58 protein-coding genes and 5 tRNA genes (1 of these 63 running past the window's edge) are annotated in these 57,671 nt (G+C 45.1%); 23 read left to right on the forward strand and 40 right to left on the reverse strand.

Going from position 1 to position 57,671, the window contains the following annotated elements:
- The 4 genes from F8L24_RS00005 to F8L24_RS00020 all read left to right on the forward strand — a co-directional run.
- Positions 1-927 (forward strand): transketolase C-terminal domain-containing protein (locus F8L24_RS00005; RefSeq protein WP_294950851.1); only part of this gene is annotated, 927 nt, incomplete at its 5' end.
- Positions 917-2,236, forward strand: a complete 1,320-nt coding sequence (locus tag F8L24_RS00010; RefSeq protein WP_294950852.1) for a CatA-like O-acetyltransferase — start codon at positions 917-919, stop codon at positions 2,234-2,236. The genes F8L24_RS00005 and F8L24_RS00010, both read left to right, overlap by 11 nt.
- A complete protein-coding gene (locus tag F8L24_RS00015; protein ID WP_294950853.1) occupies positions 2,236-3,552 on the forward strand; it encodes an NAD(P)/FAD-dependent oxidoreductase in 1,317 nt (438 codons plus the stop codon). Before F8L24_RS00010 ends, F8L24_RS00015 begins: the two co-directional genes overlap by 1 nt.
- A 109-nt stretch (positions 3,553-3,661) precedes the next feature.
- A complete protein-coding gene (locus tag F8L24_RS00020; RefSeq protein WP_294950854.1) occupies positions 3,662-4,897 on the forward strand; it encodes a molybdopterin molybdotransferase MoeA in 1,236 nt (411 codons plus the stop codon).
- Positions 4,898-4,906: 9 nt separating this feature from the next.
- On the opposite strand, the gene selB is transcribed toward F8L24_RS00020, so the two are convergent.
- Both selB and selA read right to left on the reverse strand, forming a co-directional pair.
- Positions 4,907-6,742 (reverse strand): selenocysteine-specific translation elongation factor, encoded by a 1,836-nt coding sequence (gene selB / locus F8L24_RS00025; protein ID WP_294950855.1) that lies wholly within the window; start codon positions 6,740-6,742, stop codon positions 4,907-4,909.
- Positions 6,724-8,088, reverse strand: coding sequence for an L-seryl-tRNA(Sec) selenium transferase (gene selA / locus F8L24_RS00030; RefSeq protein WP_294950856.1), 1,365 nt, complete (start codon positions 8,086-8,088; stop codon positions 6,724-6,726). The genes selB and selA overlap by 19 nt, the downstream gene beginning before the upstream one ends.
- 41 nt (positions 8,089-8,129) lie before the next feature.
- On the opposite strand from selA, the gene F8L24_RS00035 reads away from it, so the two are divergent.
- A tRNA-Sec gene (locus tag F8L24_RS00035) sits at positions 8,130-8,228 on the forward strand.
- Positions 8,229-8,328: 100 nt separating this feature from the next.
- Here F8L24_RS00035 and selD read toward each other — a convergent pair.
- The 5 genes from selD to F8L24_RS00060 all read right to left on the reverse strand — a co-directional run bounded on the left by selD (position 8,329) and on the right by F8L24_RS00060 (position 15,852).
- On the reverse strand, positions 8,329-9,363 hold the full coding sequence (gene selD, locus F8L24_RS00040) for a selenide, water dikinase SelD (protein ID WP_294950857.1): 1,035 nt from the start codon (positions 9,361-9,363) through the stop codon (positions 8,329-8,331).
- A 178-nt stretch (positions 9,364-9,541) separates the two neighbouring features.
- Positions 9,542-10,060: a DUF4136 domain-containing protein gene (locus F8L24_RS00045; protein WP_294950858.1), complete on the reverse strand. Its 519-nt coding sequence runs from the start codon at positions 10,058-10,060 to the stop codon at positions 9,542-9,544.
- A 77-nt stretch (positions 10,061-10,137) separates the two neighbouring features.
- Positions 10,138-10,716, reverse strand: coding sequence for a L,D-transpeptidase family protein (locus F8L24_RS00050; RefSeq protein ID WP_294950859.1), 579 nt, complete (start codon positions 10,714-10,716; stop codon positions 10,138-10,140).
- A gap of 99 nt (positions 10,717-10,815) precedes the next feature.
- Positions 10,816-13,386 carry a bifunctional aconitate hydratase 2/2-methylisocitrate dehydratase gene (gene acnB / locus F8L24_RS00055; RefSeq protein ID WP_294950860.1) on the reverse strand — a complete coding sequence of 857 codons (2,571 nt, stop codon included), beginning with the start codon at positions 13,384-13,386 and terminating at the stop codon, positions 10,816-10,818.
- 159 nt (positions 13,387-13,545) lie between these two features.
- Positions 13,546-15,852, reverse strand: coding sequence for a DNA translocase FtsK (locus F8L24_RS00060; RefSeq protein WP_294950861.1), 2,307 nt, complete (start codon positions 15,850-15,852; stop codon positions 13,546-13,548).
- Between the two features lie 182 nt (positions 15,853-16,034).
- Here F8L24_RS00060 and F8L24_RS00065 point away from each other — a divergent pair.
- The 6 genes from F8L24_RS00065 (at position 16,035) to tmk (ending at position 18,433) form a co-directional block, all read left to right on the forward strand.
- Positions 16,035-16,119, forward strand: a tRNA-Leu gene (locus F8L24_RS00065).
- Positions 16,120-16,272: 153 nt separating this feature from the next.
- Positions 16,273-16,349, forward strand: a tRNA-Gly gene (locus F8L24_RS00070).
- 22 nt (positions 16,350-16,371) lie between these two features.
- Positions 16,372-16,446, forward strand: a tRNA-Gly gene (locus tag F8L24_RS00075).
- 327 nt (positions 16,447-16,773) lie between these two features.
- Positions 16,774-17,298 (forward strand): UbiX family flavin prenyltransferase, encoded by a 525-nt coding sequence (locus tag F8L24_RS00080; RefSeq protein ID WP_294950862.1) that lies wholly within the window; start codon positions 16,774-16,776, stop codon positions 17,296-17,298.
- A gap of 83 nt (positions 17,299-17,381) precedes the next feature.
- A complete protein-coding gene (gene coaD, locus F8L24_RS00085; protein ID WP_294950863.1) occupies positions 17,382-17,858 on the forward strand; it encodes a pantetheine-phosphate adenylyltransferase in 477 nt (158 codons plus the stop codon).
- Positions 17,858-18,433, forward strand: coding sequence for a dTMP kinase (gene tmk / locus F8L24_RS00090; RefSeq protein WP_294950864.1), 576 nt, complete (start codon positions 17,858-17,860; stop codon positions 18,431-18,433). The genes coaD and tmk overlap by 1 nt, the downstream gene beginning before the upstream one ends.
- 1 nt (position 18,434) lies before the next feature.
- Here the strand turns inward: tmk and F8L24_RS00095 are convergent, their stop codons facing one another.
- Positions 18,435-19,112, reverse strand: a complete 678-nt coding sequence (locus tag F8L24_RS00095; RefSeq protein WP_294950865.1) for a peptidoglycan-binding domain-containing protein — start codon at positions 19,110-19,112, stop codon at positions 18,435-18,437.
- 139 nt (positions 19,113-19,251) lie between these two features.
- On the opposite strand from F8L24_RS00095, the gene hisS reads away from it, so the two are divergent.
- Positions 19,252-20,460 carry a histidine--tRNA ligase gene (gene hisS, locus F8L24_RS00100; RefSeq protein WP_294950866.1) on the forward strand — a complete coding sequence of 403 codons (1,209 nt, stop codon included), beginning with the start codon at positions 19,252-19,254 and terminating at the stop codon, positions 20,458-20,460.
- A gap of 83 nt (positions 20,461-20,543) precedes the next feature.
- Here hisS and F8L24_RS00105 read toward each other — a convergent pair whose 3' ends face one another.
- Genes F8L24_RS00105 through F8L24_RS00125 form a run of 5 tightly spaced genes read right to left on the reverse strand, consistent with a single transcriptional unit; the run spans position 20,544 to position 24,532 of the window.
- Positions 20,544-21,122 carry a porin family protein gene (locus tag F8L24_RS00105; RefSeq protein WP_294950867.1) on the reverse strand — a complete coding sequence of 193 codons (579 nt, stop codon included), beginning with the start codon at positions 21,120-21,122 and terminating at the stop codon, positions 20,544-20,546.
- Between the two features lie 54 nt (positions 21,123-21,176).
- Positions 21,177-21,755: an ABC-type transport auxiliary lipoprotein family protein gene (locus F8L24_RS00110; RefSeq protein WP_294950868.1), complete on the reverse strand. Its 579-nt coding sequence runs from the start codon at positions 21,753-21,755 to the stop codon at positions 21,177-21,179.
- Positions 21,752-22,663, reverse strand: a complete 912-nt coding sequence (locus F8L24_RS00115) for an MlaD family protein (protein WP_294950869.1) — start codon at positions 22,661-22,663, stop codon at positions 21,752-21,754. The genes F8L24_RS00110 and F8L24_RS00115 overlap by 4 nt, the downstream gene beginning before the upstream one ends.
- Positions 22,656-23,444, reverse strand: coding sequence for an ATP-binding cassette domain-containing protein (locus F8L24_RS00120; RefSeq protein WP_294950870.1), 789 nt, complete (start codon positions 23,442-23,444; stop codon positions 22,656-22,658). The genes F8L24_RS00115 and F8L24_RS00120 overlap by 8 nt, the downstream gene beginning before the upstream one ends.
- Positions 23,444-24,532: an ABC transporter permease gene (locus F8L24_RS00125; RefSeq protein WP_294950871.1), complete on the reverse strand. Its 1,089-nt coding sequence runs from the start codon at positions 24,530-24,532 to the stop codon at positions 23,444-23,446. The genes F8L24_RS00120 and F8L24_RS00125 overlap by 1 nt, the downstream gene beginning before the upstream one ends.
- Before the next feature lie 146 nt (positions 24,533-24,678).
- Here F8L24_RS00125 and speA point away from each other — a divergent pair, with 146 nt between their 5' ends.
- The 4 genes from speA (at position 24,679) to F8L24_RS00145 (ending at position 30,632) form a co-directional block, all read left to right on the forward strand.
- The gene (gene speA / locus F8L24_RS00130) at positions 24,679-26,544 is read left to right on the forward strand and encodes a biosynthetic arginine decarboxylase (RefSeq protein ID WP_294950872.1); all 1,866 of its coding nucleotides are present in this window, start codon (positions 24,679-24,681) and stop codon (positions 26,542-26,544) included.
- A 9-nt stretch (positions 26,545-26,553) separates the two neighbouring features.
- Positions 26,554-27,255, forward strand: a complete 702-nt coding sequence (cysE, locus tag F8L24_RS00135) for a serine O-acetyltransferase (protein ID WP_294950873.1) — start codon at positions 26,554-26,556, stop codon at positions 27,253-27,255.
- 62 nt (positions 27,256-27,317) lie between these two features.
- Positions 27,318-28,484 (forward strand): pyridoxal phosphate-dependent aminotransferase, encoded by a 1,167-nt coding sequence (locus tag F8L24_RS00140; RefSeq protein WP_294950874.1) that lies wholly within the window; start codon positions 27,318-27,320, stop codon positions 28,482-28,484.
- Positions 28,485-28,553: 69 nt separating this feature from the next.
- Positions 28,554-30,632, forward strand: a complete 2,079-nt coding sequence (locus F8L24_RS00145; protein WP_294950875.1) for a patatin-like phospholipase family protein — start codon at positions 28,554-28,556, stop codon at positions 30,630-30,632.
- Between the two features lie 9 nt (positions 30,633-30,641).
- Here F8L24_RS00145 and F8L24_RS00150 read toward each other — a convergent pair whose 3' ends face one another.
- Positions 30,642-31,205: a VTT domain-containing protein gene (locus F8L24_RS00150; RefSeq protein WP_294950876.1), complete on the reverse strand. Its 564-nt coding sequence runs from the start codon at positions 31,203-31,205 to the stop codon at positions 30,642-30,644.
- Between the two features lie 100 nt (positions 31,206-31,305).
- Between F8L24_RS00150 and F8L24_RS00155 the strand changes: the two genes are divergently transcribed.
- The 4 genes from F8L24_RS00155 to F8L24_RS00170 all read left to right on the forward strand — a co-directional run bounded on the left by F8L24_RS00155 (position 31,306) and on the right by F8L24_RS00170 (position 35,470).
- Positions 31,306-32,220, forward strand: a complete 915-nt coding sequence (locus F8L24_RS00155) for an AEC family transporter (RefSeq protein ID WP_294950877.1) — start codon at positions 31,306-31,308, stop codon at positions 32,218-32,220.
- Positions 32,221-32,252: 32 nt separating this feature from the next.
- Complete coding sequence (locus F8L24_RS00160) at positions 32,253-33,491, forward strand: saccharopine dehydrogenase family protein (RefSeq protein WP_294950878.1); 1,239 nt, start codon at positions 32,253-32,255, stop codon at positions 33,489-33,491.
- Positions 33,488-34,195, forward strand: a complete 708-nt coding sequence (locus tag F8L24_RS00165; RefSeq protein ID WP_294950879.1) for a DUF2461 domain-containing protein — start codon at positions 33,488-33,490, stop codon at positions 34,193-34,195. The genes F8L24_RS00160 and F8L24_RS00165 overlap by 4 nt, the downstream gene beginning before the upstream one ends.
- A 75-nt stretch (positions 34,196-34,270) precedes the next feature.
- Positions 34,271-35,470: an FAD-dependent oxidoreductase gene (locus F8L24_RS00170; RefSeq protein ID WP_294950880.1), complete on the forward strand. Its 1,200-nt coding sequence runs from the start codon at positions 34,271-34,273 to the stop codon at positions 35,468-35,470.
- Here F8L24_RS00170 and pgeF read toward each other — a convergent pair whose 3' ends face one another.
- Positions 35,471-36,235 carry a peptidoglycan editing factor PgeF gene (gene pgeF / locus F8L24_RS00175; protein WP_294950881.1) on the reverse strand — a complete coding sequence of 255 codons (765 nt, stop codon included), beginning with the start codon at positions 36,233-36,235 and terminating at the stop codon, positions 35,471-35,473.
- 54 nt (positions 36,236-36,289) lie between these two features.
- On the opposite strand from pgeF, the gene F8L24_RS00180 reads away from it, so the two are divergent.
- Positions 36,290-37,423, forward strand: a complete 1,134-nt coding sequence (locus F8L24_RS00180; RefSeq protein WP_294950882.1) for an FtsW/RodA/SpoVE family cell cycle protein — start codon at positions 36,290-36,292, stop codon at positions 37,421-37,423.
- Positions 37,424-37,427: 4 nt separating this feature from the next.
- A tRNA-Ile gene (locus F8L24_RS00185) sits at positions 37,428-37,504 on the forward strand.
- 286 nt (positions 37,505-37,790) lie between these two features.
- On the opposite strand, the gene F8L24_RS00190 is transcribed toward F8L24_RS00185, so the two are convergent.
- Positions 37,791-38,015 carry a helix-turn-helix transcriptional regulator gene (locus F8L24_RS00190; protein WP_294950883.1) on the reverse strand — a complete coding sequence of 75 codons (225 nt, stop codon included), beginning with the start codon at positions 38,013-38,015 and terminating at the stop codon, positions 37,791-37,793.
- Positions 37,993-39,186: a type II toxin-antitoxin system HipA family toxin gene (locus tag F8L24_RS00195; protein ID WP_294950884.1), complete on the reverse strand. Its 1,194-nt coding sequence runs from the start codon at positions 39,184-39,186 to the stop codon at positions 37,993-37,995. Before F8L24_RS00195 ends, F8L24_RS00190 begins: the two co-directional genes overlap by 23 nt.
- A gap of 287 nt (positions 39,187-39,473) precedes the next feature.
- Between F8L24_RS00195 and F8L24_RS00200 the strand changes: the two genes are divergently transcribed.
- Positions 39,474-40,772 carry a nucleotidyltransferase family protein gene (locus F8L24_RS00200; protein ID WP_294950885.1) on the forward strand — a complete coding sequence of 433 codons (1,299 nt, stop codon included), beginning with the start codon at positions 39,474-39,476 and terminating at the stop codon, positions 40,770-40,772.
- 61 nt (positions 40,773-40,833) lie between these two features.
- Here F8L24_RS00200 and F8L24_RS11180 read toward each other — a convergent pair whose 3' ends face one another.
- From F8L24_RS11180 to asnB, 23 genes are all read right to left on the reverse strand, one after another.
- On the reverse strand, positions 40,834-41,118 hold the full coding sequence (locus F8L24_RS11180; protein ID WP_365937942.1) for a type II toxin-antitoxin system RelE/ParE family toxin: 285 nt from the start codon (positions 41,116-41,118) through the stop codon (positions 40,834-40,836).
- Positions 41,115-41,339 (reverse strand): hypothetical protein, encoded by a 225-nt coding sequence (locus tag F8L24_RS00205; RefSeq protein ID WP_294950886.1) that lies wholly within the window; start codon positions 41,337-41,339, stop codon positions 41,115-41,117. The genes F8L24_RS11180 and F8L24_RS00205 overlap by 4 nt, the downstream gene beginning before the upstream one ends.
- Before the next feature lie 130 nt (positions 41,340-41,469).
- A complete protein-coding gene (locus tag F8L24_RS00210) occupies positions 41,470-41,670 on the reverse strand; it encodes a hypothetical protein (RefSeq protein ID WP_294950887.1) in 201 nt (66 codons plus the stop codon).
- A gap of 46 nt (positions 41,671-41,716) precedes the next feature.
- Positions 41,717-41,938, reverse strand: a complete 222-nt coding sequence (locus F8L24_RS00215; protein WP_294950888.1) for a hypothetical protein — start codon at positions 41,936-41,938, stop codon at positions 41,717-41,719.
- 66 nt (positions 41,939-42,004) lie between these two features.
- Complete coding sequence (locus F8L24_RS00220) at positions 42,005-42,325, reverse strand: type II toxin-antitoxin system PemK/MazF family toxin (RefSeq protein ID WP_294950889.1); 321 nt, start codon at positions 42,323-42,325, stop codon at positions 42,005-42,007.
- Complete coding sequence (locus F8L24_RS00225) at positions 42,319-42,630, reverse strand: type II toxin-antitoxin system RelB/DinJ family antitoxin (protein ID WP_294950890.1); 312 nt, start codon at positions 42,628-42,630, stop codon at positions 42,319-42,321. The genes F8L24_RS00220 and F8L24_RS00225 overlap by 7 nt, the downstream gene beginning before the upstream one ends.
- A gap of 138 nt (positions 42,631-42,768) precedes the next feature.
- Complete coding sequence (gene wecB / locus F8L24_RS00230) at positions 42,769-43,923, reverse strand: UDP-N-acetylglucosamine 2-epimerase (non-hydrolyzing) (RefSeq protein ID WP_294950891.1); 1,155 nt, start codon at positions 43,921-43,923, stop codon at positions 42,769-42,771.
- A 15-nt stretch (positions 43,924-43,938) separates the two neighbouring features.
- The gene (locus F8L24_RS00235; RefSeq protein ID WP_294950892.1) at positions 43,939-44,340 is read right to left on the reverse strand and encodes a PIN domain-containing protein; all 402 of its coding nucleotides are present in this window, start codon (positions 44,338-44,340) and stop codon (positions 43,939-43,941) included.
- Positions 44,337-44,585 (reverse strand): hypothetical protein, encoded by a 249-nt coding sequence (locus tag F8L24_RS00240; protein ID WP_294950893.1) that lies wholly within the window; start codon positions 44,583-44,585, stop codon positions 44,337-44,339. Before F8L24_RS00240 ends, F8L24_RS00235 begins: the two co-directional genes overlap by 4 nt.
- Before the next feature lie 64 nt (positions 44,586-44,649).
- Positions 44,650-45,876, reverse strand: a complete 1,227-nt coding sequence (locus F8L24_RS00245; protein ID WP_294950894.1) for a glycosyltransferase family 4 protein — start codon at positions 45,874-45,876, stop codon at positions 44,650-44,652.
- A 12-nt stretch (positions 45,877-45,888) separates the two neighbouring features.
- Positions 45,889-47,136, reverse strand: coding sequence for an ATP-binding protein (locus F8L24_RS00250; RefSeq protein WP_294950895.1), 1,248 nt, complete (start codon positions 47,134-47,136; stop codon positions 45,889-45,891).
- A gap of 49 nt (positions 47,137-47,185) precedes the next feature.
- Positions 47,186-47,344: a hypothetical protein gene (locus F8L24_RS00255; protein ID WP_294950896.1), complete on the reverse strand. Its 159-nt coding sequence runs from the start codon at positions 47,342-47,344 to the stop codon at positions 47,186-47,188.
- A 66-nt stretch (positions 47,345-47,410) separates the two neighbouring features.
- Positions 47,411-47,776 carry a HepT-like ribonuclease domain-containing protein gene (locus tag F8L24_RS00260; RefSeq protein ID WP_294950897.1) on the reverse strand — a complete coding sequence of 122 codons (366 nt, stop codon included), beginning with the start codon at positions 47,774-47,776 and terminating at the stop codon, positions 47,411-47,413.
- A complete protein-coding gene (locus F8L24_RS00265) occupies positions 47,757-48,059 on the reverse strand; it encodes a nucleotidyltransferase domain-containing protein (protein ID WP_294950898.1) in 303 nt (100 codons plus the stop codon). Before F8L24_RS00265 ends, F8L24_RS00260 begins: the two co-directional genes overlap by 20 nt.
- A gap of 362 nt (positions 48,060-48,421) precedes the next feature.
- The gene (locus F8L24_RS00270; RefSeq protein ID WP_294950899.1) at positions 48,422-48,697 is read right to left on the reverse strand and encodes a hypothetical protein; all 276 of its coding nucleotides are present in this window, start codon (positions 48,695-48,697) and stop codon (positions 48,422-48,424) included.
- A gap of 127 nt (positions 48,698-48,824) precedes the next feature.
- The gene (locus F8L24_RS00275) at positions 48,825-50,117 is read right to left on the reverse strand and encodes a hypothetical protein (RefSeq protein WP_294950900.1); all 1,293 of its coding nucleotides are present in this window, start codon (positions 50,115-50,117) and stop codon (positions 48,825-48,827) included.
- Entirely contained in the window at positions 50,118-51,131 is a 1,014-nt protein-coding gene (locus tag F8L24_RS00280; RefSeq protein ID WP_294950901.1) for a glycosyltransferase family 4 protein, read from the reverse strand. It abuts the gene before it with no gap.
- Complete coding sequence (locus F8L24_RS00285; RefSeq protein ID WP_294950902.1) at positions 51,128-52,501, reverse strand: O-antigen ligase family protein; 1,374 nt, start codon at positions 52,499-52,501, stop codon at positions 51,128-51,130. The genes F8L24_RS00280 and F8L24_RS00285 overlap by 4 nt, the downstream gene beginning before the upstream one ends.
- The gene (locus F8L24_RS00290; RefSeq protein WP_294950903.1) at positions 52,494-53,618 is read right to left on the reverse strand and encodes a glycosyltransferase; all 1,125 of its coding nucleotides are present in this window, start codon (positions 53,616-53,618) and stop codon (positions 52,494-52,496) included. The genes F8L24_RS00285 and F8L24_RS00290 overlap by 8 nt, the downstream gene beginning before the upstream one ends.
- On the reverse strand, positions 53,581-54,699 hold the full coding sequence (locus F8L24_RS00295) for a glycosyltransferase (protein ID WP_294950904.1): 1,119 nt from the start codon (positions 54,697-54,699) through the stop codon (positions 53,581-53,583). Before F8L24_RS00295 ends, F8L24_RS00290 begins: the two co-directional genes overlap by 38 nt.
- Before the next feature lie 77 nt (positions 54,700-54,776).
- The gene (locus F8L24_RS00300; protein ID WP_294950905.1) at positions 54,777-55,916 is read right to left on the reverse strand and encodes a glycosyltransferase family 4 protein; all 1,140 of its coding nucleotides are present in this window, start codon (positions 55,914-55,916) and stop codon (positions 54,777-54,779) included.
- 3 nt (positions 55,917-55,919) lie between these two features.
- Complete coding sequence (locus F8L24_RS00305; protein ID WP_294950906.1) at positions 55,920-57,308, reverse strand: hypothetical protein; 1,389 nt, start codon at positions 57,306-57,308, stop codon at positions 55,920-55,922.
- Positions 57,305-57,671, reverse strand: partial view of an asparagine synthase (glutamine-hydrolyzing) gene (gene asnB, locus F8L24_RS00310; RefSeq protein ID WP_294950907.1) — the 3' portion only. It continues 1,352 nt past the right edge of the window; the window shows 367 of its 1,719 coding nt (coding positions 1,353-1,719); its start codon lies off the right edge, out of view — the gene reads right to left on this strand; the stop codon is at positions 57,305-57,307. Before asnB ends, F8L24_RS00305 begins: the two co-directional genes overlap by 4 nt.

The following is a 57,671-nucleotide window of genomic DNA, read 5'->3' on the forward strand; positions in this document are numbered from 1 at the left end:
GATGAAACCGTTGTGGTACTGGGTGAAGATGTAGGACTCTACGGCGGCAGTTACCGGGTCACGGAAGGACTGGTCGCCAAATACGGCGAAAGACGTCTTATTGACACCCCTATTGCCGAACTTTCCATTGTCGGAAATGCGGTAGGCATGGCTATCGGCGGTCTGCGTCCGGTTGCGGAGATCATGACAGCCAATTTCGGTCTTCTGGCCTTCGATCAGATCATCAACCATATGGCGAAATACCGTTATATGAGCGCAGGGAAGATTACCCTGCCTATGGTGGTACGCTTTCCCCAGGGTGTCAGCCGGCAGCTTGCCGCACAGCATTCGGAGAGTTATGAACAGATGCTTACGGCGGTTCCCGGCCTGACGGTACTCGCAGCGAATGATATCAACTATGCCTACCATGCACTGAAATTTGCGATCATGAGTGATGATCCTGTTGTTTTTATCGAGCATGAACTGCTCTACAACAAAAAAGGCGAAATCGACTTTGAAACTGCTATCGATCCTCTCAAGGCACGTGTTGTCAAAGAGGGGCAGGATATGACGATCGTCAGCTATCTCAAAATGCTTGACGATGTGATGGAAGCGGTTCCCGAAATAGAAAAGCAGCTTGGCAAGAGCTGTGAAGTGATCGACCTCTGTTCGCTCAATCCGATCGATTACGAGACGCTGGAAACGTCCCTGAAAAAGACCGGTGCCATTGTCGTGGTGGAAGAAGACCACAAAACAGGCGGTTTCGGTTCGCAGATCGTAAGCTGGGCCGCGGAAGAAATGTTCTACAGCCTCGACGCACCGCCGCTGCGCCTTGCAGGAGAAGATGTACCGATTCCGTATAACCGTACGCTTGAACTGGCATCTATTCCTACGCCGGACAAGATCACGGACAAGATCATAGCATGGGGAAAAAACAATGGACTATAAAGTAGTAATGCCCCGCCTCTCCGACTCTATGGATGAAGGAGAGCTGGTTGAATGGAAGATCAAACCCGGAGACAGCGTCAAGAACGGTGATGTCATTGCCGAAGTCGAGAGTGACAAGGCGGTCATTGAGATACAGTCGTTCAAAAACGGTGTCGTCAAAGAGATTTTGGTCAAAGAGGGGACGACCGTACCTGTCGGAACGCCCATAGCACTGATCGATACCGATGCTTCCGCGGCAAAAAAAGTACCAGTGAACCAAAAAGAGGAAACATCCGGAAAAGGACAGATACCAAAGCCCAAAGAAGAAGCAAAGCAAAACCCCGGGGCGAAAGAGAGCTCTCAAAGCGCAACAACCGCTTCTTCTCCCTCCGCAGCAGCAGACCTCAACCCGATCGATATTCTTTTGGGCATCACCAATACACAGCCTTCTTCCTATACCGGAGGAAATTCCTCACCCCGTGCGCGGGCGGAAGCAGCAAAATACGGACTGGATATCGAACAGCTCCAAAAAGAGGACAAACTTCCCGTACCGGCACATATTGCCGATATCAAACGCTATTACATCCACCGTTATTTTACCCCCAAAGCATTGGAGCTGATGGCACTCTACCATTTGTCTACCGACCTGTTTGAAGCAGGAAAAAAACATGATGAAGCCGAAGTGGCCTCCTATATTGAAGCACATGAGATCCCCTTGGCTAAACCGCTCAGCATCGCCCAAAAAGCCATGATAAACATGGTCAGCGAATCCGTAAAAAAGCCGGTCTATCATATGACTGACTATCTTGATGCAACATTGCTGAACCAGTATACGACAAAAGAGCTTACCGTGACGGTCTGGCTGCTGAAACTGATGGCCGAAGCCATGATGCAGCATGACTCTTTTCGTATGACACTGGGTACCAATGCGATACAGCTCTGGCCGAATGCCAACCTCTCTCTTGCCATGGCCGACGGAGAACTGCTGTATATGCCTGTATTCAAAGAAGTCAATACCAAAAAGCCCGCACAGATCGCCGAAGAACTCAATACCTTCAAAACAAAGATCAAAGCACGCAAACTGACCAAAGAAGATCTCTCCGCTTCAACCTTCGGTATCTCCAACCTCGGTATGACGGGTATCGCACAGTTCGATGCCATGATCAACCGTGATGACTGCGGCATCGCTGCGATCGGAAGTGAGCAGGACGGGAAGATCTCGGTGACACTGACAGTCGATCACCGCATTGTCAACGGCTATCAGGCTGCACTTTTCATGCAGGCATTGAAAAATCTTGCCAAAGACCCCCAGAGTTTCAAGGAGCAGTAATGTATGACGTACTCTATATCGGCGGAGGGCTCAATTATGCGGGAGCCATTGTCGCGGCGAAGAACGGTTTGAAAGTGGCACTTGTCGAAAAAGAGATGGACCTGCTTGGCGGGACCTGCCTGCACAAAGGGTGCATCCCTTCCAAAATGTTCCTGCATTATGCCAATACGCTCAGGCAAAGCAAAAGCCCGTTCTTTGAAGGCACACTGACACTCGAGATGAAAACACTTGTCGAAAAGAAAAACCGTTTGCGCCAAAATGCCAATAAAGCGGTGCGCACCCAGTGCAGAGAAATTGATCTCATTGAGGGCGAAGGGAAGCTCACGGCACCGCACAAAGTAGAAGTGGGAGGAAAAACGTATGAAGCCAAAAGCATTGTCATCGGTACCGGTTCTTCTGCGTTCATCCCGGAGGGGATAGCCTACGACAGGGAAAACATTATTACCAGTGATGAAGTACTTGAAATGAAACAGCTTCCCAAAACGATCGCCATTTACGGTGATGGCGCCATTGGGCGGGAAATGGCAAGCTTCTTTGTCTCCAGCGGCGCAAAGGTCACACTTATATCGAGGCATGAGGGCCTGCTCAAAGGAGTACATACCCTCATAGCGAACAGTATGCAGAAACAGATGGACACTCTGGGTATAGAACACCTTGGAAACCATCCTGTCACCAAAGCCCGTATGACACAGCGGGGAGTGCATGTTACCTTTGAGGACGGCAGCAGCAGATATTTTGAAACATTGCTTGTTGCCACAGGACGCAGACCCAATACCGGTGTCATCGGGACAGACGCTGTCAAAGTGGGAAAAGGCATTGTGACAGATGATGATTTTGAAACGACACTTTCCGGGCACTATGCCATCGGAGACTGCAACGGCAAGCTGCAGCTTGCCCATGCAGCGCGTGCCGAAGCACTTTATGTCACACAGAAAATTCTGGGCAGAACACCGCACAGGCTGAATCTTTCGCATGTCGTAAAATTCATGCATACTCTTCCGATGAGCTATGCGTGGGTCGGCGAGACACGGCACACACTTGAAAAACGCAATGCTGACTTCAAAGAGAGCGTGATGCCGCTGAACCGTTTTACCGCCTCGGTTTTTCATGATGCTGTACACGGCATGATGATCACCTATGCCGACGGGGAAGGCTTCATTCTGGGGGCAGAGATACTTGCACCCGATGCCGAAGAGCTCATCGCTCCCGTAGCCATGGCACTTGCCGGGGAGATGGATGCTCCGCTGGCACAGCGTACGGTTATGGCACATCCTACTTTCAGTGAGGCACTGGAGAGAAGCTGGTTTAAGCTGTAGGATCTGTCTGTTTTGTTAGAGAGATCCAGAGAAATAGGCTTCTCCATACGCTTTTTTAGTTCCCGTCTGGTATCATAAGCTGAAATTGTTTACGAGGAAACCATACAGCATGACAAAATTAGACATATTGACATTTGACAAGGCCGGAAAACTTGCACAGCAGCACGCTCCTTTACCACAGAATACCGAGACTGTACTTCTCACGGAACTGCTGCAGCGGGTTTTGGCAGAAAACATCACTGTACAGAAGAACCTCCCTTCCTTTAACAATTCTGCCATGGACGGATTTGCATTCCGATATGCGGAACGCGGTCAGACCCTCAGGATCAGAGCAGCCATCTTTGCCGGTGACAAGCCTCTTCCCCGGCTCGAAGCAGGAGAATGCTACAAGATCATGACCGGTGCACAGGTACCGTCCGATGCAGATACCATCGTACCCATCGAAAACTGCTCCGGCGTGACTGATACCCATGTACAGATCCCCGAAGACATCAAACAGGGAAATGCATTCCGCCAGAAAGGGGAAGAGCAAAAAGAAGGCCATATACTTTTTGAGAAAGGTACCTTCATCACCCCCGCACATATTGCCCTGCTCGCCGCACAGGGGATCATGGCTGTCAAAGCATACAAAAAGCTTCAGATCGCCGTACTCTCTACAGGCAATGAGATCAAAGAACCCTGGGAGAATGCAGATAAAGATGAGATTTATAACGCCAATGCCTTTGCCATCACCTCACTGCTCGAACAATACGGCTTTGCTCCCACTTATGCCGGTTCTCTTCCTGATCACCTGGAACAGACCGTTTCACTCATTAAAAGTCTAAAGCGTTATGACGTCATCATCACGACCGGCGGTATCTCTATGGGTGATGCCGACTTCCTCGAAGAAGGTTTCCTGCGCAATGGCCTTACACCGCTCTTTCACGGTGTCAATGTCAAGCCCGGACGCCCGACAATGATGGGCACCATGGACAGTTCTTTTGTCATGGCTATGCCGGGAAATCCTCTCACCGCAATGATCAATACATTTATGCTTTCGCTTCCTGTACTGTTTAAAATGCAGGGCAGCAGACATTTCTCCCATCCCTATATTTACGCCAGAAACAGTAAATCATTTAAGATGAAGCCGGGCAAAAGCAATATCGTTCTGGGGTCCGTAGAGGACGGTGTATTTCATGTCACGAGAGACAACCGCTATGGTTCAGGTATGCTCACCCCCATCACAGAGAGTAATGCCCTGGCCGTTTTCAATGATACCGTAGGCATGGTTGAAAAAGGAGAAATGATCAAAGTGGTTCTTTTTGAAAGAGCCCCGCTGGGCAGCAGCAGCGGCTACATCAACTAAAGGGAACCTCTAAAGCGATGTGTCAAACCGTCTGTTCCCCTCTTTCCTGATATCGGAGAAATGGTCAAGGTATTCAAGATATGCCACAAGGTATTTCCGGCTCAGGGGATAGTGTGCTTTGAAATTTGCTATCTCTATGTAACCGTCATCCTGTATGATCCTTCGCATTTTCAGGACAATGTTTCCAAGACTCCGGGCACAGATAAAAAGGTTGTGTGACAGACGTACAACACTTTTTTGTACACAAAGTGCCTTCAGGACACGATCACCGCTTTTTCTGTCAATATCAAGATCATCATACATATTGAAAGGGGCAGAAGGGGCCGTGTCTTCTTCTCTCAACCGTTCCAGAATACGCGCTCCAAGAAATGAAGCTGTCTCTTCTGTCACCTTTGCATTTTTATAGAGATTGCCTTCCGCCTTGAGCACACCTTTTTTTTCAAGTATCCCGAATGCAGAAGCGATCAAGCCCTCACTGGCCCAGGGCATTCTGAGCCTGATACTTGAAACAGAAAGCAGTGCATAACGGTTTTTTTCATAGACAGCCCCGATCTGCTCCGCCAATTCGGCTTGCGTTTCCAGAGGGTAGAGCACCAGTGCCTTTTCATCGACAAACACATTTTTAAGTACTGTGGCCTGTGCTATGGCTTCTTCATGGGAAAGGGCAAAACGCTGTGCGGAAGAAACCAGTCCCAGCCCCTGTTTATGTGCTTCAAGCAGCACCCTGTAGGCTTGCGGAAAATCCTCCGATTTCAAGGCTTCCAGCAGAGCCAGTTTCTGCTTCCTGCGCAGCGGATCGGCAACGGGGTTCAGTACCCTCGCACCCGCTACCGTTCTATTCCCTTCTCTGAGTATCAGTTTTTCCCCGTAGATAGAAAAAATACTGCTGCAGGATTTCAGTGTGGCAAAACCGCACGCTGCATGCTCTTTGCCTTCAAAGAGTGTCACTCTAACCTCTGAGCGCATCGCACCGATATAGAGTGTATAGTTCCGGTTGTGCCGCAGTTCTTCTCTGCCGAGTGTCTCAAAAAAGATGTCAATCGATCCAAAACCGCGCAGATAGCCTTTTTGGCTGAGCAGGTAGCCCCGCTTGATCTCTTTGGCATTGACACCGGCCAGGTTCAGTGCCACACGGCTGGAAAGCTCCGCTTTGCCGACATCTTCATTGTGCACCTGTATATTCCTGATGCGGCAGGGGGTCTCTGTATTACAAATGAAAAGTGTGTCTTTTAACGAGACAGGCTTCCCAAGTACACTGCCTGTTACCACGGTTCCGACCCCTCTGAGAGAAAAGACACGGTCCACATAGAGGCGAAAGAAATTTGCTTCAACTTTGGGTCTGGCAGGCAGAGCAAAAAGCCGTTTTTTCACTGCTTCAACACTGGCTGCGTCATAAATGGAAACAGCCAGTGTCCCCAAAAGGTTAAAACCGAATCTTGTCACCTGCTCTTCGATCTGTGCGGAAGCAGCAGCAAGCGCCGTTTCGGGAACAAGGTCTTTTTTAGTCACGATCAGCAGCGCATCTCTGACCCCCAGCAGCTTGAGTATTTCCATATGCTCCAGTGTTTGGGGCATCACACCTTCTGCAGCCGAAACTGCGATGAGTACCGCATCGAAGCTGAAAGCCCCGGAGATCATATGTTTTACCAGTTTTTCATGTCCGGGTACATCGATAAAAGATATATTCTTTTCACCATTCCCCAGACTGGAAAAACTCAGATCAATGGTAATGCCCCGCGCTTTCTCTTCCTTGAGCGTATCGCCTTCAAACCCGTTAAGTGCTTTTATCAGTGCCGTTTTACCGTGGTCAATATGCCCGCAGGTCCCTACGATGAGATGAGACATTCCGCTCCCTTCTCGATAGTGTCAAACTCATCCTCACTGACGGTACGCAGATCAAGCAGAAATCTGCCCGCTTCGATACGTCCGATGATCCTCTGTGCTCTGAAAAGTGCTTCGATCCTGTTGGCACCCAGTCTGCCGGACGTAACTGAAACGGCCACAGAGGGGATCTTCCTGTTGGGTGTCGATCCGCCTCCTACCACTGTCTGTGTTCTGACAATCTCACAGGAGACACTCTTTTCAAGCCGCTTTTTAAGCTTTTCTGCCCTCTGCTCAAGTGTTTTTTCCGTCTCAAACAGCATTCTGAGTGTCGGTATCTTCTCATACTCGTCTCTAAGCATTTTCTGCACATCTTCAGCCAAAATGGCCAGGGTGACTTTGTCCACCCTGAGCATACGCAGAAGCTGGTTTTTTTTCAGTTTGGAGATCAACGCTTTTTTTCCCACAATAATACCTGCCTGGACGGAGCCGAAGAGTTTGTCTCCCGAAAAACTCAGAAGTGACGGATCATGTTTCATGATCTCGTGCAAACCGGGTTCTTTTTGCCCCAAACCATAAGGCAGTTCGGCAACATGCCCGCTGCCGAGGTCATAGTAGTCTATCAGACCGCGGGCTTTGGCAAGCGTGCGTATTTGGGCAAAGGGGACTTCTGACGTAAAGCCTTCAATACTGTAGTTGGATTTGTGCACTTTCATTACAAGACGGGTACGCTCTCCAAGGGCTTCTTCGTAATCCCGCAGATGCGTTTTATTGGTCGCACCCACCTCTACCAGTTTCGCACCGGACTGCTTCATCACTTCGGGAATGCGGAAACTTCCCCCTATTTCCACCAGTTCTCCCCTGCTGACGATCACCTCTTTGCGTTTGGCAAAGGTATTGAGTATCAGAAAGACTGCCGCGGCATTATTGTTGACCACCAGCACATCTTCACAGCCAAGCAGCATTTTCATCAGCCCTGTGATGTGCGAATAGCGCTCGCCTCTCTTTCCTTTCTTGAGATCGTACTCAAGGTTGTTGTAGGAACAGGCCAGGGCTCTGGCCTTCTCAAAACTCTCCGGATCTATCAAACTTCGTCCCAGGTTGGTATGGACGATCACTCCGGTAGCATTGACCACACTTTGAAGCGAAGGGGTCATCACGGTATCATACGCCTGCCTGATCTCTTCTGCAAGTTTTCCGGCATTTACATCCGTTGTCTTTCCCTCTTCTATCGCAATACGCAGACGTCCAAAACGCTCACGTATCAGAGGCAGAAGCACTTTGGAAGCGCAGCCCTCAAACACAGGAAGCCCCAAAAACGTATCGACCTTTGGTATACTGCGTAAAAGTTCATGTCTGGATTTTTTCATCTCTTTTACCTTTTCATGCTACAATGCCATACTTCTTTTGAGGGGGAGATGTGATTCTGGTGGACACCGCGGGCTTCAAACCCGTTCGGAGGTTTTTGTGAAAATGCCTCGGCAGGTTCGATTCCTGCCTCCTCTCGCCAAAACCATACAACAGACAGATAACGGCCTCCTGTCCCCAATCATATTTATGATGCCCGCAGAGATCGTTTAAAAGCAGGATGATCCGGCACAGCCGACACACTAAAAGACAACAATATCCGCTTCACCCTTGGGAACGACTTCACCGATGATCCTTGCGTAACCATAGGTCGTCTCTTCTATGCGTTTCAAATACTCATTGGCATCTTTCGCATTCATCGAAATAAGCAGGCCGCCGGAAGTTTGTGCATCCGAAAGAATCAGTTTGGCATCTTCGGCACCCTTTTTGAACGCTACCCTGCTTTCAATATGCTTCATGTTCCGTTTACTGCCGCCGGGGACCGCACCAAGTTCAGCCATAGCCGAAACCTCGGGCAGTATGGGCAGCAGCCCGCTGTCGATGTCAAAACTGATGGCATCATTCATTGACTCCAGTGCATGTCCGAGCAATCCGAAACCGGTCACATCCGTACAGGCGGAAACATCGTACTCCCGCATCACAACCGAAGGAAAATAGTTCAGCGACTGCATGATCTTTGCTGCCTCTTCCATACTCGGTTCCGATAACAGGTCACGTTTGATCGCCGTAGAAAGGATACCTGTTCCCAAAGGTTTGGTCAAGATGAGCACATGTCCCGCTTTTGCCGTATTGTTCTGAACGATCCTTGCAGGATGTATCAGTCCTGTGACAGAAAGACCGTAATACATTTCAGGCGATTCAATCGTATGTCCGCCCATCAGCACACCGCCGCATTCTTTGATCTTTTCATTCCCTCCGAGCAATATCTCTCCAAGTGCTTCACCCGGAAGATTGCATTTGTCGAAACCGACAATATTCAGCGCCGTTTTGACATCTGCACCCATGGCAAAAACATCGGAGAGCGCATTGGCCGCAGCGATCTTTCCATATACATAAGGATCATCCACCACAGGTGTAATAAAATCAAGTGTCTGCACAATCGCCTGATCTTCATTGATACGGAAAACAGAAGCATCTTCACTGTTGTCAAATCCTACAAGCAAGTCTTCACTGTCACAATCGAGCCCGCAAAGGGTATGTTTCAGGTCCTCCGGACCCATCTTTGCAGCTCAACCGGCAGCTTGAACGAACTTGGTCAATCTATATTCGTTATTCACATTCACCTCTAAAGAATTTAATTTCAATTTACATTATAATTTTACTCTTTTTTCATTACAGGAGGGTTAGCGCCAGGATGGGTAGAAAGTGCAAATCCGAAGATCGTTATTGCTGTGATGGTTCAGGAAAGAAAAGAGAGAGCCATCTGAAGCAGTCTTCAGATGGCTTGAGAGAAAATTACAGGCCGCTGAGCATCTTCTTGACCGCGTATTCCAAACGTTTCTTCTGCTGGTCAAGGGGCAGGCCTTTAAATTCGCCTTCCGCTGTAGATAACCAGATAATGGAACCGGTATCGGCATCAACAAGCATCAGAACCATTGCAGCAGCCGGTACATTCTCGATCATAGAACGTCCCTTCTTATCCAGTTTGATCTGCATGGCATTCATATCTGCACCTGCCACATAAGCAACAAAAAAGTCAGGGTTTTTCTTGACTTCTATTTTGCCTTTTTTCTGCAATTCTGTATTAATCAGTGCTTTGATATCGGCGTCTACATTTGCATTTTTCAGTGTTTTGTCTTTTTTCAATGTGTCATCGACACCGCTCTCTTTAATGATCTCATAGGTTTTATACCCTTTAAGATTCGCTTTTGCCGACTTGACCGTCTCCACTTCGATATCTTTTGTCGATACACCGCATCCTGCAAGTCCTGCGATCATTAATGCGACGACCGCTCCTTTAATCCATTTTGACATTCTGTTCCTTTTTATTGAATTATATCATTATACTCGATAAAACTAAAGCAGATATGCTTTTATATCTTATTGCACTGTCACTGTCGTTTTTTACGTGTATATTTTTTGTTCGTACTGTAAATACGCCGGAGGTCCGGCCGGGCAAAGCGCATATAGCGGTGCCGTGTAATAAGAACCGGCATTCCCACTCCTGCCCAGTTGTAGAGAAGGGGAATATCTTTTTTGTCCACATGAATGCAGCCATGCGACGTAAAGTCGATATTGCCTTCATGGAGTGCATGTCCCCACCGGGTGAAAAAAAGGCTGTAATCCATATTGTTGCTGCCGTCGGGTTCAGGATATTTTGATGAAGTATGGTACCTTTTCTTCTTCAGTATGCTCCATTTCCCCGAAGGGGTATACCCCATCTCTTCCCCCGATGAAATGCCGGCACTCAGCCAGACGGTACCGTCGCGGTCCACAGCGTAAAATCTGCCGTCACTGTTCTCTTCCCTGACCGACACGAGAATAAAGTCTTTGCCTGTCAGGTCAATGTCATGTTCATTGCCGTTCCTGTCGATAGAAACAAATTCGGTTTTGGAAACAGGAATAAGCTCTCTATCCTGTGCATTCACAGTAATACAGATAAAAAGCAGAGCAAACACTATACGCTTCATAAAATGACCCTATAAAAATTGATTTAAATTGATTATAGCATAAAAGGAGAGATACTTCCATCCCCTCAAGGGGAAGAAGTATAAAAAAAGAGGCGATTTCTACTCAACCATCGCTTCAAGATCTTTTTTGGAAACTTTGTTGAAATTCAGGTACCTGTAGACATCATCCGTCATTTCAGGTTTGATCTTCTTGGGGACCAGCTCCATATACTCTTCAGCTGTAGGCAGTTCGCCTTTGAGTGCAACAACGGCTGCCAGCTCTGCCGAACCGAGATAGACCTGAGAGTCTTTGCCCAGTCTGTTGTCAAAGTTTCTTGTAGAGGTCGAGAAAACATACGCACCCTTGGCCACCTGTGCCTGGTTACCCATACAGAGTGAACATCCGGGGATCTCTGTTCTCGCACCTGCCGTACCGAAGACAGAGTAGTACCCTTCTTCGATCAGTGTGTGTTCATCCATCTTTGTCGGAGGACATACCCACAGTTTCGTAGGCACGGGACCTTCCCCTCTGAGCACTTCACCCAGCGCTCTGAAAAGACCGATGTTCGTCATACATGAACCGACAAATACTTCATCGATCTTTGTTCTGAGGCCCTGCTCATGGATCTCTGTCAATGTCTTGACATCATCCGGATCGTTAGGACATGCCAAAATAGGTTCTTTGATCTCATTCATGTCGATCTCGATGACCGCTGCATACTGGGCATCCGGATCCGCTTCAAGCAGTTCAGGGTTTGCGATCCATTCTTTCATTTTGTCTGCACGTCTCTGAAGTGTATTTTTATCTTCATATCCCTGAGCGATCAACTCTTCGATAAGCACGATGTTCGACTTGAGATACTCGATGATAGGTTCTTTGTTCAATTTGACCGTACATGCCGCTGCCGAACGCTCTGCCGATGCATCTGAAAGCTCGAATGCCTGCTCGCACTTTAAATCTTCAAGGCCCTCGATCTCAAGAACACGGCCTGCAAAGATATTTTTCTTCCCTTTTTTTTCTACGGTAAGAAGACCGTCTTTGATCGCCTGGTAAGGAATAGCATTTACCATGTCTCTCAGTGTGATACCCGGCTGCATTTCACCTTTGAATCGTACGAGAACAGATTCCGGCATCGTAAGAGGCATCATCCCCGTTACCGCCGCGAATGCTACAAGCCCTGACCCCGCGGGGAACGAGATACCGATAGGGAATCTTGTGTGGCTGTCCCCGCCTGTACCGACTGTGTCGGGAAGACACATTCGGTTCAGCCATGAGTGGATAACCCCGTCACCCGGTCTAAGGATGAAACCTTTTCTCTCTGTCCAGAATTTGGGTAGTGTATGCTGCAAATTGATATCGGCAGGCTTTGGATACGCCGCTGTATGACAGAAGGACTGAAGTACGAAGTCCGCCCCGAAGCTCAGTGCCGCAAGTTCTTTGATCTCGTCTCTCGTCATGGGCCCCGTTGTATCTTGGGAACCGACTGTCGTTGCAATAGGCTCGCAGTAGGTACCCGGCTTTACACCTTCCATACCGCAGGCTTTGCCTACCATTTTCTGTGCAAGGGTAAATCCTTTTCCGTCATCTTCGGGCTGTGTCGGTGTCATGAAAATATGACCTGCATCCATACCGAGCGCTTCTCTCGCTTTGGCAGTTAACCCTTTGCCGATGATCAACGGAATACGACCGCCCGCTCTCATTTCGTCAGGAAGCGTGTTCGGCTCGAGCGTGAACTCGGATACCACTTTTCCGTCTTTCTCGATCACACCTTCAAAAGGCTTTACAGTGATCACATCACCTGTCTCAAGCTCAGCGACCGGTGCCTGGATAGGAAGACATCCCGAATCTTCCGCAGTGTTGAAAAAGATCGGAGCGATAATATCGCCGATAACCACACCGCCGGTTCTCTTGTTCGGTACACCGGGGATGTCTCTACCCATATGCCACTGCACGGAATTGATCCCGGATTTTCTTGAAGAACCGGTACCGACGACATCACCGACATAGGCAAGAGGATGTCCTTTTTTCTTCAGCTCTGCCATGGTCTCCAACGGATTTTCCATTCTCGCCTGAAGAAAAGAGTTCGCATGCAGAGGAATATCCGCTCGCGTAAAGGCTTCAGAAGCAGGAGAAAGGTCATCGGTATTCGTCTCACCGGGAATCTTATAGACAGTAAGCGTGATCTCTTTTTCCAGCTCCGGCTTGTTCGTGAACCACTCGGCATTCGCCCATGACTCTACCACCTGCTTTGCGTATTCGTTGCCTTCCTCCATCAGTGTTTTGACCGTTTCGAAGTCTCCGTAAACCAAAATCGTATTTTTCAGCTGGTCTGCCGCTTCCTGTGCAATGGCAACATCCTGGTTTCTCAAAGCATCGATCAGCGGTCCGATATTGTAACCGCCCAGCATAGCACCAAGAAGCTCTACTGCTTCGAACTTGGTGATGGCATCGCTTTTTGCATCACCCTGAACGATCGCATTCAGGAAAGCCGCTTTTACATACGCTGCATCATCCACACCCGCGGGTACCTTGTTCTTCAAGAGGTCCAACAGGTATTCTTTTTCTACGATCGGGTTCGCTTTAAGCAATTCCACAAGTTCCGCTGTCTGCTCAGCAGTCAATGCCAAAGGCGGGACACCAAGCTTTGCACGCTCAGCGGTATGTGCTTTGTATTCTTCAATTAAGGCCATCATGGTCTCCTGTATAATGATAAATTTGTACATAAATGGTACCCAAATGAGGTTAAATCTTATTTGAATGATAAGCATCGGTAAAGCAGTTGCAAACGATGTAGCGAAATGTTACAAAAAAGATACCATCCGGTACTTTTCCCTTCAACAGGTCACAGCTTAGAGAATATCCCTGTTACCTTTTGCATTCGGCGCAGAAAGTATTCCCATGGCTTCAAGCTGTTCAATGATATTGGCAGAACGGTTGTATCCTATCTGCAATTTTCTCTGCAAATAGGAAATGGACGTTTTTTTGTCCGTACGCACAATATTTTTTGCCTCTTCAAACAGCGGATCAAGCGTAATCTCGTCATTCTCTGCATTACCGTTCCCCGCTGCGGCACCCCCTGCAACAAGGTAACTCTCATCATACTCCGGTGCTCTTTGTGATTTTAGAAATTCAACAACTTCATCGATCTCTTCCTCCGTATTCCAGGGAGCATGTATACGCACAAGGCCTGTCATGCCAGGAGGTGTAAAAAGCCCGTCACCGCGTCCCAGAAGGCTCTCCGCCCCCATGGAATCGAGGATGACCTTGGAGTCGATGCGCTGCCCCACGCGGTAGCTGAGCCGTGAAGGCAGGTTGGCTTTGATCAGCCCGGTAACGACATCGACACTGGGCCGCTGTGTTGCTACTATCAGATGGATACCGCAGGCTCTGGATTTCTGTGCCAGTCTGGCGATAGAGAGTTCCACCTCTTTACCGCCGTTCATCATCAGGTCAGCCAGTTCGTCAATAACGATCACGATATAGGGGAACGGCTCGGCACTGCCTTCTTTTTTGACCTTTTCATTGTAGTTTTCAATGTTCTTGGTACGGCTCTCCGCCATCAGTTTATAGCGGCGCTCCATCTCCCCTACCATATTGGCGAGGGCAGCGATCGCTTTGACCGGTTCCGTGATGACAGGAGTAATAAGATGCGGAATATCATTATACATTGAGAATTCCAGCATTTTCGGATCGATCAGCATCAGTTTGAGGTGTTCAGGATCGTTCCGGTACAGTAGAGAAAGGATCATAGCGTTGATCCCTACCGATTTTCCGGAACCTGTCGTTCCGGCTATCAGCAAATGCGGCAGTTTTTTAATGTCGGTCACGAACGGTTTGCCGACAATATCTTTGCCCAGAGCCACGGTCAAAGGAGAACTGGACTCTTTAAAGACATCACTCTCAAGGATCTCCCGGAGGTAGATCGTATCGATCTTTTCATTGGGTATCTCTATGCCTACAACATCACGTCCGGGAATGGGCGCCTGTATACGGATCGTTTCGGCACTCAGCGCCATGGCAAGATCATCCTGAAGTCCCAATATCTTGGAAACCTTGACATTGGGTGCGGGTTTGAACTCAAAAGTTGTGACAAGAGGACCGCTGTAAGTCCTTACGACATCACCTTCCACTTTGAACTGCTGAAGTTTGGTCAAAAGCTCTTCTATTTTTCTGTCAATCTCTGCTTCATTGATCTTTTTGGTCACTTTGGGTGCTTTTTGCAGAAAATCCAGTTTGGGCAGTTTGAAATTCTCCGGCTTAGCTACTTTTCCTTTTTCCATCTGCTCAAGCAGTTTGGAATTTTCTTCAAGCTCTTCCACGATCTCAACACCTGTTTTGCTGCTCGTCACAGCTGCTTCTTTTTTCGGGTGCCTCCCTTTTGCTGCCGGTACCGGCATAGCTTCCGCCTCATGTTCACGCTCCAATATTTCATCGGAGGTAAGACTGTCCATTTCGTCTATTTCCTGAACCACTCTCTCCTTGGGTTTTGACAGCGTTTTGTTCTTTGCAGCTGTTTTTCTCGGTTTTCGTATCTTTTTGGGCTTTACTTCTGCATTTTGGGCCGGTGTATCAATGATCGGCATCATTTCGTCTTCCAGCCGGGGAGAGGAAAAAGGATTGGTAAAAAGTACTTTCAGGAATTTTTTCAGTCCGCTGCCTACGGGGACAAGCACATTTCCGACAGAACGGCTTTGCTCTTTCTTTCTGCTGCTTTTTTCCTTTCTTTCCGGCACAAGTGATCTCCAGGAAAAATCATCTTCCAGAATGAACACCAGAGAAAGTACCATAACCATCAGCCAGAGCAGCCAGAGCCCTGCTTTTCCGATCAGCGGGGCAAGGAAACCAATGATCTGGGTACCTATAAACCCGATATTCCTGCTTTCAAGCACCAGCGATTCAAACAGAACGGCACCTATGAACAGGAGTATCCATCCCAGATAGAAATCGATCTCTTTTCTCACCTTGGGCCGGGTATACAGTTTATAGAGCGGATAAAAAAGTATGATGATATTGACATAAGCGAAGTAGCCGAAAAGATGCAGGTTGGTATCTCCAACGATTTTTCCTATATTCCCGACCAGCGCAGTCTCATGAAAAAGGGTAGAAAAAGCACCATACATAAACAGTATAGCCGTAATGATAATAACTATTTTCACTCGTTGTCCTAAATATTACCGCACAGGGTAATTCATATTAATTAATGAAGATATTATAACGTATAAACTTTAGGCATCTATGAAAAAATGCCAAATTGTCATAAAAGTACTTTTTTAAACTGTTCTAAACAGTATTTAAGCCTTGCAGGGGTAAAATTCTTTTTACATTTCAGGATGTGCATGCCGCAGTGATGGAACTGGTAGACTTGGTAGACTCAAAATCTTCTGCCTTCGGGCGTGGCGGTTCGAATCCGCCCTGCGGTACCATTAGATAGGACGTAAAATGAACGAAGTTCATCTTTACTGCGTTAACACTGGGTTTTACTCAGCGTAAGGCTCAAGCGACTGGTCGCTTTGTGTGAACGAATAAACTATCAAAAACCAGATTTACAGCCTGTCTGATTTCAGACAAACTCTTTTGCGGGAGTAGCTCAGTTGGCTAGAGCGTCAGCCTTCCAAGCTGAGGGTCGCGGGTTCGAGTCCCGTCTCCCGCTCCACTTTAGCGACATATGGATATATGCGGGCGTAGCTCAGCGGTAGAGCATAACCTTGCCAAGGTTAGGGTCGACGGTTCGATCCCGTTCGCCCGCTCCATGATCTTTTATCCCCACTTTTATTATTTTTTCATTTACAGTGCAGGGTTAACTGTTAATCCTTTATTACCCTCCGTTAACTCCCAGGGGTTATACTGTCACTAAGAAAGGTGACAAACTCTTTCAGGAGATTTTGTTTTACTCCTTGTCCAAAATTGTAAACTTCCTTGTTTATCTCTTGGAGAGTCACCTTTTAGAACCAAAGAGCCGTCCTCCCTTACTTCATTGTAAACTTCCTTGTTTTAGGCTCTTTGGTTATCCTCAACCCAAATTCTTACTTTCTTTTGATATAATCTTTTCATACATTAAAAATAATGAGGCTTTTGATTTGAAACTTGTTGTAGCCATTACCGGTGCGAGCGGTGTTGCATTGGGGAAAAAATTTGTCGACTGCCTGCCTGAAGATATAGAAGTGCATGTGATCGTTTCGGACAATGCCTTTACCGTTGAATCTTTCGAGAACAGAAAAGTGACACTGCATGCTTCAGAGGACATTGCCGCCTCCGTCTCAAGCGGTTCCTTCAGGGTCGATGCCACAGCCATCATTCCCTGCAGTATGAATACCCTGGCCAAAGTCGCCTGCGGGATCAGCGACAATCTGGCTACCCGTGTTGCCGCTGTCGCACTCAAAGAACAAAAAAAACTCCTCCTTGCCCCCCGTGAACTTCCTTTTTCAGCTATTGCACTTGAAAATATGCAGAAACTGGCCGCTTTGGGCGTCATCATCGCTCCGCCGGTCATGGGATACTATTCCGATGTTTCCTCCCTCGAAGAGATGGAGGAATTTATCGTCGGGAAGTGGTTTGATGTACTCGGCATTGAAAACAGTTTATATGAAAGATGGGAAGGATAACATCCAGTGACAGGTATGAAAAATAAAATGAAACGCAACATGATCGCATTAGGGCATAATAAAAATCTTCAAAGGCGTTTTTCATGAGACGTGCCATATACCCCGGAACCTTCGACCCGATCACCAACGGCCATCTCGATATTATCAAAAGAGCCTGCAGTATGTTCGACGAGATCATCGTGGCAGTGGCAGCTTCGGAAGCGAAAAAGCCTATGTTTACGTTGGAACAGCGTATTCAGATGGCACAGGATGCAAGCAAAGAATTTCCAAAGATCACCGTGATCGGCTTTGACAAACTGCTGGTCGACCTCTCCGATGATCTCGATGCCAATATCGTGGTCAGGGGCCTCAGGGCTGTCAGTGACTTCGAGTATGAACTGCAGATGGGATATGCCAATGCCTCTTTGAAGAAAGAACTCGAGACCATTTACCTCATGCCAAGCCTGCAGCATGCCTTTGTCAGCTCATCAGTCGTACGTGCCATCCTTGCCTATGACGGAAAAGTGGACCATCTGCTGCCTGAAACCACGTACAGAATGATCCGGGAGTACAGGAAGTAATGTACATACTCTTTGAAGGCATCGACACATGCGGGAAAAGCACACAGATAGACCTTCTTGCCAAGGCAGAGCCTGACATCATCATTACCTATGAACCCGGCGGTACGGCTTTCGGACAAAAAGCACGAGAGATACTTTTGAGCGACTCTCTGCATTCCAAGCGGGCCGAACTGCTGCTTTTTCTCGCTGACCGTGCCGAACACTATGAAGCCATCATTGAACCCAACCGGGACAAAGTAGTCGTCTCCGACAGAGGTTTTATTTCCGGTATCGGCTATGCTCTTGCCAATGACGACTTTGACTTTGAAGAACTGGTAGCGTTAAACCGTTTTGCACTCAAAGGCCGCTTTCCTGACAGGATCATTCTGTTCCTGACCGATATGGAAACACTTCAGGAACGTACCTCCCAAAAAGATCTTGACGGTATCGAACTCAGGGGACTGGCATATCTGCTTGACGTTCAGAAACATATGAAAGAGACCATCCTTCGACTCGGTATCCCTCATCTCTTTGTCGATGCGACGGACAGTATAGACAATATACATATTGCCATACTGCGATACCTGAAAATATAGCTCAAGGGTCTATTGTCATTGCGTCTTCTGTTTCTTCAGCCTGATAATGTGCCGGGAAATAGGATTTCTGTTTCATTTCATTCAGTTTTTTTTCAACAGCAGTCATCGCGTTTTGATACAGACGTGCTTTTGCATTGCTATCCAAATGTATATCACTGCTGTTGCTGCCCTCTTCACTCTGAACGTACTGTTTGATCGCATTTTTACTTTTTTCTCCCATTAAACCGTCAATCTTTCCGTCATAGAACCCCATTATCTGTAATGCACTTTGAAGTTTTTTAACGTTTTTTTGCTTATTTATTCCCTCGTATGATATATTTTTTTGCATCTCAAGCTGTACATAGATATCAGAAAGATACGGTTTGAAACGCTCATCAAGAAATCCTGAAGCCAAGCCCTGGTAGGTATGCTGAAAGGTTTCAACCGCCTGATAGGATTCCGGTGTCAAAAGATCACCGTTGATCTTTCCATGATAATATCCGAGATACTGCAATGCCAACTGCCACTTCACTTCATGACTGACCCTGTGGTCTTTATGATAATGTCTGTGACGGTAATGCTTATGATGCATATGGGATGCGCCATAAGTCTGTACCCGTTCAACCATATCATCCAGGAACGCTGCCTGAAGCGAAAGCGTGCCCAAAAAAACAATCCATATACTTTTTTTGCCAAACACTATCTCTTCCTTTCAATAACACTAATGCTATTTTACTCTCTTTGCATTACCTCTTTGTTACCTTTTTTATGTGACCGCCTCTTAATAACGACAAGGTATAATTACGTCACAATTTTAACTTCCATCAAAGGAAACTGCCATGATCAATCCGTTACGCGGTATGAAAGACCTTATGTTTGAGGATTCCCAGCGTTTTGTACACATTATTACTACGGCCATTACCGTGGCAAAACGCTACGGTTACAGCTATATCGAAACACCCATCCTTGAAGAGACCGCACTTTTCAGGCGTTCCGTGGGAGACAGCTCTGACATTGTAAGCAAAGAAATGTACCAGTTCGAGGACAAAGGCGGCAACGATGTCTGTATGCGTCCGGAAGGGACTGCCGGTGTGGTCCGTGCTTTTGTTTCGGGCAAACTTGACCGTCAGCCGGCAAAACAGAAATTCTACTACTACGGACCGATGTTCCGTTACGAACGACCGCAGAAAGGACGATTGAGAGAATTTCACCAGTTCGGATGCGAAAGTTTCGGGGAAGCTTCTGTTTATGAAGATTTCACCATCATTACCATGGTCGGCCAAATCTTCAAAGCACTCGGTATCGGGTTTGAATTGAAGATCAATTCCCTGGGCTGTCCTGAATGTATGCCTCCCTATAAGCAGAATCTTGTCAGCTTCCTGACGGATATCAGTGAAGATCTCTGTGCAGACTGCAACCGGCGGATCGAAACCAACCCCATCCGTGTGCTTGACTGCAAAAATGAGCAATGCCAGTCTCTTTTGGCACAATCGCCAAAACTCATAGATGAGCTCTGCGAAGCATGTGATACAGACTTCAAAAAACTCACTTCCCTGCTTGATGATGCAGGCATTGCCTATGAGGTCGATACCAACCTGGTCAGGGGACTGGACTACTACAACAAGACCGCATTTGAATTCGTCAGCAACGAGATCGGTTCGCAGTCTGCCATTGCCGGCGGCGGGCGCTACGACAAACTGGTAGAGTACCTTGACGGGAAACCCACACCGGCTGTAGGTTTTGCCATAGGGGCAGAACGTATCATGGAACTGGTGCAAATGCCGGGAAGAGAACGCGAAGGCTACTATATGGGTGCCATGGTACCCGAAGCTGTTGAAAAGATCATTATGCTTGCCAACCGAAAACGAACCTCGGACAAAGTGACTGTTGAGTACAGTTCAAAAGGTTTCAAGAGCCATATGAAAGGGGTAGACAAAGCCCATGCGCGCTATGCTGTTCTCATCGGGGAAGACGAGCTTGCAAACAATACAGTGTGGATAAAAGATATGGAAAGCAAAGAAGAAAAAACTGTCGCCTATACTGTCTAGGCAGTACTGTACCGGCTAAACAGCGTGACAGTTACCGGAGTGCGGGCCCGGCAGGAGCATTTCCGGTCCCATATCGGGCATATTTAGAAATTGAACATCATACCGGCATAAATAGAATCGCCGCGCGGTCCTTTGATCGTAGAGTGTTCATATTCCGTGATCAGTTTATAGTCTTCGTTTATCGCTATCTCCATACCGGCACCGACGACTGCTCCATGATCGGTATTTTTCTCATCAAGCTCATCAATATTCTCCCATTCATACTCATAACCTATTTTGGCAAAAAGACCGACTGTTTCGGTGGCTTCATAAACATACACAAAATCTATGGCCGAAGTATAATATTGCACATCGAATGCTTCAGGCTCAAAACCTTCTTTTTTCGCAGTCATCGTATTCTTTGAGTAGGAGAAATCATACTCCAGGGCAAACCCCTTTCCAATACGGTAGCCAAAGTCAACACCAAAACCGTATCCGGTATCTCCGTTGCGGGTCTCCTCTTCTTCCGTTATTTCGTCACCCCGGATCAACAGTCCTTTTGCCACGATGTAAAAGTTTGATCCTTCTACCTCCGCCGGCTCCGCTTTTTCAATATCTCCGCCGGCATACAGTTGTGTCATCAGTTGTGCCGCAAGTGCAGCGGCGAGTAATTGTTTTTTCATTCCTCATCCTTTTAAAAAATAATAAAGCAGCATTATAATCCGTTTAATTTAATCTTACTTGAGCCACCGGACAAGATCGCGGCTCAGCTTGACCATGATCCGGTTCGTCGCTTCTGCATAGCCTTTTGCATCGATTGTGGGAGTATTTTCTCTGTAACTGAATCTTTTTACCTTCAGGAGTTTCCCTGTCTCTGCATTTGTCAGCGTGAACTGTATGGAAACTACCGCATAGGAAGCCTTGCCTCTTACATGATGCGAAAAATCAAAAATGGTACTCTCAAGCCGAAGGTTCTCTTCTATATTTGAAGTGTACGGTACCACCACTTTAAAAAGCCTGCTTTGCGAAAGTATCTGTATCATACTGCCCTGCAGCAGTCTGCCTATGTTGTTAGACCAGCGTGAATTCAGGTATTCGCCACTGTCAGACAGTGAATAGGAATAAAGCATCCCGTCCGTCAACTTTTCCCCCAGTCCGACAGGATAGGAGACTTTCAGTATTTTGTTTCTGTACTCTCCCCCCGAAACAGGTGATACATGAGGAATCAGCAAACTGTATACCTTCATCACCGGTGCTTCTTTAAAGCTGCATCCGCTCAGCAGAAAAAAACTCAACACAAGCATAATATATCTCATTCTCCCGGCCCCCTTCTTCTTTTTCTCGAATTGAACAGCAGGCTGCTCGGATTGTTCTGCAGTTCTCTTGTCAGATCGGTCAGCTGTTCTGTTAAAATACCGATATCAACCAGCATCGGCTGAAACGTTTCTTTGATATTGTAGTCACCGCGGTTGAGACTCTTTTCCGCCTTCAGGGTCAAACGGTTGAAATTGACGGTGGCTTTCTGCAATGATTTGAGTACGGGAACGGTATTGTCTGTAATGCGTGTAAAATCAGAACTGACCGTATGCACATCCTGGTTGAGTTTCACCACTGCTTTTTTATAGACATCGATAGTACGGTTGAAGTCATCCAGTGTATGGACTGCTTTAGCGGTGAACGCATCGGTATGGTCAAGAATGCGGCTGAAAGCCCTGATATTCTTTTCACTCATCAGTTTTTCCGCTTTTTGCATAATATTCTCCAGGTTCTCCGCTATTGTACCCACCCCTTTTTTTGTTTTGTTAAACCACGAGGGGGCTGTTGGAATAACCGGGATTTGACCTTTTTTTGCCGTCAGAAGAGGCGATGCATTCGTCCCGCCTGAAATCTCTATGGCAAGCAGTCCGGTGATACCGAGCATTTCCGTATGCGCGACCATGTCTTTTTTAATGGGTACATCACTGCGTATTTTCAGAAAAACATCGATACGTTCTATATTTTTGGGATCGATGTGTATGTCACTGACCCGCCCGACATTCACACCATGCAGTCTGACCGTTGAATCTTTCGACAGTCCGGATACAGATTCGGTCATAGACAGTTTATACATTTTGTACTGGTCCTGCATGCCGTATTTGGCAAGCCATAAGGTAAAAGCCACAAGCCCTACCCCAAAAAGCAATACAAAAATACCGACGATCGTATAATTGACTTTACTATACATTTTCTACCTTACTCAACTTGTCCACATACTTCTCTTTCGTGTAGTCATTTTTAAAAAACGCTTCGACAAAAGGATGTTGTGATTGTAACACATTTTTCAAAGAACCCTCTGCTACCACACGTTTGTCTGCCAGAACAGCCATCCTGTCCACGATGTTGAAAATACTGTCCAGATCATGTGTGATCATAACAACCGTAATGCCGAGCATATCGCGAAGCTCTACAATAAGTGCATCAAAATTGCGTGCACCCACCGGGTCCAGGCCGGAAGTCGGTTCGTCGAGAAAAAGCAGCTTGGGCTCCATGGCAAGGGCCCGAGCCAGTGCCGCTCTTTTAATCATTCCGCCGCTCAGTTCGGAAGGGTAGAGGCTGCCCACATGGGCATCCAGTCCCACCATACCGATCTTGGAACGTACCAGCTGGTCACGCATTTCCTGACTGATATCGGTATATTCTTTGAGCTGCACTTCAATATTTTCCGCAATGGTCATGGAGGAGAAAAGTGCACCGAACTGAAAAAGCACTCCCCACTCTTGTCTCAGCTGCTGTGCCTCTTGAAAAGTAATGCGGCCGAGATCTTTGCCCAGCACGACAATGTCACCGCTGTTGGGTTCCTGAAGCATGATCATCTCTTTCATCAAAACCGATTTCCCCGCCCCGCTCTCTCCGAGAATGCCATAGATCTCATTCTCTCTGATCGTCAGGGAAACACCGTCATGAACCGTACGCTCACCGAAACGGGTCACAATATCTTTGGCTTCTATAACGACTTTGTCAGGCATCACAGGTTAAGCTCCGTATAGATCACAGAGAAGAGTGCATCAAACGCAATGACCAAAAAAATGGAGTTGACGACACTCGCCGTGGTATGCAGTCCGAGACTCTCTGTATTGTCCGACACCTGAAAGCCCCTGAAACAGCCCACCGCCGCGATCACAAAAGCAAAAACAGGCCCTTTGATCATGCCCAGAATGTAATGTTTGACCTCCACAACTTCATGCAGTCTGTCCACAAACTGGGAAAAAGTAATATTCAGCTGCATATCTGACGCAACCATCCCGCCGAAAATACCCATAATATCAGAAAAAAAGATCAGCAGCGGCAGAGAGATGATCAGGGCAAACACCCGCGGCAGCACCAGAAAACTGTAAGGATCAAAGCCCATCGTGCGCATGGCTGAAATTTCTTCCGTGATCTTCATGGCCCCGATCTCGGCCGTATAGGCTGAACCGCTCCGCCCGGCAATGACAATAGCCGTGATCATCGGGCCGAGTTCCCGCACAATGGAAATACCCACTGTATCGACAATATAGATATCGGCACCGAATTTTGCCAGTTCGACCGCTCCCTGGTAGGCGATGACCATTCCCACGAGAAAAGAGGTCAGACCAATGATCAGGAGTGCATTGAATCCCGAGTGGTGTATGTGGTAGGTCATCTCTTTTAAACGCATGGTGCCAGGATGGATAAGGGCATGAAAAACAGCCGAAAAGAGCTGCCCCAGAAAGGCGACAAAATCTTTGATGTCTTTCAACCCTTCTACCGCACTCTTCCCTATGTCCCTGACAAAACTTGACTTTCGCGGCGGCACAGAAGCGACGGTATGTCCCATCAGCAGGTCATACATTTCTTTCTGGCTTTGCGTGTAGCCTTTGGGTTCCACTTTCGTTTTCTTTTGAAAATGTTCAAAATATTCGATAAAAAGCAAAACGCCTGCACTGTCAAATTCGTCCACACCGGAAAGATCCCAGACGATCCTGCGATCCAGAGGAACACGGCGCAGCACTGGTTCGATCTTTTGTACGGTAGAGAGTGTCCACTCTCCTGACGAAACGAGCGTCACCTGCTGCTGGTCTTCTTTGATAGACAAAAACTCCCTCTTCATCCCTCTATTATAGGTAAGATTAGATTAAGTTTTGCTATAATCCGTGTAATTTTCCAATTCAGCCGGGATGATACTTTGCGGAAGAGCTATACTCTCTATTGCATCAGCCGGGTTCAATACAGAGGTATGTCATGAAACAGTTTGGTTTGGATATCTGGGCAGATGATAATTTTTTCATCAACAACGATACGGTCAATGTCAACTACGGCAGCCGGCCTTCTCTGCTTCAAATCACACAGGAGATCCGGGAGAGAGGCTACAAAGGCCCTCTGCTGCTGCGTTTTCCCCACCTCATCAGCAAACAGATCCATACCCTCTTTGACACGTTCACACAAGCCAAAAAAGCATTTGGTTACCGGGGAAATTTTCATGCCGTTTTTCCGCTTAAAGTCAACCAGTTCCCCAACTTTATCCACGCTCTTATCGATGTTTCCCGGGACTATCATTACGGTCTCGAAGCAGGAAGCAAGGCCGAGCTTATCCTCGCCATAAGCAAAACCCCTCCCGGTGCTCCTATTACGGTCAACGGCTTCAAGGACAAAGAGATGATATCCCTCTGTTTCATTGCGGCAAAAACAGGACACAATATTACCGTGACCATCGAAGGCCTCGGCGAACTCGAAACGATCATTCAGGTGGACAGAGAATTCAATTCTGACCAGGAACGCTCCGTTGCACCCAAGATAGGCATGCGCGTACGTCTTCACAGTGCCGGTACGGGTACCTGGGCAAAAAGCGGCGGCTACAGTTCCAAATTCGGACTGACGTCCACTGAACTGCTTGAAGCCTATGAAATGCTCACACAGAATGCACTGCTTGACCGTCTCTGGATGATCCACTTCCATATCGGTTCTCAGATGGGCGACATTGCCCCTCTGAAAAAAGCGCTCAGGGAAGCAGGCAATATTTATGCCGAACTGAAGAAACGGGGTGCGGACAGCCTTGGTGCCATCAATATAGGCGGCGGACTGGCAGTAGAATATTCCCAGCACGACAGCAGTATGGAACGAAATTATTCTCTCAGGGAATTTGCCAATGACGTGGTGTACCTGATGCAGGAGATCTCCAGGAGCAAAGGTGTTGCAGAACCGGATATTTTTACCGAATCCGGCCGATATATCGCGGCATCCCATTCTGTACTAATCGCTCCCGTACTGGAACTTTTTTCGCAGGAGTACCACCAAAAAGCGCTGCGCCTCAAAGCAGAGAATCCGCCGCTTATCCAGGAACTTTATGACCTTCTCCATACCATCAGCCGGAAAAATGCACGGGAGTATCTGCATGATGCCCTTGACCACATGGAGTCGCTGCTGACACTCTTCGATCTGGGTTATATTGACCTTGAAGACCGTTCCAATACTGAAATTCTGGTCAATCTGATCGTCAAAAAAGCGATCTCCCTGCTGAAGAATGAAGGTTCGGACGAACTCAAACGCCTTCAGGACCGTATTCAGGAGCGTTATCTCGTCAATTTTTCCCTCTTTCAGTCCCTGCCCGACTTTTGGGGACTGGCACAGCAGTTTCCGGTCATGCCCCTGGACAGACTCGATGAAAAACCAAGCAATCCGGCCAGTATTTGGGACATTACCTGCGACAGTGACGGAGAAATGGCTTTCAGCCGTGACCTGCCTCTCTACCTTCATGACATTGATGTGGGCAAAGAAGAGTATTTTCTTGCTTTCTTTCTTACCGGTGCCTACCAGGAAGTGCTGGGTATGCAGCACAACCTTTTCACACATCCCACCGAATGTGTCATCCGATTTAAAGAGGACGGCACATACAGCATCGGCAGCCTGATCGAAGCACAAAACCTCATGGATGTTCTGGATGATCTCGACTATGATACTGCGCTCATCGACAAGACACTCAAACAGCAGATAGAGGAATCTCTCTTCATTTCCAAAGAGGAAAAAGAGGAACTTTTGGGAAAACTTTATCTTTATTTAAGTGAAAACAGTTATCTTAAGACCATTCAGGCCATAAGTGAAAACAATTAAGGATATAATGTGAACCTATTCAGTCTTATCAAAGAGGACTTTCTCAATGTCAAGAGGAACGACCCTGCCCTGCATTCAACCTTTGAACTCTTTTTCAACTACCCGGGTCTCTGGGCACTCTTTTTTTACCGTTTCGCACATGCCCTCTACCAGACAGGTCTGCGCTTTCTTCCGCGTTTTATTTCTGCGATCGGACTTTTTCTGACCACCATAGACATTCATCCCGCTGCGGTGCTGGGCAGAAGGGTTTTCATTGACCATGGGGTCGGTGTGGTCATCGGTGAAACAACGATCATAGGCAACGATGTCATCATTTACCAGCAGGTGACACTCGGCGGTGTCAGTACCAGCAAAGGAAAACGCCACCCGACGCTTGAAAACAATGTCGTCATCGGGGCAGGGTCCAAAATCCTGGGGAACATCACCATCGGAGCCAACTCCAAAGTCGGAGCCAACTCTGTTGTCGTCAAAGATGTCCCTGCCGACTCGACAGCCATCGGTATTCCTGCCCGTGTCCTGAAAAGAGGGTATGACAAAACACCGCTGAGCCACAACAAGATCCCCGATGTCAACAAAGAGATTTTCGAATATCTGCTCAAGCGTATCGAAGTACTCGAAGATGCCCTGCCGAAGACAAAACAGAAAAACATCAAAGAGAGAGATCACCAGCTTGAAGAGCTCTATGACAACTTCATTCACAGTATGGAGTAGCAGATAACACTTTCTAAACCACTTTTGGATATAATAATTAAATTTTATTCAGAGGGTTTTTTATGTTATCAGACCGTATACAGACACTTTCATCATCACTCACCATTGCTATTTCCTCCTTGGCCAGGGACCTCAAGGCACAAGGAAAAGACATTCTCAGTTTTTCTGCGGGAGAGCCGGACTTCGGTACCCCCAGACGCATCAAAGACGAAGCGATCAAAGCGATCAACGAAGGATTTACCCAGTATACCGCCGTACCCGGTATTCCCGAACTCCTTGAAGCGATAGCCGGCAAACTCAAAAGAGACAACGGGCTTGTGTACGAGCCTTCGGACATTATTGTCAGCAACGGGGCGAAACACTCCCTCTTCAATCTCTGCCAGGCACTCATCAACGAAGGCGATGAAGTGATCATTCCTGCTCCCTACTGGGTCACTTATCCTGAACAGGTCAAATACTCCCAGGGCACGCCTGTCATCATCGAGACTGACGAAATGAACAATTTCAAGATCACAGCCAAGCAGTTGAAGGCAGCCATCACACCCAAAACCAAAATGCTTATACTCACTACCCCCTCCAACCCGACAGGTTCCGTCTATACCAGGGCAGAGCTTGAATCCATAGGAGAGGTCCTCAAAGGAACAGAGATCATCATTGCAAGTGACGAAATGTATGAAAAGCTCGTTTACGGTGCCGAATTCACTGCTACGGCAAGCATCTCCGAAGATATGTTCCGCAGAACAGTTACCATTAACGGACTGAGCAAATCTGTTGCGATGACAGGATGGCGTTTCGGCTACCTGGCTTCACCGAACAAAGAATTGATCTCAGTGATGAACAAACTGCAGAGCCAGAGTACGTCCAATATCAATTCCATTACCCAAAAGGCGGCTATTCCTGCGCTTGACGGAGAAGTCGACGATGAGATAGAGATGATGAGACAGGCATTTGAAGCCAGAGCCAAAGAGGCGGCAGAGCTCATGAATGAAATCGAGGGACTGAGTGTTCTCAGGCCCGAAGGTGCTTTTTATCTTTTTGTCAACATCAAAGATATCAGCAATGATTCTATCACTTTCTGCAAAGAACTGCTTCAGGAAGTGGGTGTAGCCGTAGTTCCCGGCTTAGGGTTCGGGTCGGAAGGATATTTCAGATTTTCCTTTGCAACCGATATTTCAACCATCAGAGAAGGTATCCGGCGGATCGACAAATACGTCAAAAGCAAGCGATAGGTCTTTTTGACTTCAGGGGAGGCAGCTTCGCTGTCATCCTCGCTTTTTCAGCGGCAAAGGGCTTTTTCCATGAAGTTTTTCTATACACTTTTTTTTCTTTTCACTTTTGCTGCATTCCCGCTCCGGGCAAGCCCCAGAACAATCGATTTTTCCATGGTGATCTCGGGCGGTGTGAGTCTTGGAGCCTATGAGTCCGGCTACAACTGGGCTATGATAAAAATGATGAAGAACCTGCGTCAGCATGCCGTTTACATTAAGCCGGAGCTGCGTGCGGTCGCCGGTGCTTCTGCCGGCAGCATCAATGCTCTGCTCACGACACTCTACTGGTGTCAAAAAGAAGATGTGCCGTTAAAGAACAGTGTGGAAGACAACCTTTTTTACGATACCTGGGTCGATCTCGGTATTGAAGATCTTATGATTAAGGGTGAAGACCCCCATAACCAAAGTTCACTCTTCAGCCGCAGGGTTTTGCGTAAAAAAGCGCAAAAGATCATAGCGCATCTTCAAAAAGATATTTACAAAAAAGGGTGTGAAGTCGCTCTTGGCGTCTCTGTCACCAAAGCAACCCCCATTGTGGAAGACATTGCCGGAATACAGATCAAAAACCAGCATTTTTCCATTCCTTTCACGATGGAGGAGTATCAGGGGCATATGCGTATCAGCAACAGAAAGATGCCTCCCAGTACAGATTTTTACCTTTCCATTCCCGGCATCGAACATAATGCTTCCAAAATAATCAATGTGCTTTTTGCCTCATCCGCTTTTCCCGGTGTCTTCCAGCAGGTCAAACTTGACTATGTGTACAAAGGAAAACCGTATAAAAATTATTTCATAGACGGCGGTGCTTATGACAATGTTCCGCTTCAACTCGCCATCGAACTGGACCGACGGTCTCACTTCTTTCTCTTTATGGACCCTTCCAATATGCGCAAAGAACCCAAACAAAAAGAAGAGGAGACGGAACAGGCTCCCATAGGTTTTTTCAGCAGCAATACGCTACCCCTGCTCAACACTCTGGAAATCTTTCAGTCCATGAAACTCTATGAGGCGATCAACAAATATTTCAGAGGCCATACGGACAATTCACTCATACTCTCTTCACGCTATCATCCTCTGACCGGTAACTATCTTGAACACTTTGCTGCCTTTCTCGACAAAAATTTCAGACAATACGATTATCAGGTAGGCGTTTATGATGCCGTGTACCATCTTGCCAAAAAGCTCAGAACAGAAAAACATTTCAGCGGCTATTCGCAGGAAGCATTGATGCAGATACTTCAAAAAAAGATCGGCATCGACAAAAACCCAGATGCAAAAGAGGCATTCAAACTCTTTATGGACACTGAGTTTCACCATATCCGGCCCAAAACAGACAATCGCTACACTGCGATCTACAATGCCTTCAACCTGCAATGTATCGACAGAAAACGCTATGGGTTTGAAGCGTTTAAAACGTTTCTTTCCAAACTCGATATGCACTATCTTCCTACCCCGAAAAGATCGTTTCTGCGTTATGCCAAAAAAGATATTGACAACTGGTACAAGAAACCGCTCCGCTTTGTGGTCAACCGTATCACGACCCTGGAGAACGACAGGGCGAAAGTCTACCCTGACTACCGTTCTTTTGCCACACTCGCCAGTGTCAGTGCCTGGGCGGGAAGCACTTTCATCAAAGACAAAGAAGGCTTTGAATTTTTGCCGCTGAATGCCCCTGACGATGGACAGAACGGCACGTTAAGAACCGCTCTGAGACTGCTGCCAGGAGGAATCTCTACCGACATGAAGAACGGCGGTATGAGCATGGGCTATACGGCACTTTACCATTTGAACAAACCGCTGATCAGCGGTTTTGAAGGCAAAGCGTCCTATGTTCTGGGAAGCCATACCCCCGATTTTGTACGTTTTGATCTTGGCGCCTACAGCGAATACAGTAATGTCCTCAAATTCGGTGCCGGTGCCAGTCTGTTCGGAGATACAAAGGGGAAATTCTACAAAAAAGAAAGTGCCTACGGCTACAACACGTACGTCGATCTGCTCGATATCTTCCGTCTCACCTATGTCCACCGGGGAGGCGATCTTTATACCAATGACTATCTTTATTTCGGTATTGAAAATATTCCCAGTCTTCTCTACTGGCTGAGCCGTTAATCCCTGATCTTATTTTGTATCTTTTTTCCTGGTCATAGCGTGCATCCCGTACCAGATAAGCCCTATGACACTTACCGCTGCCAAAGGGGCGATCCAGGCATGGTGCTGCACAAAAGTGAACAGCAAAATGATCTTTGCACTGGCATAATAGGCACTGAGCCCGATAGTGAGTATAAAAATGATCGTTGCAAATATATTAAAGAATATAAACTTTTTAAAGTCATATTTTGACAGGGCCATGGAAATGGGTACCAGTGTTTTCACGCCATACAGGAACTTCTGAATGAAAATCGCCCATACGCCGTATTTGCGCATAATGAGCGTGGCAAGTGCTATTTTGCGCTTGTGTTTGGCATAGTAGGGACGGATATCTTTTTTATGGTATTTCCCAAGGTAGAAGAGAAAGTTGTCACCCATAAAATTGGCGACCATTGCCACGATCAGTGCCGTGGTCAGGTCCATATGTCCCAGATAGGAGAAAACCCCTGCCGCTGCCACAATGAAGAGAGAACCGCCGAAAGAGAAAAATGCGACCGCAAGATAACCCCAGGTCTCCAGAGAAGAAAAATCCATATATATTCCAAAATTTAAAATTAGGCAATGATATCCAAATATCATTAACCAAGCACATCTTTAATGGTTAATTTTTAATTCATTGGCTATAATCCCAACCATGATCAGCACACTGTTTTCCATCATTTTTGTGTATGTCTTCATCCTGCTCGGCTACCTTGCCAAACGCATCTTCAAAGACGACATGAATACCAAAACCCTGACATTGATGTCAGTCTACTTTCTTCAGCCCTTTGTAACGGTCTGGGGTTTCAGTACCGCCAGGCTGCATGAGGAACATTTCTTTGTTCCCCTGATCTATCTGGCGATCATCCTAGCGCTGCTGCTTCCGACTATCCTGATAGGCAGATTGATATTTTCAGATATTAAAAAACGGGCCATCTTCTCTATCGCCGGATTTGTGGGTAATACAGGCAACATCGGTATTCCTCTCGGCATAGCACTTTTCGGAGAGCAGAGTGTCATTTTTACCACACTCATCAATATTGCCAATGTATTCGTCGTGTATGGGCTGGGCGTCTATATCTACTCGCGCGGCTCTTTTGGCATCAGACAGTCGCTTTTCAATATTGTAAAAATTCCTATCATACCTGCTTCCCTCATTGCAATATTAATGAATATAAACAATATCCGGTTTACTCCCGAAATAGAAGAATTCTTTAAAATGGGCGCCTATGCAGGCATTGTACTGCAACTCTTCCTGCTCGGTACCTTCCTCCAGGGGATCCGCATCAGAGAACTGCATCCCAAACTGTTCATAGGGACCATGAGCCAGAAATTCATCATTGTTCCCCTTGCTACGGCACTCATTCTCTCTATGACCGGCCTGCCGCTTTTTGTCCAGGGTGTCATTTTCATGGAAATGATGACCCCGCTTGCCGTGGCCAACATCAATCTTGCCTCGCTCTACGACTGCCGCCCCAAAGATGTTACGTCCCTTATACTGCTGAGCACCCTGCTCTTTATTCCCCTGCTTTTTCTCCTCAGTTATGTCATAAATCACTACTATTTGTGATAAAATAACCCATTCTACATTGAGGAGTTCCCATGTCCAAAAAAACCCTTATCATCGGTGCCGGCGGTGTCGGCAATGTCGTTGCCTTCAAATGCGCCATGAATGACGGCACCTTCGGAGAAATCACGCTGGCAAGCAGGACGCTCAGCAAGTGCGATGCCATCGCGGCAAATGTCAAAGCCAAAACCGGTGTGGAGATCAAAACGGCTCAAGTCGATGCAGATTCGGTGCCCGAACTCATCGAGCTCATCAACCGTACCGGAGCGAATATCGTCATTAATGTAGCACTCCCCTACCAGGACCTGACCATCATGGATGCCTGCGAGGAATGTCTTGTCGACTACCTTGACACAGCCAACTACGAACATCCGGACACTGCCAGCTTTGAGTACAGGGAACAGTGGGCCAGAGACGAAGAATACCGCAAAAGCAATATCATGGCACTGCTGGGCAGCGGCTTTGACCCGGGTGTGACCAATGTCTTCTGTGCCTATGCCCAGAAACACTATTTTGACGAGATCCATACCATAGACATTCTTGACTGCAATGCAGGGAACCACGGCTACCCCTTTGCCACCAATTTCAACCCGGAGATCAACCTGCGTGAAGTCTCTGCCAAGGGCCGCTACTGGCAAAAAAACGAGAAGGGAGAGGGGGAATGGATCGAAACCGAACCGATGGAGATCAAACAGGTCTGGGACTATCCGGAAATCGGTCCCAAAGACTCCTATCTGCTCTACCACGAAGAGATGGAAAGTCTGGTCAAACACATCAAGGGGCTCAAACGTATCCGCTTCTTTATGACCTTCGGTGAAAGCTACCTGACGCACATGCGCTGCCTTGAAAATGTCGGCATGCTCGGTATTGAACCTGTAGAACACAAAGGCCAGAAGATCATCCCCATTGAATTTCTCAAAACCCTCCTTCCCGACCCTGCAAGTCTGGGACCCCGTACCAAAGGCAAGACCAACATCGGCATTTTTGCCAAAGGCATCAAAGACGGCAAAGAGAAAACCGTATACATTTACCAGGTCAGTGACCATGAAAAATGCTACGAAGAGGTGCTCGCCCAGGCAGTCAGCTACACGACCGGCGTACCTGCCATGATCGGTGCCAAACTGATGCTTGAAGGCATCTGGGAGGGCAAAGGGGTCTTCAACATGGAACAGTTCGACCCTGACCCCTTCATGGAAGAGCTCAACAGACAGGGACTGCCCTGGAAAGTCATGGAACTGGGAGCCAATGAAGACCTCAGAGTGGATATATCATGACCTTCAACGGTTTCCCCCAAGAGGGACTTCAGTTTTTAAGCAAGATCATTACCCATAATTCCAAAGAGTGGCTTGATGCACACAGAGACGAATATGAACGCTGTATTGTGGCTCCAAACAAAGCCTATGTCGAAGAGATGGGAGAGCACCTGCAGATCCTGGTACCGACCATCCATGCCGAACCGAAAACCAACAAATCCCTCTTCCGCATTTACCGTGACGCACGTTTTCACCTGAATGACCCCATCAAAACACGCATCGGTATCATCTTCTGGCAGGGGGCGGGACACCGTATGCAGAGCAGCAGTTTCTACATGCACTACGATCCCTTTGAAATCTTCGTAGCCACAGGCATACGCAACTTCAAACCCACCCTGCTGGCCGCCTACAGAGCATACATCCAAAACGATGAACGGCGCAATGAGCTTCACGGCATTCTTCAGAACTTAAAGGCCAAAGGCTACACCCTTCCCGAACCAAAGTACAAACGTATGCCAAGGGAATGCGACAGCAAAGAGGCACACAGTTATCTCTATCGCATGGGAGCTCTTTATGGCTACACCACTTTCCCGCCCGATGAAATCTTCCATTCCGAAGCGATCATTGACCGGAATTTCAAGATTTATGAAGACATGCTTCCCCTGCAGCAATGGCTTTATGAACTGACACTGCACTGTGATACCGATGCCGATACATTCAAATAAGCCGGGATTCTCCGTCTATACACATTTTTTGCACACAGTTAGACTACAATAACCTATCAAGCAAAAAGGCTTTTCATGAAACATCATGTGGTAATACTCGGCGGAAGTTACGGCGGCATTTCTGCACTCAGAAAACTGCAGAGCGATCCCAATATCCTCATTACACTTATTGACCGGCATCCCTGCCATTATCTGCAGACAGAAGGGTATGAGCTCATTGCCGGCGATACCTACTTTTCCAATACCATTGTGAACCTCTCTTCGCTGTGTGCCAATTATCCCAATGTCACCTTCAGACACAGTACGGTCAGAGAGATCGATCCGAAACAGAAGCGTATTTTCCTCGAAGAAGGGGAAGAGAGCTACGATACCCTTATTATCGCCATGGGATGTGTCACCAAACGTTTTGAATGCGACACACAGGTGTACCATTACTCTTCAGGGGCCAAAAGCCTCAGAGGCGCCTTGAAACTGAACCGGTTTTTTCAGGATGAGCTTTACAAACGGCTTGAATCGGACAGGCATGCCAAAGAGAACTTCAACATCGTTATCGGAGGTGCCGGCCTTTCCGGTGTCGAGATCGCAGCAAGTATGCAGCATTTTTTCAACCGCTACTACAGAAGCAACACACTCTCCTGCGAAACACTCAATATCCACCTCATCGCCAGCAGGGAAAGCGTCCTGCACGGCATGCATCCCAAGATCATCAAGATCACGACAAAAAGACTTAAATCGCTCCGGGTCAAGATACATACCCACTGCCGGATCGCTGCCATTGAAGACCATGAGGCTGTTATGACGAACGGAGAGAAAATTCCTTTCGATTTCATGATCTTTGCAGGCGGTACAACCGCCAATCCGGCCCTAAAGGATTTTGAAGCGGACAAGAACCGCAAAGGACAGATCCTTGTTGATGATTCTATGCGCTGTCCTGCCTACAGCAATCTCTATGTCATAGGCGATGCAGCCGAACTGAAAGACAGACAGGGTAATATCCTTCCGCCTACGGCAATGACAGCCATGGGAAGCGGTACACTGGCCGCAGAAAACATTATCAATACACTCGATGCAAAGGCATTGAAAAAAGCCGATCTCCGTATTGAAGGCATCGCTATTGCCCTCGGCGGAAAATATGCCGCGGTCGATATAAAATTCATACGCTTTTCAGGCTACCCGGCCTACCTGACAAAAAAGTTGATCGAAAAGATGTATAAATGGCCGCTCTGGTGGCTGGCATACAGGGGCTTCAAAAAGATCGAAAACTGCCGTATCTGATCAGCACAGCCCTATCATACTCATGAACCGTCCGCTGCATCCCTGCTCTTTTCGGTAAGAGAAAAAGGACGCCGTTTCACAAGCGGTACAGAGATGGCTCATTTCGATATTGGACGGCAAAAGACCGCTTTCAAGAAGTTGATATTTGTTAATATATGGAAGGTCGAGCCTGTATTTCCCCTGCTTTCCATCAAGGCAGGCTTCAGGTATTTCAAAAAAATGTCTGGCCACGTCTTCTCCCACTTCATAGCAGCATTTTCCTATGGCCGGGCCAATACCTGCCCTTATCATCCGGGGATCACACCCGAACCTGTCCGCCATCATCCTGACTGTTTTGGCAGCAATTTCTGTGTACGTCCCTTTCCAGCCTGCATGGACTGCCGCTGCCACCTTTTTTTCAGGTTCATACAGAAGAACGGGTACACAGTCCGCCGTCAAGATCGTCAGCATTACCCCCGGTACATCCGTGATCAGGGCATCACAGTCTGCCACTGCATCTTCGATCCCTTCCCAGCCTTTTGTCTCTTTGTCTCCTATGACCGCTATATGGTCGCTGTGTGTCTGCTCGGCAACGACAAAATGCATCTCCTTCGCCAAACCCAGTTCAGAAATGACCTTTTTCCGGTTCGCCACGATCTCCCGAGCCGCTTCCCCCGTATGGAGTGCTAGACTGAATGCATACGGTTCCATGGGGTCTTTCTGCGTGACTGCATGCAGACATCCAGTCTCTTCGGAAAGATTTTTAAAACGGTAAAAAGAAGCCATAGCAATCCTTATATCCTTTTCGATATAATACCCTAAAAAACAGCAGGGTTGCGCATGCTCGAATACGACAAACGGATCTTTAAACATTTCTCCTATCTGCTCATACTGCAACTTATACCGATTTTTTATATTTCATCCTACCTCATTTACGAGATCAACAAACATCTTTTCCAAAAACAAATGCTCTACTACGGTATCGCCGCTATTGCTTTCGTCGTTGCCGCGCTCATCCCGTGGAGGCGCATTCTCTGGTGGTTCGCCCCCCTCTTCTACCTTCTAAACCTCGCCCTGCTCATCGCTGTCGAATTTGTCGGGAAAAGCGTTCTGGGCGCCCAAAGATGGATCGAGATCCCCGGCATCGGCATCACCATCCAGCCTTCAGAGTTCATCAAGGTCAACGTCATTATGCTCCTTGCCTATCTCATTTCAAAAAAACCGCCTCCGCGAAATGGCTACGGGATTATCGGGTTTTTTGTACTCTCACTGGTCATCATTATTCCTTTCGTCATCATTGCCAAAGAACCCGACCTCGGTACGGCTCTGGTACTGCTCATTACCGGTTACGGCATTCTCTTCATCATCGGGATCGACTGGAAGATCTGGGTCACCATCTTCATTCTTGCCGGTGCCGGTGCACCCCTTGTCTACGAACATGGTCTCAAACCTTACCAGAAAAAGCGTATCCACGACATGATCAACAAACCGAGCTACCAGGTAAGGCAGGCACTCATTGCCATCGGTTCGGGAGGCATCAACGGCCAAAGCAAAGAGGAGTCGACACAGACGCAGCTGAAATTCCTGCCTGTCTCTTCAACGGACTTCATCTTCGCCTATCTCGGAGAACGTTTCGGCCTCAAGGGCATGGTCACCGTCATTGCACTGTACATTCTGCTCATCCTCCATTTGCTCTATCTCTCTGCAAAATACAGCGGAGATTATCTCATCAAAACATTTTCAGCCGGACTGGCCTTCCTCTTCTTCGTCTACATGGGTGTCAACATCTTCATGATCATCGGACTCGCCCCGGTTGTAGGGCTCCCTCTGCCCATGTTCAGCCATGGCGGTACCTCTTTCATTATTTTTGCGGTAATTTTTGGAATTTTACAAAATTTAATTGCCTTCAAAGACTACAATCGCTATACTTCGGACGCAAAAATAACCATGCAGACAAAAAGTAAACTTACTTAAAGACGGGTCTTTAGCTCAGCTGGTTAGAGCACTCGGCTCATAACCGAGTGGTCCAGGGTTCGAGTCCCTGAGGACCCACCACCTATAACTCTTAACAATCCCCTAAATTACACCGTTTCAGAGCTTTTACAGCATTTAATTTTTTTACTTTGGCACCCTGTTGGTATCATGGATATAACTTATCTCTTTGAGTAGAGAGTGCGGTGTTTTGGCATAGTAAGTCTCTCTCCTGTCATATATCAAGTCTTGTGCGTTTATAGCGGTATCAGGCAAAACCCAAATCTGTATTTGCCTACCTGCAAGAACCAAATGCTGTAGCGTTCCATCTTTTTGCCAAATATCACGGCAGGATTCGGCAGAATATCTGCTATTTATCGGACTCAAACGGATTTAAAGGCTTCACATCAAGCTCATAGCCAAGATGGTTGAGTATGTCATTGAGTGTGACTATGGAGACCTGGGCGATATGTCCATTTTCGAGCTTGGAAAGCGTTGCGCGTGAAATGTCTGCTTGTTGAGCTAAGGTCTCCTGTGTAAGCCCCCGCTCTTTTCTGAGTGTTTTGACAGTACTACCAAGTTCGAGTAAGTTCAAGAGGCAACTCCTTTATCGTCTGGTTTTTCAAAGAGATCATAAAACTCTCTATCATTCGTCTGCCGATGGTCTCAAAATGTCGGTTTTTTGCCATGTAGCTTTCTATCTCAGTGATTGTTTGTTTTAGTGCATTTTCACACTCGCTATAGAAACGATCCGCCTCTTTTTGTGTAAGCAGGCAATGTTTCATACCAAACGCCACCAAAGCCTCCTTGCCAAACCATACTTTCTTGCCCTGCATCATAAGTGCAGGTTTGTCTTGATAGATATAGCTTGTGGTATTGACCACATCGTAGGCAGGGCTAAGCCAGATGCGGCTAAAATCATCGTTGAAAAGCAATCCGAAGTTCTTCAAATGTGCATCTCCGTTTTTAAGCAGATAGTTCATTACAACGATTTTATAGTAAGCCCTCAAAGAGTCTTTTTTGTGTGTTGCGAACCGGTAAATGCTCTTGGCTACCTGTTCATAACTCCCATTATACTTCCGGTTTCGATTTTTATCTTGTAAAGAGAGTATTTCTTCAAAGCCCAGGGTTTGATCCCCCTGGAAGATGAAGTTTTCCACTATGAGAAACTTTTTGTTTTTAGACAGCTTAATATGGGGTATCTCTATCCCTGCCATCTCACACGCTTTGAGGCAAAAGTACTCGTTTTCAGCTAAACAGGGGTACTCCTCTCCCCATGTTTTGATGATATACTCTTTTATTCGAAGTGTCTCTTTCTCTTTCAAAAGTGCTACGGTTTTGGGTTGTACCCCGGAGATGGCATTTTTATTTAGAAATATCTCAAGCAGTTTTTTGAAGGTGTCGGCAGAATCATTCTCCACAATATTTTCTATGTTTAGAAAATCGAAGTCGAGCTTAGAAAAGTCACTTTTGAAAGTGATCCTGCTTTGAATATTGGGTGCCAATCTTGAAAAGATGAGATAGTCATCTATATATCCATACTCCTTGGTAAGCAGATTTTTAAATATCTCATACAGATACCCTTCAGGTAAAAAAGTCTCAAAAAAAGGTGGAAACCTGTACTCATAGGTATAGAACTTTTTAGTGTTGGGCAAAGAGAGAGCGATGGAGTTTTGTATCTCTATGTTTTGATACTCTATAAGATAGTTATGTTTATCCTGGATAAATTTTGCGATCTCTGTATCTTTTAGATAAATCTTTACCATCAATACCTCTTATGTATAAATTAGTTTACAATAATAGCATTTATACACTATAGTGTCAATTGATTTATACATTAAATCCATAAATTCCCAATACTCTTAACCCTTATGCTATAATATTACCGCTAAAAAGGATTACCATATGTATACAACAATACATAGAGATCAGGAAAAATATGATATTGCAATGAACGAATTTATGAAAACACTATGAAAACACTATGAAAATAGATGAAGAGAAGCAAATTATTATTGATATGAAAAATACACAAAAAGAACTATAATACCCCATGCCGAAGAACCAAACCCAGTTAAACATTAAAACCAATCTCTCCCCTGAACTGCGTTTCCTCATCGCCTGCTGCCAGGCAGACCCGTCCAAAGATCTGGCACTAAATGCCGATACCCCCGTCGTTAAAACGAAAGAGGGGTGCAACGCTCTGATCGGCTTGGCCCATCAGCACGGCATACTGCCGCTGGTCTACAAAACCCTGAAACGACTTAGTGAAGAGGAAAAAATGGAAAACCCCGTAGGTTTGGCCGTGCCAAACGTTTATGGCAAGTCCGAATCTGCCACGAACGAAACAAACCCATTCACCCCTTTACTCTCCGACCTGAAGCATTTTTACATGTCCATAGTCCAAAAAAATATGTTAATGACAAGTGAATTACTGAGAATCATGAAACTTTTCGAAGAGAATGGCATTGAGGCATTAGCCTTCAAAGGCCCTGCTCTGGCACAGGTGGCGTATGGTGACATTACGCTGCGGCAGTATGGAGATCTCGATATTCTGATACACAGAAAAGATTTTAGAAATATCGCATCCCTTATGCAGGAGAAAGGCTACACTCCCCATTACCCCATAGAGACGTTTAGCGGCGATAAAGTGATGTTTGAAATGAATAACGACTGTCCTTTTTATGACAGGAGCCGTGGGCTTGCGACAGAGATACACTGGGACTTTTTTCGAAAACTTGCATTGCCTACCAAAGGGTTTTCTCCCTGGGAGAATACGGAAACCGTAATAATAAACGGCAAGGCGGTGCAGACACTTTCACAGGAAGCCCATCTTCTCTACCATGCACTGCATGGAGCGAAACATGTATGGGAGCGGCTGGTGTGGATCGTGGATATAGACAGGTTTATACGTGCCGTACCGGATATTGATTGGGTTAAAACCATAAAAATGGCAAAAGGTATGGGTGCGGAAAAAATGTTTTTCTCGGGCATTGCACTTGCACAAAGGTATTTTCATACGCCTCTGCCTGACGATATCCGTCTTCGATGCCAGGCATTGGAACTTGAGCCTTTTATAACCTATGTCGAATCGGAACTTGGCAGTGACAGCCCTGCTGCCGAAGACAGTTTGACAAAACTTTCCAAAGTCATTGGATTAAGGGACAATCCGTACTATAAAACCATGACGCTTTTGGCGTTTCTGTTCCGTCCTGGCATCAATGAACGGCGCATGGTCATCCTTCCGGACAGCCTTTTCTGGCTCTATTGGCTCCTTCGCCCTGCGGGAATGGTATACCGATTCATTTTTTGCCGTAGTATGAAACTTTGCAAAACAGATGCGGAAGCCTGAGTCAGACCTTCATATAATCACAGGAGCACACAGGAGTGCTCCCCTGCAAGGGGTTTTAATATCAATAATTTTTCTGTCTAAAAATTGTCAAAATATATACATGATCCTCAATAACTTTGTAGACGACCGTATACCCTTTATAGATCAAATCATAAGTATCTGCTTCATCCGTATAATAACTTTTCCGACATCTAAAAGGTAAGTTGTCCAATGTTCTTATTGTTGTTTTTAGTTCCTCTAAAAATGTTTCTGCTTTGACTGCAGTATCATTCTTCGCAATAAACCAGAAAATCGATTCCAGATCTTGCAGTGCTTCTGGTTCAACAATAATAGTATACTGTTTCAATATCCCAAAACTTTATTGAAAGCTTCATCCAGTGACACTCCTTCACCTTTAGCCATATGATCAATAGCATATTGCACTTTTCTTGCAGCCTCTTTTTTCGATATCGGGGGATAGTCATACCCGTTATCTTCTACCCTGATTTTATCTTGAGGAAGCAGCTCAAGCATGGTCATTACTTTATCAAAAATACTGTCATCAATTTTCAATTGAATGGTATGCATATATTCTCCTCATTATTTCATTGGGTTTATTATAACATAATCAAAATTTCTATATTTTGAGGGGATCTATAATAATAGTTGAAAAATGAGATATGATAAAAACTTTGTCACACAGATGCGGAAGCCTGAGTTACATCTTCATATAATATTTCATTTTTAAAACGGCACTGTCCTGCTTTACATCATAGCGCTTTTGCATATAGGGGCGGTTATGGGGTGTCTGGGCATGCAAAATCTTAAATTGTCCATTCATCACAGTGACAAGTGTTCCCTTGGCACGTGTAAAGAAATCGGCATGATCGAGGCGTTTGATGCGCGCATCCCATCCCACCAGCTTCAGCCGTTCTGTACGGGCAATGTAAAAATTTGGAATCTTGTCATATACCGGCAGACCCGAGAGCAGTGTTCCCGGCGGGATAAGGGATGCTTTGTCGGTAGGATGCAGTATTGACCAGCGGCGTATGTTTGAAAGGCAGTCTATCCCGCTCTTTTCTCTTTACCCATTTCAACTCCAGCGCGACCAAGCCTTCATACAAGGGTTTTCCAAGCCATTGAAGTTTGCCGTGCTTTAGGTGGCGGGAGAGAGTTTGTCCAAGCATTATGCAATAGCTTTCAAAGTTTTATTTTGTTTTTTCTTTATAGCATTGAATATCAACAATGCCTCCTCAACATTCAAGTTGCGCACACAGTGCTTCCCGGATGGCTGCAAACACACTACTCTTAAGCTTTGCAATACATCGAGTATGATTGATAAGTCCACTGTCTATAGCTGTTAGTTTTGGAATAATCAAAACCGATTTTTTCTTTAAACTCCCCTCTTTTATATCGCTACTGTCAATAACAATGCCTTTACCTGAAAGATTTGTTGTCAGCGGCAAGACAAGAAGATCGTTTTTGTCAATTTTTTTAAACACCAAAACGGGACGTGCCTTAAACTGTCTGAAATGAGAGTAAGGCATATCGATAACATAGATTCCCCCTACCATTTGCTGTAATCTTCCTCATCATAATCATGTTTGCTCAACCCTATGGCGATCTTGCCAAAGTTATCCAGTTCGACATCTTTCCAGTAAGCCCAGGGGATATCGTTGTCTTTTTCCGTATTTGTTTCGTTTTGTTTCAAATGCGATGAGCGTGGCAGTTTGATCTCAAAAGGCATACCACCTTCAAGACGGACTTTGTTTAAAAAAATATTGATCGCATCGGAAAGGGTTAGATCATACTCTTTAAATATCTCCTTTGCCTTCTCCCATGCTTCAGGGTCAACTTTTATGGAGGTTTGTTTTCTCATTCAATGACTCCTTTTTGGTTTATTATACTTCAATAGAATTATAATGTCAATCTACTTTCTGTAATCTTTAACATCATTTCCGCCAAAATATTTCTGCCAGTTTGCCGTGCTTCAGGTAGCGGGAGAGGGACTTTCCTATCATTGCGGTGTATGTTCCAAAATGGCTTCAAGGCAGCGCTCTGCCGCTTTGCCGTCCCAAAGTTCCGGACGCTGCGGTTTGCGTTTAGTCTCTGAGACTTTTTGGTAGGCTTCACGTATGGCAGCGACATTGTTCCCCACCAGGGTGGATGCGCCGCCATGCTCTTTGAGGGTAATGGGGCGTTCGGTGTTCCAGCGCAGTGTCAGACAAGGGGTACCGAGCACGCAGCACTCTTCCTGTAATCCGCCGCTGTCGGTAAGCATACTGTTCGCGGACATATTGAGCTTGAGCATCTCATGGTAGTTGACTGGATGAAGCAGTATAATCATCGGGGACGTGCTTACCTTCTCCCACAATCCAAAGGTCTCAAGCTGTTTTCTCGCCCGGGGATGGATTGGCCAGAGCAGCAGCTCTTTTTCACATACCTCATCCAGCAAAAAATCGACAATCGGTTCCAGTACCTCTTTTTTATCGACATTGGAAGGTCTGTGCATGGTCAATACAGAATACTCCCCTATCTCATCGGGTACCTCACGCAGAGGATCAAGCAGGTTTTCTTTTACTATATTTTCAACCTGCATCGCTTCAGCTTTCTCTCTGTTGGCTTCGAGCGTATCGATCATTACATTACCCACAAAACAGATTTTTCCCTCTGCTACACCTTCATTGCGAAGGTTCTCTGTTGAAAGCAGATCAGGCGTAAGCAGCAGGTCAGAGAGGCGGTCTGTCACCAGACGGTTGATCTCTTCGGGCATATCCATATCGCCCGAGCGCAACCCCGCTTCGATGTGGCAGACTTTGATGTGCTCTTTTTTGGCGGTTACGGAACAGGCGAGTGTGGCATTGACATCACCCACGACCACTACCCAGTCCGGCTTTTCCTCTTTGATGATCTTTTCAAAAGCAATCATCGTATGCCCTACCTGCTCGGCATGGGTACCCGAACCTATGTCCATATGCCTGTCTGCATCAGGGATGCCAAGTGATTCAAAAAAGACTTTTGACATACGGTCATCATAATGCTGCCCGGTATGTACCAGCAAATGTTCTATTTTTTCAGATGCAAGATCGTGATTATACGCTTCTATCGCATGCACAAAGGGTGCAATTTTCATAAAATTGGGCCTTGCCCCGACTACAGAGATGATTTTCATACTGTTTTATACCTTTTATTTGAAATATTTTTTCACAAATGTACTACTTGTCAATGTTTCTATGCCTTCCGCATAGAAGTTCTGATCATTGGTCACAATGACATCACACACCATTTTTTGAGCACTCACATACTGTAAACTGTCTTCTAAGTCATCATTTTTCAAAGATAATGCGTCATGAAACATTTTGTTGTTCCCACCAACAACTTCAAACACACTGTTGACCAGTCTCAAAAAAGCTTTGACATCTTTTACCTGTTTATTTGCAACATAGTCAATATTTAACAGTGTGATATCCAACACCACTCCAAAGTAGTATTTTTTCTCTATAGCATTAAATATCAACAATGCATTCTCAAAATTCTCTCTTTTTAAAATGAGATCGAGAAAAATATTTGTATCGACAAAAACCTTCATTTGACAATCTTGTTATACTTTATGTCATCTGTCTTAAATGTGTTATCCAGTATACCTACAAACTGGTTGAATGATCCTTCTTCAAGACTCTTCTCTGTACTGGCTTGTCTCATCAGCTTTTCATACTCTTCGTAAGGCATGATCACAGCCTTTTTTTTACGTGCCTTTTTATCGACTATTAAAACTGTCTGGGACAAGAGCTTTGTGAACTGTGCCTGTGCCTGCGAAATACCCAGTTCCAACATAATGAACCCCTTTCAATATATATGTACATACTACGATATATATATTTATATATCTCTTAAATTTTTAACTAATGTTAGAATATGAACAACTGTCAGCCAAGATACCCAACATCTTTTCAGCCAAGACTTTTCTGTCAAAATCCTGTACCAGTTTGTCACATCCTGATTGGCAGGTTTCATACAACGCTTTATCATTTTTAAGTCGTCCAAGTTTTTCAAGGAAATCTGTTTCATCTTCCGGTTTGAAGCAAAGTCCGGCACCATATTTTTCTATGATCTCCTGTGCCTGCCCTTCAACACCAAGCAGTGTGGGTTTTCGCATGGCGGAGGCTTCAAATATCTTGGAGGGGATGACGGTTTTGAAAGTGTCGGACTTTTTGAGCGGGGCGAGTGACACATCGATAATGGAGAGGTAGTCTGGCACCTGTTTTTTGGAAACGGGGTCAAGAAACGTTACATTTTTCAATGCCAGTTTCTCTGCCATCTCCACAATGGTTTGTTTCATCGCCCCACCGCCGACAAACAGGAAATGGATGTCAGGGTCATCCACTTTTTTCAAAGCGGTGACAATGAAGTCCAGACTGTGTGCCATGCCATGTGTTCCAATGTAGCCGACAACAAACTTCCCTTCCAGTCCAAGTGATTTCAGGAGTGCCTTGTCTTTCTTTCTTGCAACATATAGCTCAAGATTTGCCCCATTGGTGACGACATCGATCTTCTCTGCGTCGATGCCGCGGCCAATAAGGTTTTGTTTGAATGCTTCCGTCACGGCCACTACTCTGTCGGCATCCCTGTAGAGCCATAGCTCCACCTTTTCCAGCCAGTCAAGCACCCTGCTCTGCTTCATAGCCCCAACGGTACGAATGGACTCCGGCCAGAGGTCCCGCAACTCGAAGATCCACGGTTTCCTTCGGATCTTCGAGATACCGACTGCTGCCCAGGTGGTAAAAAACTGCGGAGAAGTCGCCACGACGACATCAGCCTTTTGAAACAGCCCGACCCAAAATGCAGAAAAGGCAAAGCTCACATAGTCAAGTACCCGTTTTGCAAAGCCTTCGTTTGCAGTGATATAACTCCAGACCCGTATGACTTCAATGCCGTCAATATTTTCTTTCTGATACAGCCTGTTTTTATATCCCTCATAAACCTTTCCCTGCGGGAAATTGGGTGCACAAGTAATGATGGTTACTTCGGCTCCCTTTTTCACCCACTCTTTGCAGTGTTCATAGGTACGGGTTGCCGGAGCGTTGGTTTCGGGCGGGAAGTTGTCGGTGAGGAAGAGTATTTTCATTTTCCCTTTTCCTTATACACCAAAGTATTCCCAAAATGCAACAATCTTTACACTGTCAGAAGTATCTGACTGATTATAGGTAATAATATATTTACTATCTACTTCAAACGGCAGCTTGGCAAGTCCGCCTATTTCTCTTTTTCTATTTTGATCATGCAACTCATAACATACTTGAATGGCGATTATCTTACCATCTTGTATAGCTATAAAATCACATTCAAAATTCTTATTGTAAAAATAGACTTCATATCCCGCTTTGATCAATTCTGTATAGACTAAATTTTCAAGCATCTTTCCACGATTCTCTGAAAAACTATAACTAAAAGATAAAAAACCATTATCATTGGCGTATATCTTTTTCTTGGAATGGTTCTGCTCTTTGAGAGAGTAAGAGTAGTGCTTGATCTCATCGATCAAATAACTGTTTTCCAGATATGACACGTACTCTTTGGCACTTTTATCATTTATATCAATTGCTTTTGCAAGTGAATTATAGGAATACAGAGATGTTACATTGGAGAGCAGATAATAACTTAACTCTTTAAAACTTTTGACATCTCTAATGGCATTATTGGTGACACAATCCTTAAGCAAAATAGTATCGTAGTAAGCGCTGAGTATCTCTCTCCTAAATTCTTCTTTGTTATCAACTATTTCTACAAAAGATCCATACTTGACCATATTGTCTACGATGTTTAAAACCTTCGGTGAGTGCTCTACAAGCTGCATATAGGTAGTGATGTCATTTATTTTCAATATCTCCTTTAATGAGAGTGGATACACTTTGGTAGATAAATATCGTCCTGTCAATAAAGTTGCCAGGTCACCATTCAGGAGTGAAGAGTTTGAACCCGTAATAAATATCTTTTTAAACGCTTCGTTATCGTAGACACTTTTCACATATCTTTCCCAGCCATTCATCGCCTGTACTTCATCTAAAAACAGATATGTTATATTCTTCTGTGTAAGTTTTTGTGCTGTCTGGATGACATCATGCAGTTTTGCAGCATCATCCGAATAGGGAATAAAGAATGGATCATCCAGATTCACATACAGTATTTCCTGTGGGTCGATTTCCAGGGAAAGATGATTGATAAGAAGTTTGAACAGTGTGGATTTACCACTTCTTCTTATGCCTTGAAGCACCTGTATATGTTTAACCTCCAGTTTTTTTACCAAACTGGGAAATATATCCCTCTCGTACAGTTCAGCATAAGGCTTGTTCCAATGTTTGTTTTGAGATAAAATTACCTTTTCCATACTATAGTAACCTACTTTAATCTATTTATTCGTATTATAGCACGAATATTTATATTCTATTCACTTTTCCTTGTGGAAAATTTGGCACACAGGTAATGATGGTGACTTCCGCCCCCTTTTTCACCCACTCTTTGCAGTGTTCATAGGTACGGGTTGCAGGAGCATTGGTTTCGGGAGGGAAGTTGTCGGTGAGGAAGAGGATTTTCATTTGTTTTTTTATATTATACATTGTAATAATTATATTTTTTATAAAGAGAAAGATAGTCCATTTCTTCTAAATCGATTCGTTTAGCTCTTGAATATACGCTTCTAATTCATCTATCTTTTCATCACAGATATCATAAATTATCTCAGCATCGATATCGATGTAGTGATGTGTCAAAATTTCTCTGGTTTTAATGATTTTGCTCCAATAGTTTTGAGAAGCGACGCGCAATAAAATCTCTCTATCTCTTTTATCGATATTTTTCAATGCTTCACCAATAGACTGTAGCCGCATGGATATCGCATCCAACCTGTCGAGTCCTTCATCACTGTTTATAAAATCATCACTGCTGCAAACAGGCTCGAAACGGCGCTTGATAAGTGCAATACTCTCAAGTATAAACTTCAAAAGCTCTTTAGTCGCTGCTTTGTCCATAAACAACCTCTTTTTGAATGCTATTTAAAATAACGCTGTTGCTGTTGCTGTGTTTGTGTAAAATGTCGACTTTTTTATGAAACAATGTCTCCAAATATACCCACAATCCTGCAAGATTGTCAAATGTTTTTTTTCTAAATTCTACATAAAAATCAATATCGCTGGACTCTGTCTGCTTCCCTTTTGCATAAGAGCCAAAAAGACCTATTTTCTCTACACCAAACTCTTTTTTCATAAAATTTTCCTGCTGCTGCAACGTCTGTAAAATATCCTTTTTTGTCATATTCCACCCTTTCAATTTTTCACATGCATATCTTTAAAGTCTATTACTATGCTATATTTAGCCTATTTGTTCATATTATAACACGAATATTTATTTTTTATTCTCTTTTCCCTGAGGAAAATCAGGCACACAAGTCATGACGGTCACTTCCGCTCCCTTCTTCATATGTTTTGGCATCAATAAAGATTTGAGATACTTTCAGCTTCTCTATAAGCGCTATTAACTCCTCTAGTAATCTTGCTTCACAATTAATATTTTATATCATAAATTATATCTCTGAAGAATTTCATTTATTCTTTCATCACTAATATTTTCCAATTCTGTTTTGGAGTACATTGCCATTAGGTAAAGATTATTCTCTACTAATGATCTTCAAGTTCATCAATCAAATCATTTAAACTTTGTATTTCTTTATGTTTCTTCAAGCTACGAGTCTCTTGCAACTCTTTTGCTGCATTTTCAAAATTATCATAAAATAATTTTGATTTCTGCTCACTGATATATGACTTTATTGCTTCCACAATGATATCTGTTCTGGTCACAGAGTATTTTTTGGTAAATGCATCTATATCATCTATAAGATACTTAGGAAGTCTCAACCCCACTTGCTGCTTTTCTAACTGTTCAACACTAAGCATACTACAATTCCTCAATATTTGTTTAACAATATTAAATATTATTTATATACATATGTCAATATCCATACTATTTAACAACTATTAAATTTTTATTTTAACTTTGTTGGTTTAGTGATGAAGAGGATTTTCACTTATTCTCCAATTCCGAATAAAAATGTTTGATTTTCCCTGAAGCCGGGCGCTCAATCCGGTCGACCTGATGCACTACGATATTCAACCCTGGTTCAAGATATTCTTCAGCCGTTTTTTTCAACTCTTCTATATCTGTCTCCTCCAAAGCCTTATCGGAGACAACATCAAACTCAAACGTATCCAAAGCTGTTTGACGGATTATAAATTCTTTTAAAATACCGGAAGATTCAAGTAATGCACGTGAAACGTAATAAAAAGTAAACCCTGGTGAAAACTTTCCGCTTGGCAATTGGATAACATCATTTGTACGTCCCAACAATTTGTCAATCGATCGATAGGAAGATCCACACTTACATTTTTTTTCAGTTATATCCGCAATATCACCTACCTTATATCTTACAAATGGGAAACTTTTATTAAAAAGATCTGTTACCAATAATTCTCCATTGGATGTTGACTCAATAAAAACATTATCTTCAGGAATATGCATTGTACCTTCTTGACATTCATATCCAAGTAAACCGACCTCTGTCGTTCCATATTCCTGAACAACAGGAATTCCAAAAGCTTTTTCGATGAGTATTTTATCTTCTTTGGTACAGGTCTCAGATGTCACCATACATACCTTTAATGTAGGACAAATAGACTTAAGTAAAATATTGTTTGTATTAAGATATCGACAAAAAAGTACGATAGAACTGGTATAACCATAAATATATTCAAATTTATCGCTCTGAAATTTGCTTACCCATTTGGAAAATATTTTATCAGACATTTCAAAAATGACAAATCTGTAACGATTCAAAACCATATCTTTTAGTCTTTGGACCCATGCAGATCTCCAACTTTTCGGTATACCATAAAATCGTGCCTCTCGACTGCCTATATCTATGCCATGCATTTGAAAAAAAAGTTTTTTTGCACTCCATACTCGGGCTTGCGTATAATAGTCTTTTGTAAATTTTAAAGGATGCCCCGATGAACCAGAAGTATTGTTTGCATAGATTTCATTCTTATTTAAACTTCCACTTATAAGCTGATACTCATTACTTTGGAGATCTGACTTCAGGACAAGAGGAAGTTCCTCCCACTTTTCAGGAAGCTGGTCACCTATATGTTCCCGATAAAATGCATTATTCTCATAAAGATACTGCACTATCTCCCATTTTTTCTGCTCCTGCCATGCTTCAAAGTCATCTTTGGGCAATGCCCTCAGTGTTTTCAGTTCATCAACGATGGGAGCAAGGTCATGGTGTCGCCATTTATAGATCAGTTCAAAGAGTGACATTTATTTTTTACCTTTCAACAAGTCTACCCAGGCAATTTTAACATTTTCCCAGTCAAACCCCTCGACCTTTTTTCGTGCATTTTGTGCCAATTCAACGGCTTTTAACGGATGGTCGACGAGGAGCAATATTTTCTGTGCCATCCCTTCTGCATCATCAGCATCCACCAGCAGAGCCTCTTTGCCATCTTCTACAAGATAGGGGATCCCGCCAACGTTGGTACTCACTACCGGTAAGCCCAGTGCCATGGCTTCCATAACACTCACAGGCGTATTGTCAACGTTGGTTGTGTTAATGAAAATGTCATACGATTCAGATAACTTCCACCAAGCCTCTTTACTTAATTTTCCTGTAAATATGACTTTGTCATCCAGTCCCATTTCTTCGGCTTTCTGTTTTATTTTTTCAAGTGTACCGTCTCTGTCAGGACCAACCATACACAAAGAGGCATCGTCATATTTTTGTAACAAAAGAGCCAGCACATCCAGCGCCATTTGGGGGTTATACAGGGGGCTGAAAGCCCTCACGTAAAGCAGTTTTGGACGAACGCTGTTTCGTTTGGTAAATGTGTAGTTCCCAATCTCTATATTATTGGGGATATAGTCAACATTATAGCCGTACTTTTGAAAGATCTCAAACAAATAGCCGGAAGGTGCAACATTGGCATAGGAATATTTAAATATGAAGTCACTCATCTTTGCATTCAAACGTAAGCGGTTTTCAAGCTTTCCCCCATGCAAAACAGGGATATAAGGCGCACCGACACAGCGAGCCATCCCTGCACACAGCAGTGCATAGTAAAAATTGGAAGTGCTGTAGGTATCTATGAGTACATACTCTGTCTTATGCCGGTATTTGACAATAGACCAAAGCATCTCTAAAAGTCGAAGTATTTTATTTTTTTTGTCGGAAACTGACTTTACCTGAAAATCTTTTGACAGTAGTTTTCCAAGTGTTTCTACAGAGGTCGGTGTATTTCCGTGCCGGGAAAGTTTGTTTCCTATGTAGAGGATCATCCTCTGCCCTTTAGTTTCATATGCTTATTTTCTATCAATATCCAGATAAATCCTGCACCATACAGAAAACTGGGCAAAGCCAAGCGCATAGCATTGTGTGTCATGGTCAAAACACCGTAACCGGTAAACACGACAAGAGTAAAACGTGTTATCGCATTTTTACTGCGGAAAAACATCCAAACAGGAAACAACAACATGATCGCCAAGGCAAACAAACCCAAAATACCGTGTTCCGCAGGCAACCTGCTTAACTCTACATGCGCAGCACTGATGCCTGTATCTTCTGCACGATATACTCTGCCGCCGCCAATACCCGCTCCCGTAATACTATGATCCAAGAACGTTTTCCAGTCTGCCAAAACAATGTCACCACGCTTTGTTGTGTAGTCTTCCTTGATCTGTTGACCATACTTATCGGTATTGATATAGCGACGTTCTACTGCACCGGATGAAATATTATTGGAAACAAAAAAAGCAAATGAAAATACTAAACCTAAAATTACAATATGCGTAAAGCGAATATGCAAAAGATGCATAGCCTGTTTTATATTATAGAGATACAATAAAACAATGCCCAATACTAAAGAGGAAATAGCTGCGATCAGCCCACCCCGTGAAAGTGTAAAAAGTCCCTGAAGCGTAAACAGCAGAAGCATTCCGACATCAATGGTACGATAGACAAATATCTTACGGCCAGTTAACAACGCATACCCGATCAACACCATACCCAGTCCCAAAATAGCTGCAACCTGGTTGGGACCAAATCCGCCACTTGCAGCAAAATTAGAGCCCCCGCCATAATGGATCGATCCATAGTCAGGGGTCTTCAGAAACAACAGTGCCGAGGTTACTATCACACCAAGCAGTATCCATCTGACAAAACGCACCATATCTTCCAGACTCAGAGTGCGTTTATAAAAGTAGAATACACTCATCACCAATACAACTTCCCCAAAAAATGTGAACATAAACTCCTTTTTAAAATGGGCTATGCTTTCCCAATTTGGGACGAATATACCGGGAAGCAGTAAAAGCAAATAGACCAAAAAAAGCAAAGGAAAAGGTTTATGTTTTTTTTCAACGACCCATCCGGTCAAAAGCAGTAAAAAAACGGCGATTTTCCCAAACTCCCAGGGCAAGCCGGCAAAGGACATGCGAAGATACACTTCCGCTCCTACGATAAATCCGGCAAAAAGATGGGCCTCTCCACCCCTGTTGCGTCTGAGTATGGTACGGTACATACCTATGGCAAATGCTCCCATGCCTACCAAAAATGCTATTTGGGAAATTTGGGCAGTCACTGCTCCCAATGCTATCATCAAAACCAATAGCACCAATGGTTGATACTTCCCCCTAAACAGTTTACGCATTTAAGACCTCATTATAGATTTCGACAAGTTTTTGTACCACAGCTTTTGAAGAGTAATTTTCTCTCACATGTGCATTCAATTTCGATGCCATGCTCTCTCTATATTTTTCATCTTCTATGAGCTTCAACATACTTTCTGCCAATGCTTCACTGTCCTTTGCCGGTACGACTTCACCATGCACCCCATGCCCAAGCACCTCTGCACACTGGCCCACCTCTGTACAGACGACAGGCAGTTTTGCCAGGCCATACTCAAGCAGTGCCACAGGCAATCCTTCAGACTCTGAAGATAGTATTCCCATGCCCGAAGCCAACAAAATATCTGCCGAATCACTTCTGGTACCCAGAATATGCACATTGTCCTGCAAATGGTTTGCTTTGATGAATGCCTTGATCTTTTGGCTGTAGGCATCGTTTTTGTCCTCTCCGACAAGCAGGAGATGATATTCTCGATGCGTTTCATGTACTTGCTCAAATGCCTTTAACAAATTTATATGGTCTTTCTGCCAGCGTAAATTAGCCAGGCATACTATACGCGTATTTTTTGTTCCGGGAAGTGACACAAAAGAATTTTTTTCCTCCAGTTGTGCAAAATTTTGTACATAGATAATTTTTTTTTCATGCAAATATAAATTATTTTTACTCCATTGTACAAGTTTTTCATTCACTGAAATAACGGCATCAAAAAAATGGGAAAATTGTATGATGATTCTATTTTGTTTTGGATCTACTTCATAACGGATACCGTTATGGTCATGCCAGATAATCTTGACACCGGTAAACGGCTTGCAAAGCACCGCAGTAAAAAAAGAGGAGGAGTGTGCGTGGATCACATTGATTTTATGCTTTTTTATAAATTTTATCAACTTTCCAAGGGCTTTCATATCCAATGCTGAATGTTTATGTAAAATCATATATCCCACGTTATCGGAAAGAAAAGATTCCAGTGCACCACCCTGACGTGTTGCGCACAGGTAACTGGGAACGTCTGCTTCTTTCAGTGCATTTGCCAGATTGACACTGACACGTTCTGCACCACCGGCAGCCAGTGAGTCTATCAACTGCAATACCCTCGGCTCTTTAATTCCCATATAGTAGCTTCCCAATCTCTTCTTCAAACTTTTCCAGCGTAAACTGCCGTGACCATGTCATAGCCTCTTCACTGCTTTGCCTGAATGCATCTGCATTTTCAAGATAATATTTTACCTTGTTTACAATGTCATCCACATTGGGCATAACGATCTTCCCTCGAGATCCGTTGCCTATCATGTAATTGACACAGGAAACATCTGTCGTAATGGGCAGACACCCCCAAAACATCGCCTCTGCCACCACCTTCGGCCAGCCTTCAGACTTGGAGACAAAGATGAGAAAATGTGCATTTTGGTAGTAGCGTTTAACAGTATCGGCATCTTGGTTGCCGTGAAGCACCACAAAATCTTCCAGCCCGTTCTCCTTGATGTACGACTCAAGCTTTGGACGTTCCACACCTTCACCAAACAGATCTAAATGTACTTCATACCCTTCCTTGTGCAGACGTTCTGCAGTTTGAATGCTGAGCAATGGACGTTTCCCTGGGCTTAGGGCACCTACGTACAGTAAGTTGGAAGTTGGAAGTTGGAAGTTGGAAGTTGGAAGTTGGAGGTTGGAGGTTGGAGGTTGGAGGTTGGAAGTTTGAGGTTGGAAGTTGGAAGCTCTTTCTTGAAACTTGAAACTTGAAACTTCCTCCTCACTATACGTAGCTGTAAAAAACGGGACAATGTTACTACTCTGTTCCGGCCATTCACCATATACCAGTACTTTCATATTACGGGTCAGAAACGTGTTGGAGAGTATCTTCTTTTGTAAACGGTAGCTCCATGGCTGTGGACTGTCAGGGTCCCAGTTGCCGGCATATTTGGCTGTTTTTGGTTTATGAGGGAAAAAGATCTGTGCCACACTGCCCAGTAAGCCCATATTGCCCGGACAGCGGAGGTGTATGTGGTCTGCCCAGACCATGCCACGTACGATCTGCACAAAAACGACAGGGAGTTTAAAAAGTGTTTTTACAGCCTCTTTTTTAGAAGTGAGGTGAAAAGCCGGAACTTCGGAAAATGTCAGTTTTTCATGTTTGTAAGGAAGGTCTATCAGATCGGCAGTGCCATTCTGTATGGGGGCGACCACTTTTACTTCATCGACATGTTTTAACCAAAGGTTCATCTCTTTAATATAGGGGCCATACCCATATATCTGATCACCTGTTTTTTTATGTTGGACGTGTGTGACTATGAGAAACTTCATAACAATGACCTGTAAAAATCGATATTCTGTTCGACAATACGCTCCAGATTAAAACGGGTCAGAACATCTTCCCGCGCATTCTCTCCCATCACCTGTGCCATTTCAGGATCGTCGAACATGGCGATGATCTTTCCGGCAATATTATTCGGATCGAGCGGATGGCAAAGCAGTCCCGTCTTCTGGTCTATTACTGCTTCAGGTCCGGGTCCGAGTTTGCTTGCAACCACCCCTTTGCCCATACCGAGTGCTTCCAGCCAGGCAATAGGCATCGCCTCCATATGCGAAGGGTACACACACACCTCCGCCTGCTCCAGCTTTTTTGGTATATCATGATGCGGCAGCGGTCCGACGATCTTCACGGCTTTTTCAATGTCTGGTGTAATGAATGTTTTCAGGTATGCAGTATAGGATTCTCCTGTTTGGGGATCTTTCCAGTCCCTACCGACAATGTCAAGTGTGGCATCCGGGTAAGCCTCAAGGATCTTCGGCATTGCTTCTACCAGTTGGCGTACCCCTTTTTTCTCAACTACCGTACCGACAAAAAGGATCTTCCTTGCGATCACCTTGTCATCCGATGCGGCATAAAACTTTCCGGTATCGACGATATTGTAGATCGTTTCAAAAGGTTGTGAAAAGTGCAGCAGTGATTTCGTAGTCTTGCCCACAAAATCACTGACAGCGATCAGCCCGTCAGCTTTTGCAAACGACTGCTTCTCCTGAAAAGAACGCCAGAATGCAGTTTTTTTACCCAATGTCACCGCGAAGAAATGATGCCCGCCATGCATACGTATCACTTTTTTGGCAGGAAAATTATTTGGAATGAACGCAAAAGAAAGCTCTGCACCTTCAATGATGTCTATGGGTGTTTCATCATGTATCTGGTAAAGTTTTTTTACCAAACGTTTAGAATTTGGTATAAAGTTGCCCGCCGGCCATCTGGCACCGGGAAGCCGCCATACGTGTACCCCCTCGTCATTTTCATACATCTCACGCTCGATCCCGTTGTAGGCACCAACAACCGATACCCGTATGCCCTTATTGCACAACGCACGTCCTATGGTCTGTACAACTGACCCTATGCCTCCCTGCGTTTTTCCGGTCATAGGGTATTCATGGGTTATAAAAGAGATGTGCATATTTTATCCTTCTGTTAAAAATGCTGCAATACGTTTTGAAACATTTTGTTGAGATTCGGTAATGATATTCAGCCATTTCTTTCTGTCAACTGCAACTTCATCGGGATGTTCAAGTACACGCAGTACCTTTTCAGCCATTTCTTCTTTACTGTTGATCCATACTACGGCATCCAGGCCTTCCATACTTTTAAAGTGTTGGAACCTGTAAATCGTCTCTACCGACCACGCTTCAGAATCTGTCTGGTCATACTTGATATAACATGCCGGTTTGTCAAACATCGCAAAGTCGTGTGCCATGGTTGACCCGACATTATAAACCGTATCGCAATGAAAGGCGATATTGACCAGTAATGCAACATCCTCAAATGATGGGTAAAAAAGGTTCCAATTTTCACCCTCATCACGGTTCCACAAAGGATCGGACACTTTAATGACATCCTTATAACGCTTCAACACTTCATCATACCGATTTGAAAAGTCAGCAGGGCACCGACGAAAAAGTATTTGGGGTCTTTTGCTTTTTTCCATCTGTTCTACCGCTTCTGCAAGGTCTGCCAAATACTCAGGATCGTAAGGAGAGGTACGTGTATCATCACCGGAAAAACATATTATTTTTCTCTTAGGATCAAGATCATATTTTTGGCAAAATAGTTCTTTGTCCCAGTAAAGTGATTTGTCATGGTAAAAATCAAATTGAGGTGTTCCGGTAACAACTATGGAAGCTTCCTCTATTTCAGGATAATACATTTGCATCTCATTTTTCATATACTCTGACCATACACAATAACCATCCGTCCGTGTAGCCAGCCGGGCTTTGGGAAGGTTGTCCCATGAGTAGATCGCGGTGATTGTCTTTATACCTGACATCTGCGCTGTGAGAACAGCAGGTACGGCAATGATGGAACGCTGATGCGTGTTGAACACCACATCCGGATTATGACGTTTTAAAAAATCACTAAACGGCTGCAGATAGGCTGATTTTTTCACACGATTGTCATACATGCCTTCCATCTTTAAAATAGCTTTATCACTGTTAAAAGCAGAACCTGTTATTTCCACTGCTTTATAAAACAGTTTAAGCCTGAAATTTCTAATGGAAGGTGCCCAGTTCGTCATCAGAGTCTGATTTTTCACTATATGAGTGTTATGCCGCAAACGGGCATAGCTGATACTCTCACGTAAGAACTTTTCAGACATACTCTCTTTATAGGGCGGTAACGGCTCACTATCCAATCTTATGTCATGTAAAGATTCAACCTCGCCTAAAGCACTTTCACTCAACGCATGCCACACAACGATTTCATGCCCTTTATCTGTCAAATCTTTTAAAATGTTCGAATACAGATAATTGCGTATTCCCACACCATCGGGTACCAAAAACAGTATTTTCACTTGATCCCCCTGCTTTCTATCATCAGTCCGACACTCACCCACTGCCAAATATAAAAAGCGTTATCCTGTGCACCGTTTTTGTAGGCAAGCCACTCTTTTTGCATTTCATCTACCTTAAACCATCGTCTCAGTTCTGAAGATGCGATCTGCTCTATCTGTTCATCTACAAAACTTGTCAACTCATTACCTAACCATTCACGCTGAGGTGTCTGTACCGGACGTTTGGGAGCGAAAACGATCTCTTTACTCAAATGCTTTTGTGCAATCTGCCGGAGCATCCACTTTTTTTGCCCTGCACGTATCTTGTACTCCTGTGGCTGCGCAAAGGCAAGCTCAACCAGACGGTAGTCAAGAAAAGGTTCA

It is taken from the genome of Sulfurovum sp. (assembly GCF_015493435.1).
Taxonomy (GTDB): Bacteria; Campylobacterota; Campylobacteria; order Campylobacterales; family Sulfurovaceae; genus Sulfurovum.

Excerpts from the sequence above, each read along its gene's own strand:
- F8L24_RS00150 (WP_294950876.1), bottom strand. The coding sequence starts at position 31,205 with ATGGATTTTTCTTCTCTGGAGACCTGGGGTTATCTTGCGGTCGCATTT.
- tmk (WP_294950864.1), top strand. The coding sequence starts at position 17,858 with ATGTACATACTCTTTGAAGGCATCGACACATGCGGGAAAAGCACACAG.
- F8L24_RS00275 (WP_294950900.1), bottom strand. The coding sequence starts at position 50,117 with ATGTCACTCTTTGAACTGATCTATAAATGGCGACACCATGACCTTGCT.
- F8L24_RS00110 (WP_294950868.1), bottom strand. The coding sequence starts at position 21,755 with ATGAGATATATTATGCTTGTGTTGAGTTTTTTTCTGCTGAGCGGATGC.
- F8L24_RS00195 (WP_294950884.1), bottom strand. The coding sequence starts at position 39,186 with ATGGTAAAGATTTATCTAAAAGATACAGAGATCGCAAAATTTATCCAG.
- F8L24_RS00295 (WP_294950904.1), bottom strand. The coding sequence starts at position 54,699 with ATGAACCTTTGGTTAAAACATGTCGATGAAGTAAAAGTGGTCGCCCCC.
- F8L24_RS00245 (WP_294950894.1), bottom strand. The coding sequence starts at position 45,876 with ATGAAAATACTCTTCCTCACCGACAACTTCCCGCCCGAAACCAACGCT.
- selB (WP_294950855.1), bottom strand. The coding sequence starts at position 6,742 with ATGTCTCATCTCATCGTAGGGACCTGCGGGCATATTGACCACGGTAAA.
- F8L24_RS00120 (WP_294950870.1), bottom strand. The coding sequence starts at position 23,444 with ATGCCTGACAAAGTCGTTATAGAAGCCAAAGATATTGTGACCCGTTTC.
- F8L24_RS00200 (WP_294950885.1), top strand. The coding sequence starts at position 39,474 with ATGCCGAAGAACCAAACCCAGTTAAACATTAAAACCAATCTCTCCCCT.
- speA (WP_294950872.1), top strand. The coding sequence starts at position 24,679 with ATGAAACAGTTTGGTTTGGATATCTGGGCAGATGATAATTTTTTCATC.
- F8L24_RS00165 (WP_294950879.1), top strand. The coding sequence starts at position 33,488 with ATGACCTTCAACGGTTTCCCCCAAGAGGGACTTCAGTTTTTAAGCAAG.
- F8L24_RS00145 (WP_294950875.1), top strand. The coding sequence starts at position 28,554 with ATGAAGTTTTTCTATACACTTTTTTTTCTTTTCACTTTTGCTGCATTC.
- F8L24_RS00050 (WP_294950859.1), bottom strand. The coding sequence starts at position 10,716 with ATGAAGCGTATAGTGTTTGCTCTGCTTTTTATCTGTATTACTGTGAAT.
- pgeF (WP_294950881.1), bottom strand. The coding sequence starts at position 36,235 with ATGGCTTCTTTTTACCGTTTTAAAAATCTTTCCGAAGAGACTGGATGT.
- F8L24_RS00015 (WP_294950853.1), top strand. The coding sequence starts at position 2,236 with ATGTATGACGTACTCTATATCGGCGGAGGGCTCAATTATGCGGGAGCC.
- F8L24_RS00270 (WP_294950899.1), bottom strand. The coding sequence starts at position 48,697 with ATGCTTAGTGTTGAACAGTTAGAAAAGCAGCAAGTGGGGTTGAGACTT.
- F8L24_RS00160 (WP_294950878.1), top strand. The coding sequence starts at position 32,253 with ATGTCCAAAAAAACCCTTATCATCGGTGCCGGCGGTGTCGGCAATGTC.
- F8L24_RS00115 (WP_294950869.1), bottom strand. The coding sequence starts at position 22,663 with ATGTATAGTAAAGTCAATTATACGATCGTCGGTATTTTTGTATTGCTT.
- F8L24_RS00205 (WP_294950886.1), bottom strand. The coding sequence starts at position 41,339 with ATGCATACCATTCAATTGAAAATTGATGACAGTATTTTTGATAAAGTA.
- F8L24_RS00255 (WP_294950896.1), bottom strand. The coding sequence starts at position 47,344 with ATGAAAATCCTCTTCCTCACCGACAACTTCCCTCCCGAAACCAATGCT.
- F8L24_RS00225 (WP_294950890.1), bottom strand. The coding sequence starts at position 42,630 with ATGAGAAAACAAACCTCCATAAAAGTTGACCCTGAAGCATGGGAGAAG.
- F8L24_RS00240 (WP_294950893.1), bottom strand. The coding sequence starts at position 44,585 with ATGTTGGAACTGGGTATTTCGCAGGCACAGGCACAGTTCACAAAGCTC.
- F8L24_RS00300 (WP_294950905.1), bottom strand. The coding sequence starts at position 55,916 with ATGCACATCTCTTTTATAACCCATGAATACCCTATGACCGGAAAAACG.
- F8L24_RS00155 (WP_294950877.1), top strand. The coding sequence starts at position 31,306 with ATGATCAGCACACTGTTTTCCATCATTTTTGTGTATGTCTTCATCCTG.
- F8L24_RS00105 (WP_294950867.1), bottom strand. The coding sequence starts at position 21,122 with ATGAAAAAACAATTACTCGCCGCTGCACTTGCGGCACAACTGATGACA.
- acnB (WP_294950860.1), bottom strand. The coding sequence starts at position 13,386 with ATGGCCTTAATTGAAGAATACAAAGCACATACCGCTGAGCGTGCAAAG.
- F8L24_RS00180 (WP_294950882.1), top strand. The coding sequence starts at position 36,290 with ATGCTCGAATACGACAAACGGATCTTTAAACATTTCTCCTATCTGCTC.
- F8L24_RS00285 (WP_294950902.1), bottom strand. The coding sequence starts at position 52,501 with ATGCGTAAACTGTTTAGGGGGAAGTATCAACCATTGGTGCTATTGGTT.
- F8L24_RS00045 (WP_294950858.1), bottom strand. The coding sequence starts at position 10,060 with ATGTCAAAATGGATTAAAGGAGCGGTCGTCGCATTAATGATCGCAGGA.
- coaD (WP_294950863.1), top strand. The coding sequence starts at position 17,382 with ATGAGACGTGCCATATACCCCGGAACCTTCGACCCGATCACCAACGGC.
- F8L24_RS00220 (WP_294950889.1), bottom strand. The coding sequence starts at position 42,325 with ATGGTAGGGGGAATCTATGTTATCGATATGCCTTACTCTCATTTCAGA.
- F8L24_RS00265 (WP_294950898.1), bottom strand. The coding sequence starts at position 48,059 with ATGACAAAAAAGGATATTTTACAGACGTTGCAGCAGCAGGAAAATTTT.
- selA (WP_294950856.1), bottom strand. The coding sequence starts at position 8,088 with ATGAAAAAATCCAGACATGAACTTTTACGCAGTATACCAAAGGTCGAT.
- F8L24_RS00170 (WP_294950880.1), top strand. The coding sequence starts at position 34,271 with ATGAAACATCATGTGGTAATACTCGGCGGAAGTTACGGCGGCATTTCT.
- hisS (WP_294950866.1), top strand. The coding sequence starts at position 19,252 with ATGATCAATCCGTTACGCGGTATGAAAGACCTTATGTTTGAGGATTCC.
- F8L24_RS00010 (WP_294950852.1), top strand. The coding sequence starts at position 917 with ATGGACTATAAAGTAGTAATGCCCCGCCTCTCCGACTCTATGGATGAA.
- F8L24_RS00235 (WP_294950892.1), bottom strand. The coding sequence starts at position 44,340 with ATGAAGGTTTTTGTCGATACAAATATTTTTCTCGATCTCATTTTAAAA.
- F8L24_RS00020 (WP_294950854.1), top strand. The coding sequence starts at position 3,662 with ATGACAAAATTAGACATATTGACATTTGACAAGGCCGGAAAACTTGCA.
- F8L24_RS00260 (WP_294950897.1), bottom strand. The coding sequence starts at position 47,776 with ATGGACAAAGCAGCGACTAAAGAGCTTTTGAAGTTTATACTTGAGAGT.
- wecB (WP_294950891.1), bottom strand. The coding sequence starts at position 43,923 with ATGAAAATCATCTCTGTAGTCGGGGCAAGGCCCAATTTTATGAAAATT.
- F8L24_RS00140 (WP_294950874.1), top strand. The coding sequence starts at position 27,318 with ATGTTATCAGACCGTATACAGACACTTTCATCATCACTCACCATTGCT.
- F8L24_RS00280 (WP_294950901.1), bottom strand. The coding sequence starts at position 51,131 with ATGATCCTCTACATAGGAAACAAACTTTCCCGGCACGGAAATACACCG.
- F8L24_RS00250 (WP_294950895.1), bottom strand. The coding sequence starts at position 47,136 with ATGGAAAAGGTAATTTTATCTCAAAACAAACATTGGAACAAGCCTTAT.
- F8L24_RS00215 (WP_294950888.1), bottom strand. The coding sequence starts at position 41,938 with ATGCTTGGACAAACTCTCTCCCGCCACCTAAAGCACGGCAAACTTCAA.